Genomic DNA, 57,671 nt, shown 5'->3' with positions numbered 1-57,671 from the left:
TACAATTGTTACTCTTCCAAGTGGTTCTACTTATGCTACAGCTGCTAAGGTAGTTACTTTCTTACCTACAGGTGACGGAGTAGCTCCTGCTATTGGTGACGTAGATTTACTTGTAATCAAACCGATGCAGTCATTTAAAATAAAGTTAAGAGACAATACAGCTCAGACTTTAAATTTTAATACCCTGAGAAGATTCAAATCTACTGCAAGAACAGCAGGTACCAATTATGATGTAACAGCAGCTAAAATGGCTAATGGTAAGAATACAACCAATACTGTAAAACAGCTTGGTGTAATCGGTCTTGATGCTAACGGGAAAGAACTTTCCAGAACATACTATGTTGTTTCTCCATCATTAACAACAGGACACCAGATTTCTGCAGCAACTTCAGTGCAGTCTTCAGCGGGTAAAAACATCATCGGTACTTTTGAAGAATCACTGAATGGTGGGTATGATAATAATAATACTAACTATTGGTTATATATTAACGAAGCTAATGAGAGTAACTTCAAGGGTAAAAATGTTAAGTTAGTTAACTATTACCTGGATCAGGTGAAATCTTATAAATTCGAGATCAGAGAAAATGCAGCGCTAATCCCAGCTGGTGCACATCAGTTATCTTCAGGAATTGGGTTCTATTATAAAGCCGAAAACGGAAATTTAATAGAAGCTAAGCAAGGAGATGTTGTAGCGGTAACAAATGAGGAAGCTAATTTGTATTATGGAGAACCAAGTAATATTACTTTGGCTGTAGATAATAGTAATAAAGCTGCTGCATCAAGAACACTTGTAGTGTATGATCCATCTATTACAAATTACATTGTAAGATTTGATCCAAAATGGAAAAAAGCAGATATTCAAGTTTATGATATGAGCGGTAAACTAGTAATCTCTAAAAAAGCGGTTGATGCGTCCAGAGATTTTGTAATCGAGCTTGATGGCTCAGTTAAAAATTCATACGTTGTAAAAATCGTTTCTGATAAGGGAGAAACTGTTAACACTAAAATCTTAAAATAAGCCACATGAAAACTATTAATAAACTAGTATTAGCTCTTTTTCTTTTTGCTATAACTTTAGCAAATGCTGCACCACCACAACCAGCTCCAACAGGAAGCGGAAATGGAGGAAACGGTACCGGAGCACCTGCACCCATTGATATGTACGTATATGTACTTGGTATTGTAGCAATTGGATTTATTGTTTACTTTACAAGAAAGTACAAGAGCATAAAAGCATAAAATTTTATTAAAATAATATTAAACTCTCTGATTAGTCAGAGAGTTTTTTTATTTTTACTCTATGAAAAAGATTTATACGCTATCTGCGGTTTTGGCCGCATTTGCTCTGCAGGCTCAGTTTACAGTTACTATTCAAACTTCCGCAGACTTTAAAGATCAGGATGCTATTCTATATACATTAAACGGTTCAAAAGATATTATTGTTACTAAAGAACAAAGCAAGAATAATACATGGACTTTTAAATACCCAAGCAGCTATATGGGAATGATGAAAGTCTATTTCCCGGGCTCTAATAACACCTTAAGCTTTATTTCTGAAAATAAAAATGTCAACTTTAAACTGGATACCCAGAATAATAAAGTTAAAGATGTTATCTATTTGGATGAAGCGAATAGCCTGATGAGTAAACAGCAGGAAGGTTCCCAAAAGAAAGAGCTTATTTTGCCGGCTTTAGCACAGATCAAAGAATATTATAAGGACAACACAGACTTTGGAAAAGCTCTTAAAGCTGAGATTGACAGACTTTCCGGTGCTTCTAGTTCTATTGATGCTGCTCAGCATCCGTTTATTGCCTATTATAATACGAACCATAGTAAATTTCTTTCCACCTCACAGGACCCAGCAAAAAAAATTGATCAGGAGGAAATAATCAACTTTCTGGACAAATCCAATGATATGCTTGAGACTTCATCATTGTTGAAACCAGTATTAGTATCTTATCTGAACACAGGAGGAAATACTAATGTTACTGCTTCTGTTGATAAACTGTTAGACAGGTTAAAAGTGGAAACTCCAAGAGGACAGACTGTTTTATCAGAACTTATCGATATTTTTGATATATATGAAATGGAGGAGTACAAGAGCAAATATTTGTCACTTGCTAAGAATCTTAAGTGTACCATCAATGACAGACTTGCTTCTACATTGAAATCAAATGCCAACACTGAAATAGGGGCTGCTTTCCCTAATTATAAGTTCCAGTCACCTGTAAATACTACTGCGAAGTCATTATACGATGTAAAGGCTGATAAAAAGATTGTTGTATTTTGGTCATCCACATGCTCACACTGTGAAAGTGAACTTCCGAAACTTTTGGAAAAATATAATGATCTGAAATCAAAAAATATTCAGGTGGTAGGGTTTTCTTTAGATGTTGATAAAAATTCTTATACTAAAAAGATTGCTGCATTTCCATGGGTGAATGACTCAGAATTGAGAGGTTGGAACAGCAGTTATACAGATTTGTACAATATTCATGCAACTCCGACGTATTTTATTTTAGATGCTAACAATAAGATTATCAACAAACCAGATCATGTTGGAGATGTTTTGGAATATTTTAAGTTAAAATAATTTTGGAGGTAAAGAAATATTTTCTATATTTGCACCACCAAAACGGCGAGGTAGCTCAGTTGGTTAGAGCGCAGGATTCATAACCCTGAGGTCACGGGTTCAATTCCCGTCTTCGCTACAAAAAACCGCAATCATTAAATCAATGATTGCGGTTTTTACTTTTAGAATAACTGCAAATTTACCTTTTTCATTTCTTCCCGATTTTTTCATTTCTAAAAATTATCGTCATTCAATAGAGAATTAAGGGAACTTCCTTAACTTTTGAGCTTAACCTGCTTTTTATCGAATACTTTTAAGATAGAAAGTGATTGTTTTCTTTGTATTCGCTTTCTTACAGGCTTTTTTTGATCGATCTATGTATATATTATCATTGGGTCTCTTTTGGTAGGATTAAGGGCTGGAATCAATGAATTGTGCTGATTGGATACATCAAGTGTGATTCAATCTAAAATACCATTATAACAAAAGCCGTTCTACAATCTGTAAAACGGCTTTTATTTTTTATCTAAATTCTTTATCAGACCTGATATCCGAGCAGCTTTCTGATTTGATAGAAGAATCTTTCAATCAATCTAAGATCTTGTGTTACGATCTCTGCACTGCCTCTAAGTTCCTTATCAAATGTAAGCGTTTTGTTGTAGCTTGTTTTTAATCCTTTTGGTAAAATCACATCTACATAATAATTTCCTTTTTCATCAGGAATAAGAGATATATTCTGTACTTTTCCTTCAATGATACCATATTCCTGGAATCGGTAGTTGTCTAGTTTAATCAGTACTTTTTCACCCGGAATGATCTTTCCTGAGTTGGTGGTAGGAACAGACATTCTGCCTACCAGCTGTTCTTTATTTTTAGGAAGAATAGAAAGGATAGGTTCACCAACTTTTACAAACTGGTTTTCACCAAAAAACTGCTGGAAACTGGCAACACCATCTGTAGATGATATAACTAGATAATTCAGTTCCCATTGTTTTAATGATTTTCTCAATTGCTCAAGAAGCTGTAAAGTTTGTGAAGAGTATGTAATTCTATCTTTTTCTGTGTTAATGGCAGTTCCGCTTTTCGTTTTATTAAGATTGGAGATGCCTTCATCCATTTGTGATATGGAGATTTTAAGATTTTCAAGATTTTGCTGGGCCTGAAGATATTTGATCTTTTCATTTTCCAGTTCCATAGCCGAAATAACTCCTTGATTGAAAAGTTCCTGAGACCTGTTGAAGTTTTTCTTAGTCAGATCATATTTTATTGATTCCAGGCTTTTCTGTTGTTTTAAGGTCGCAATTCTTATGCGGTATTCAGAAATACTCTGATTGGCTGCCAGGTCTTCCGGAGCATAAGGTTGTAATCTTGTAAAAAGGGCTTCATCCTGAAATGCTTTTGCAAAACTGTTGTATTCGCCCTGTAATTCTCCCAATTTGAACCTTGAAGCCTGGGCAAGAGGGAAGTTATATAAATTACCAGGAGTAATGGAGTCTATCAGCTTTTTAAGCTCTAAAATATCCTTATAATTGGCTGCAGACTGCATTACCATCAGAACATCATTCTTTTTAACTTCCTGATGGTCTTTTATGAATATTTTTTCAATTTTGGAACTTGTCCTTGCTTCGATCTTCTCTGGAGGATTCTGTGAAGTTACAATAATAGGTGCCGGTACAAATTCCGGATATTTTATAATGTAACTCATTAAGAGAATCAACAGGAGAATAATAAATATAACGGTATTTCCCCAGCGTATCATCCAATGAGGAGGCTGGGTAAGAATATCCTGTACGCTTTCTGAGCGAAGTTCAATATTGTCTAAAACGTCTTCTTTCATTTTTCTAAGATAAAATTTCCCCCAATATTTCAGGGGGAATATAATTTAACCAAATGGGCAATTCCCGTCGTACCACGATGGTGGTGAAGTATCAGCATCCGGTGGACATGCAATATGATGGATACGGCATGGCATCCAGCTGCCAAGACACCAAGAACCACAACAATTGTTGTCCGGAATAACTACACCTCCGCTGACAAATGCCAGATCTTTTCTCGAAAGTTTTTTTAGATTTTTCATGATGAAAATTAGTTTTTGTTTTTCCTACTCTGTAAGCTTTTCGGATTTCGCTATATATTTGCTAGCTTCCTAATTCAAGCTGGTTTCTTACAAGTCTGTAATATTCCCCTCTTAAATCTACAAGATCTGCATGACTGCCTTCTTCTACAACTTTCCCCTGATCCAGTACAATGATTTTATCTGCATGTCTTACCGTGGAAAGTCTGTGGGCAATAACCACTGCTGTCTTACCTTTGAAAAATTGCTCAAGGTTTTCCATGATGACTTTCTCATTATTGGCATCCAATGCTGATGTTGCTTCATCAAATAAAATATACTCAGGAGATTTATAAACTGCTCTTGCAATGAAGAGCCTCTGTTTCTGACCACCGCTGACTCCAACACCCTCATTTCCGATTTTCGTATTATAACTTAGCGGAAGACTTTCAATAAATTCTTTGATGTTGGCTATTTCTACAGCACGTCTCAGTTTTTGTTTGTCAATATGATCTTCACCTACAGCAATGTTATTGGCAATAGTATCGTTGAATACATAGCCTTCCTGCATTACCACTCCGCAATGATCCCTCCAGTATCTTGGAGAAATATTCTTCATATTGGTACTTCCGATTCTGATTTCACCCTGATCTGGGTCATAAAACTTCATTAACAGTTTCAACAGCGTAGTTTTTCCACTTCCGCTGGCTCCCACAATAGCTGTAGTCTGCTGATAAGGAATCGTAAGACTTAAATTTTCAAAAACCGGAACATCAGAACCAATATAACGGAATGACATATCTTTGATCTCGATGTCTTTCTTTGGGATATCTGTAGCATACTGCTCATTTTTATCCTCCTCATCATCTTTATCATGAATTTCTCCTAATCTTTCAAGGGAAATCTTAGCATCCTGAGTCTGCTTGATAAAGTCGATAAGCTGAAGAAGAGGGCTGTTCAGCTGCCCAATAATGTATTGCACAGAAAGCATCATCCCTAAAGTAAGATTTCCACTTAAAACCAGTTTTGCAGAAAGGAAACTTACCAGTATATCTTTCATCTGGTTGATAAAATTTCCTCCCACAGACTGCCATTGTTCTAATGAAAGTGATTTTATTCTGATTTTAAACAGTTTTACCTGAAGAAATTCCCAGTCCCATCGTTTCTGTTTTTCAGCATTATGCATTTTAATCTCCTGCATACCGTTGATGAGCTCGATCACTTTACTTTGTTCCTGAGAGACTTGAGAAAACCTTTTGTAATCAAGTTCCTTTCTTTTCTTCAGGAAGAAACTGATCCAGCCGATATACAATACAGCTCCAACAAGGTAAACAATGAATAATCTGTAATCATAAAACAGCAGAACAATACTGAAAATGATAAGGTTTACCAGTGAGAACAAGGTATTTAACGATGAACTTGTAAGCAGCTGCTCGATTCTGTGGTGGTCATTTATTCTCTGCATGATATCTCCGGTCATTCTTGTATCAAAGAAACTTATCGGAAGCCTCATGAGCTTGATAAAGAAATCGGAGATGATGGAAATATTAATTCTTGCCGAGAGATGAAGAAGAATCCAGCTTCGTATGGTTTCAATTCCCATTCTTCCAAGAAATAGCATAATCTGCGCAAGTAAAACCACATAGATAAAATTAATATCTTGGTTCTGGATTCCGACGTCTACAATACTCTGAGTAAGAAACGGGAATATCAGGGATAATAAACTTCCTCCCAGAAGCCCTATGGCTAGTTGGATTACAAGTGTTTTATATTTAAGGAGGTATTTGGAAAGAAAAGTAAAGCTTGCTTTACTTTCTTCAGCATCAAATTCAGTCTGGAAGAATGCCGGGGTTGTTTCAAGAATCAGAACAATTCCTTCTTCGGTATTTTCGTTTGCATTTTCTCCGATCCAGGATTTGATAAATTCTTCTCTCGTATACGTAATGAGCCCATAGCTGGGATCCGAAATATATACTTTATTGTTTTTGTCAATTTTATATACTACAACAAAATGGTTTTTATTCCAGTGTGCTACACAAGGAAAGGGAACCTCTTCTGTGAGGGTATTGAAATCGATCTGGACTCCCATTGATCGGAATCCGAGGTTTTCTGCTGCATCGCTTAGCCCAAGAAGGCTGCTTCCTTCACGTGTTGTTTCGGAAAGGTTACGAATCTGCTGCAGAGATATACTTTTACCATAATACTTACTTACGATCCTGAGACATGTAGGACCGCAGTCTTTGGTATCTGGTTGCTTATAAAAAGGAAACTTTTTTTTCAAAACTACTACTCATTATAAAATGCCGTCAGCGGATGACGACATTTACTTTAATTCAATTATATTTCAATGAAATGGTAAACCGGAATAAGTCCCATTTGTCACTGTTTTTCTGCTCTTTTACACCTTATCAGATGTTATTTTTTTTGTTTTTCCTAAGATAGTGAAATTTTCAAATGAATGATATTTATTTACTAAATCTCATCATCTTCTATTAATTCATCAATAAAGAACGAAATATCTTCACGATCATACTTGTCAGGGAATTGGTATCCGTTAATGATAAAGATCGGGGTGAAGTTTAATCCTGCGTTACTGTTTTCAATAGACATCTCTACCAGTGGATTCAGGTTTTCCGATGTTACATTTCCTCCGGAAAGAACATTGATTTTGCTTTCATCCTTAGTTTCAAACCATTCTTCTACAGCGTGTAAGAACTCTTTTTCAGGTTTGTTGTGATAGATATAAGTTAAGTCTGAAATAAGCTGTGTATAATTTTCTGGAGCTCTTTCGGGACTGTAATTGAATCTCATCTGCAAAGAGATATTGTCAGGATATTTTTCCAAAAGGCCTTCTGCCAGTTTATGAGCGTCTTTACAGAAACCACAATATGGATTGGATACGATAGCAATACGAAGTTTAGCATCTCTTTTTCCAACAACAAAAGTTTCAGTATCCTGGAATTCAATTTTTGGATTCTGTTCCATCTGGTTTTTGAACAGTTCATAATTTCTCTTGAATCTAAGGTTTTTCGCATTAGATTTTTGAAGATCTTCTTTCTGTTCAAGAAGTGTATTGAAATAAATAACAGCAGAGAATACAAGAGCCCATAAAATGACAATCAATAAAAGTGTTCCGATACTGAAAGACAGGTTCTCAAAAAATAAACTGCTTACTACTATTTGTGCTGCAAGAATTGAAATAATCAAAAGACATACTCTGCAAAACGTTTTTTCTACAAATGCCTGAATGTACAGAGAATATCCTATTGCAAGTACAGAAACAAAGGTAAATCCTTTTACAATATAAGCTGTAGCCGGTAAAAATAATCCCAGAACGGCAAGTCCTGCAAAATAGATCAGGGAAAAGTCTGCAAATTTTAAACCTAAAATACTGGTCTTATCCTGCTTTATAATTTTATCACATGAGTTGGCTGTCTGGCTGGCAGCAGCACCTCCGCTTCCACATATACTTCCGATAACGGTAGATGTATTCCCGAATTTCTGATTGAAGATTTCAAGTGAAATATATACTCCAGCCAAAGAAAGAAGATTGAATAAGGCCTCATAAATGGTTTGGCTTATAAATGAATAGGCGAGAACTGCTGCAAAAATTAAATAAAGAACCGGCTTGAAATTGAAGGTCAGTTTATTGTCTGCATTTTCCGTCTTTTCAAACAACAGTACAAAATCAGTTGATTTGGTATAAAGTTCTTCTTTACCGAAGGTTTTTGCTTTTTCTGAGTATACTGAATAATTGCTTCCTGATTTTTTTACGAGAGAAAATGAATTTTCAACAATGGCAATAAATTCTTCCGGAAGTTCGTCCCAATATTCTTTGTCAAGTTCATAAGCGTCATTTTTCACCCCCATAAAGTTAAGTGTGTCACTGAAAGCTAGTGCAGATGGATAATTGGGATGTGAGTTGAACTGGAAAATGAATTCCTGTTTATCGAGTTTTAGATGGTTAATTAGTCTGTCAAAAATCATGTTAATATTTTTATCTAAAATACACAGATGTTTTAAATATACAAAAAATTTTTTCTTTTATTAGTGAGATATAAACGGCTGTTGGTAGATTTGATTTGACTTTCAATATTTTATTTCACAAATTGGGTTCTAAATTCAATCCTGAAATATGATATTCTAATCGAATCTTATGGTTTTAGAGTGGATTGATTGATGGTATTATTTGATAATATAATAGTTTGGGTTTTGAATGCGGGATTTTCAAATGAATTGCTTTTAAGAGAGATAAGGTCTGGTTTCCGAAGGCAGGTATTTTAAAGGGTTTATGATAGTTTATATTAAATTTCACCAGCAGGAATCAATGGAGTCTTGATTTGTAACAAGGTATATTGTGTTTTTATCTGGGGCAAAGATGAAACGACAAAGAATGTCTTGAAACCGATTGAAATAAAATGGTATAATGATAGTAATCTGGAAATCCCTGTTTTGAAAAAAGGAACAAATTAGAATAGTAAAGACGATTATTTTTTTGATCAAAAATCTTGAAATTTTTGGAGTGTAAATATTAGAAATATATATACAATACAGTGGATAACTCCATTTTTTAAAACACTGAAAACAAGAAGAAAACTGAATGTTTTTTATTTAAACAAATGTTTGATTTTGTAAATATTTAACAGGTTATATGCAGTTAAATGGCGTTTTTTGTATTAAATAGTACTTTTGATTATGATCAGTAAGGTTGTGGTGTGAACTCAAAAAAACTTAAAAAATCATAAAGTTTTCATAAAGTTTTAAAAAAGGAAGCAAATGTTTTTGTATTTATAAAATATGTCGTACTTTTACATCGCCTTGAATGAGGGAACAAGTCAAGGTAATAAATTTTTTTTCATCATTTGTGTTTTTAGAATCGTATCGCCTGATACGATTCTTTTTTATTTTTCATAGTTTAAGAGAAGATCTATAAAGTAAGAATAGGTGACAGAACCTTCCTGTTGGTTGCTTTTCAGAAAGAGATTGTTGGTGTATCCAAAAAAATCATCCAGCCAGCCCTGATGGCTGAGTACAAAATTCTTTTCATGCATACGGTCTCTTTTCATAGCAGGAGAATATTGATGAAGAATATTCTTGACGAATTCCGGGTCTTCTTCCACAATGAACCTTAAAAGGCTTTTTAAAGTGAAAAACTCAGTACTGTATCTCAACTCAAGATTACTGGAATGAATGCCTATTAAATATCCCACAAAATTAGCCTCCTGTTCTCTGGCAAAACCCAGCTGATGGGAACTTTCATGGGCTGTGGTGAAGGGTATGAAAGTGTGAGGTAATTCAGAGTTATACTGAGCTTCTGCTGTAAAAGGATTGTAGTATCCCAAAATCCCGGTAAAGCTCATTACATTCTTGAACAAACTAGGTTTAATGTCCAATATCTGAGGTGCATGTTTATCCGAAATATAAGAAGGTAATTTTGCCTGTTGATGCAGAATTTCCTGTTGTATAGAATTAAGGTTCGTAATGATGAATACTCCTTTGCTGTCTTCCTGGACAGACTGTCTTGTTATCTTGCATTTTTCAAGATAAGAAAAGGCCAGTTTCTTGGCTTTTTCCACATTCGGTTCTTTCTGGCTTGAAAGCTTCCTGATGATAGGAGTCTGGAAATACAACATTCCCCAAAAGATCTGATAGATAAAGTAAAAAACATTGAGGATGATCATAATTCTGAGCATAGAATTATGTCTTCGTTGTTTCCTGAATAGACTGATACAATAATACAAAAGGAAAGCACCTAACACGATATAAATAAGGTCTCCCATAGAAATTGGGATCCAGCTAAACAATGCCTGATGTGCCTCTTTTTGAAGTTCAAAAAAGCTTTCAAAAAACGAGATCATCACTCCGGATTTTGAGCAAACATAAAACAAAAGAAATTGGGCAAGTAATACACCTGCCCAAAACCTTTTCTTTTTATATATTGTTTTCGTTATATTAATGACCATTACCTTTAGATACTTTGTCAAGATCAATGCCCTGGGCTTTTAAAATCCCACTCACACGGATCGCATAGAATGCAAGATAAGCAAAACAAATAACCCCTACGATATAACTGAAATGAATATTCGTAATATCAGCAATATACCCCTGTATAAAGCTTACGATACCTCCACCCATAATCATCATAATAAGATATCCGGAACCCTGATTGGTGTGCTTTCCAAGTCCGTTAATGGCAAGAGCAAAAATACATGGCCATAGAGTAGAGCAGAAAAGACCTACACTTGTAAATGCATACACAGATACCATTCCTGTAGTGAACATTCCAATTAGTAAAGCTGTAATACCTGCCAAAGAGAAAATCAAAAGCATTCTCGCCGGATTTCCTTTACTTAATATATCACAGATAATCATAGCAATAATAATGAATCCATATACATAGAACGGAGAGAGGTCATGCTTCGCAATAGCGTTTACAAATAAAAATACACCAAATGCAAGATAAGGAGCTAAGAACCTTAAGATCTTTTTAAATCCGGCATTCACATCAAATGCTTCTACAGCACCTGTCCAACGGCCGATCATCAATGAGGCCCAGTATAAAGAGATGTAAGGGGCTACATCTTTGGTTTCAAATCCTAAGTTTTTTTCCATATAAGCCGGAAGATTACTGGCGGTGGAAACTTCTACACCTACATACACGAAGATCGCGATCATTCCCATCACCAATTGAGGATACTGGAATGCTGATTTTCTATGCTCTCCCGGAGTTGAATCATCCGTATTTTCAGTATTCGTTGGAGTTACAGCAGGAAGAGAAGAAAATTTAAGCATTAAAGCTACAAGAGCAAAAGCAGCTCCTAATATCAGATAAGGTATTTTTACACTTTCTATACTTGCTTCCGTGTTACCTGCGCTTGCAGAACCAAAAATGGCAAATGCAACAATAAGCGGTCCTATTGTAGTTCCTAAGTTATTGATTCCTCCAGCCATTGTTAACCTCTGAGATCCTGTTTCTGTTGGACCTACCTCAATAGCAAGCGGATTGGCAACAATCTGCTGAAGAGAGAAGCCTAAACCTACAATAAATAATCCGGAGATCATTAAAGGGAAAGAATGCATATTGGCCGCCGGGTAAAACAACAGGGTTCCCATTGCAGAAATAAGAAGCCCCACAATAAGGCCGTTTTTGTACCCGATTTTATTGATCAAATCCTGTTTCAGGCTCTTTGATACAATCATATAAATTAAAGAACCTACAGTATACGCTACATAAAAGCATATCTGTACCAGCATACTTTCAGTTTGAGATAGATTGAAGGCTTTTTGAAAAACGGGGATCAGAATATCATTACTGGCTGCTACAAATCCCCAAAAGAAGAATACAGTAACCAATGGAATGAATTGGGCCCAATTGGTTTGTTTAGAATAATTTGACATATTTATTATAGATTTCACAAACAAATATAACTATTTCCTTTCAACGGAATACCTGATTAAGGTTTTTTTTATTTCTTCATAAGCCTCTGCCTTTAAGTCTTTTGGCGAATCGGTAGGCTCAATGATTCCATTGAAATACACCTTTACTCTTCCAGGATAGCCTTTTGAGTTTTCAAAAGGGAACATTTCCTTGAGTCCGATAAAGGTATAAACAGCAATAGGAGAGTTATGTTTTGAGGACAGCATAAATGCTCCGTCCTTAAAGTCATCCAGGATTATAGAAGTGTCGTCCGGTACGCCGCCTTCAGGAAAAATAGCAATACTGTTGCCTTCTTCCATCTTTTCAGCACATCTCCGGTATACATCTGCACGGCTTCTTGCACTTGCTCTGTCTACCATTACACATATCCTTTTATATATAGTTCCGAAAATAGGAATCTTTACCAGTTCTTTCTTCCCTACAAAACATATCGGATGGTCTGGAAATACAATGCAGGTAAGCATAATATCCATGATGGAGGTATGATTAGAGATAAAAACATAAGGAATACTTTTGTCTTTTTCCTGTTCCGAAAGTTTAATGAGGTCATATCTGAAACCCATTCCGTAAAACATTCCGAAACACCATAGCCTGACAAGTTTATAACCGTACTTATAATGTTTTTTGTTAAAGGATAAAATATAGACAGGGATCCCAATAATAACTGTCAGAAAAAATGCCAACAGCAGCAGCCAGAATCTCCAGAGATAATTTAAAATTTTTGTCACAGCTTAACCGTTAAAAATTACTTTCTTTTTTACTGAATAATTCAGAATGGAAACCAGCAATATTGCTGCAATTTTGCTGATCATTTCCGGGCTCAAGGTATAAAAAAATAAATTGATATTATCCTTAAATATGAAGCTGTAGAAGATCTGGAAAAAACCTAGGCTGAGTAACGTTGAAAAAAAGGAGACCACCATAAAATAAACAAACTCTTTTTTCTTTGAGTGTTTTCCTCTTTCAAACACAAACCAGATACTCAGGAAATAATTGGTAATAATCCCACAGCTCGTAGAAAAAATGTTGCTTAAAGGATAATGTATACCATGGAAGTTGATTTCCTTTGCAAAGAAATGTGGAAGATAGGTACTGAAAATCTTAAAGCTGCCTATTTCTACAATGGCACTCAGTCCTCCTGCAATAATGAAGAACAGAACCTGTTTCTGGCGTAAGAGTATTTCTTTCATGTAATGAATATAAAAACTAAATATATAATACATATTGTATAAAGTCTGAAATGATTTATATCTCAGAATATAAAGACTTTACTGTATTCCGACTGTTAATAACCGTTTTTAGAATGCCAATAATGTCAAAGCTTCACAATATGAGTATGCAAATTTATAACTATATGTTAAACACTGAAAAAAGTTGTTAAAATATTTTTTTTAATTAAAATTATTTCTAATTTTAATATTCAGAATGATGTAATAATGACCTGATAATAAATTCATTTTCAACTTCTTGTGTTGATGGTTTTTTCTATCTTGTAGTGCGCGATTAAGAGCATATACCCCTACATTTTATGACCCAATTATTAATAATATTTGTATGAAAAGTCAAAACAAATACAGAAAATTCCAGCTTCAACAGAAAAATATTGAGGCTCTTGAGAAAGAAAATTCCCGCTTCAAAAGAGTGTATTCAGAATATGAAAATATGTCAGATGAATTGTGGAATCTTGAAAACTCCAAAGGAGAACCAGTGCCTGATGATTTCATCAATGCAATGGTATTACAGACTTCCTATTTAGAAGATGAAATAGAAGATTGGCTATTACAGTTCAACGAAAAAAAGACACAGATTAAACATTAATGATTTTAGACAGCTTCCAGGTTGTTTATAAACGCTAATTGAAGATAAATTCATAATTTAGCACCCTTAAATTAAAATCTAAAATATGGTTGCTATTGTAGATAGTGGTTCTACTAAATCGGATTGGGTAATACTTGATGACTTTAAGAAAGTTTTTCTGAAAACAGAAACAATCGGTTTCAATCCGAATTTTATCAACAGAGAACTTATCGCTCCTGAGATACAGAAAAATAGCAATCTGGTGTCGGTTAAAAATTCAATTACCAAGGTCTTTTTTTATGGTTCCGGATGTGGTGTGAAAAAAAACTGCGAAACTATAGAAGAGGAACTCACAAAAGTTTTTGGAAAAGCAGAAATTATTGTAAAGGAAGATCTGATGGCGGCAGCATATGCAGCATACAGTGGAAAACCTGCTATCGTGTGCATTCTTGGCACAGGATCAAATTCTTGTTTTTTTGATGGTGAAAATCTGAAGATAGAATTACCTTCACTGGGGTTCCTGATTGGGGATGAAGGAAGCGGCAGTGCTATCGGAAAGCAATTGGTACGCAGATATTTCATGAAAAAACTACCTTCAGACCTTCATACCGAATTTGAAGCCAACTATCAGCTTACCGTAGAAGATGCATTGAAAAATATGTATCATACTCCAAGACCGAATGCATATTTGGCAAACTTTACCAAATTTGTGATCGAAAGAAAAGATCATCCTTATTTCAGAGATATGGTATTTGAAGAAATGAAAAGTTTCTTTGAATATCAGGTTCTTCCTTATGAGGAAGCAAAAGATGCCGAGATCAATTTCATTGGCTCTATTGCTTATTATTATGAAAATATACTACGTTCTGTAGCTACAGAACTTAATTTAAATGTGGGACATGTTGTGCAGAAACCAATTGAAAGCTTAGTAGATTACCACATTAAATATATACTTTAACAAAAAACAAAATTTTATGTCAAGTAACAACAATCGTGACGAAAAGAACTTTAGCCAGGCCGCGCTAGATTATCATAAAGCAGAACCCAAAGGAAAAATTGAAGTGATCCCGTCAAAGCCGCACTCTTCTCAAAGAGACTTGTCGCTGGCTTATTCTCCGGGAGTAGCGGTTCCTTGTATGGAAATCCATGATAAACCTGAAACTGTTTATGATTATACAGGAAAAGGAAACCTGGTAGCAGTAATTTCTAACGGTACTGCCGTGCTTGGACTGGGAGATATCGGTGCTGAAGCTTCAAAACCGGTCATGGAAGGGAAAGGACTTTTGTTCAAGATCTTTGCAGATATCAACGTATTTGATATTGAGATCGACGAGAAAGATCCTGATAAATTTATTGAAATCGTAAAAGGAATTGCTCCTACTTTCGGAGGGATCAACCTTGAAGATATTAAAGCTCCTGAAGCTTTCTATATAGAACAAAGACTGAAAGAGGAATTGAATATCCCTTTGATGCATGACGACCAGCACGGAACTGCAATTATCTCAGCAGCAGCATTGATCAACTCTCTGCAGATTGCCAATAAAGATATTGACAAAGTGAAAATGGTAGTCAATGGAGCAGGTGCAGCAGCTATTGCATGTACTAAGCTTTATATCTCATTAGGATTGAAAAAAGAAAACGTCCTGATGTGTGACAGTAAGGGGGTTATCAATCATAAAAGAGAAAACCTTACTCCAGAAAAATTAGATTTCATCGCTCAAACAGATATTGAAACGTTAGAAGATGCTGTAAAAGGATCTGATGTTTTTGTTGGATTGTCTAAAGGAAATGTAATGACTCCGGAAATGCTGTTGAGCATGAACGAAAATCCTATCGTATTCGCTCTGGCTAACCCTGATCCGGAAATTGCTTATGATCTTGCCATTGAAACTCGTAAAGATGTAATTATGGCAACAGGAAGAAGTGATTATCCTAACCAGGTAAACAACGTACTAGGATTCCCTTATATCTTCCGTGGAGCATTGGATGTACAGTCTACAGGAATTAATGAAGAAATGAAACTGGCTGCCGTACACGCGATTGCTGATTTAGCAAAAGAACCGGTGCCGGAAGCTGTAATTTTAGCATACAACGTTCAGAACCTACAGTTCGGAAGAGATTACTTCATTCCGAAACCGTTTGATAACAGGCTGATCACAAAAGTATCAAGTGCTGTAGCGAAAGCAGCTATTGAAAGTGGTGTTGCCAGAAAAACCATTACGGATTTTGAGGAGTATGAGCACCAGCTTTTAGACAGAATGGGAAGAGATGAGAGATTGGTAAGAATGATGCAGAGCCGTGCTAAATCCAATCCGAAAAGAATTACCCTTGGAAATGCTGAAGAATATAATGTATTGAAAGCAGCCCAAATTCTTTATGAAGAAGGAATTGCTTATCCAAGTCTTTTAGGAGATAAAAAATACATCAAGGAGCAGATGGAGCGTTACGGAATTACCCTGGATGTTCCAATCATTGATCCAAGTGATGATGATCAGAAAGAAAACAGAAAAAAATACAGAGAAACTCTTTGGAAGCTTCGTCAGAGAAAAGGAATGAATGAGTACAAAGCGAAGAGATATGTACGTCAGAGAGATTACTTCGGACCTTTAATGCTGAAACATGGTGATACCGACGGGCTTATCGTAGGATTCTCTAAAAACTATACTTCAGTTTTACGTCCTGTTTTAGAAGTTATTGAAAAAGATAAAGGAGTAGACAAGGTAGCGGCAATGATGATGATTCTTTCTGAAAAGAAACCTATTTTCTTCGCAGATACTTCCATCAACCAGAATCCTACCTCAGAAGATCTTGTGAATATTGCTAAAATGGCAGAATTTACAGTAAAATCTTTTGCAATAGAACCAAGAATTGCCATGCTTGGATTTGAAAACTTTGCTGCTATTTCTGAAACTTCCAAAAAAGTGGCAAAAGCAGTGAGTATCCTTCATGAGAAATACCCTAAAATGATTGTAGATGGTGAAATTCAGCCGGATTTTGCAATGAATGCGGATCATCTTAGCGATTATCCATTCTCAAAATTAGGAACAACACCAGCGAATACATTCATCTTCCCGAACCTGGAAAGTGCTAATCTTTCTTATAAAATTATAAGAGGAATGAAAGTAGCTCAGGTTATCGGACCTATCTTAATGGGACTAAAGCAGCCGGTACACGTTCTTCAGATGCGTTCAAGCGTAGATGAGATCGTTAACCTTGCTACAATTGCTGTTCTTGATGCTCAAAGAAGAGAAAAGAAATCAAGCTAAATCAGATTTCTCATTAAAAAAACGACACTTTAAACCGTGTTGAGATAATAAAAGACTCCATATTTTGGAGTCTTTTGCTTTTATGTTAATTCATTGAATTCTTATTTGAAATTTAAGTTAAAAATCATTCGCGCATGAAATGAAAACATTAATTAGTTTAAATTGCTATATTTGGGAGTTTTAAAAATTAATAATGATATTTTCTTTACAAGGCAACGTCCAAGAACTTACGCCTACCTACGCTGTTATTAATGTACAAGGAGTTGGTTACTACGTGGGAATCAGCTTGATGACCTCGCAGACACTGGTTTTGAATCAGCAGACTTTCTTATTTATCCAGCAGATCATCCGTGAAGATGCTCATCTTCTCTTTGGATTTAACACACGTTTAGAAAAAGAAATGTTCAATCTGTTAATAAGCGTTAATGGAGTGGGGGCTGTCTCAGCATTGATTCTGCTGTCAACACTCAGCCTTGATGAGATTGCTTCTGCAATACTTTCCGGAAATAGTGCACTGATTCAAAAAGCAAAAGGAATAGGTGCAAAAACTGCTGAAAGAATTATCGTAGATCTTAAAGATAAAGTACAGAAATACAGCGATCCAAACGCGAACATTTCTGTGATGGTAGATAATAAAATTAAGGAAGAATCGTTATCTGCATTAGAAGTTTTAGGGATTCCTAAACGTGCAAGCGAGAAGATTGCGGATAGAATCATAAAACAAAATCCAAGCATCTCGGTAGAAGAATTGGTTAAACAAATCTTAAAAAACATTTAACATTTGGTGGCGAATAGTAAGCATCTTAACATATTTTTGTTCCTGTCGTTCCTGTTTATGTCTGTCAGCGCTTTTGCGCAGGTACAAAAAGACACGGCGATTATAAGAAAACAATATGAAGTGGCCGACCCTACGAGGTACGAAGCCTATTACGATATAAAAACCGGGATGTACTATGTGTATCCTAAAATCGGAAACACCATAACGGGGCCTCCTACAGCAATGTCTCCGCAAGAGTATAAAGAATATATGCTTGCAACCCAGACTAAGGCCTATTACAAGGAGAAATCTGATAAATATAACCTTCTTTTCAGAAGAGACAGATCAGACGCAAGGAAGAAGGGACTTATCCCTTCATTGTTGATTAATAACAGACTCTTTGAAACGATTTTCGGAGGTAATAAAATTGAAATCATTCCTTCAGGGTATGCATCTCTGGATTTTGCCGGGCTTTACCAAAAAATAGATAACCCGATGATCCTGCCACAAAACAGGACAAGTTTCACCTTTGATATTGATCAGAGAATTCAGCTTGGATTATTGGGTAAAGTAGGGGAAAACCTTCAGTTAAAGGCCAATTATGATACCCAGAGTGGTTTTGCTTTCGAAAACAGGATGAACCTTGTTTGGCAGGCAAAAGGAAGCTGGAAAGATCTTCAGAGTAAAGGCCTTGGAAATGTAGATAAACCCAATGAAGGAGGAGAAGATAAAATTATTAAAAGAGTTGAATTTGGTAACGTAAATATGCCGCTTTCAACCAGCCTTATCCGTGGTTCACAATCATTGTTCGGGGTGAAGACAGAATTCCAGTTAGGAAAAACATTCGGAACCGTAGTCCTTTCCCAACAACAGGGTGAAGCTCGTAATATTGTAGTACAGGGCGGTGGTGTTATGAATAACTTTAAAGTCAATGCCATTGACTATGAAGAAAACCAGCATTACTTTTTAGGACATTATTTCCTGAACAAATATGATGATGCGTTACTTAATTATCCACAGATCAACTCAACCATCAATATTACCAGATTAGAGGTATGGGTGCTTGACCAAGGAAACAGTAACCTGGCTTACCAGAAAAGTATTATTGGGATCAGAGACCTGGGAGAAGGTCCTGGCGGAGTTACTTTACCAGATAACTCTCTGAATGGTTTATATGATGCTGTTTCTACAGTCGCAGGAACCAGAGAAGCAGGGAAAAACTATGGTACTCTTTTCCAGGGACAGGTGCTTGGAGCAGATCCCACTCCTTATGATAACGGAGAACAATTCATATACAATACAAAAGCTAGAAAACTGAACAGTAATGAATTTACCTTCCAGCCACAGCTGGGGTATATTTCATTAAATCAAAAACTTAATGATCAGCAGCTTTTAGCCGTTTCATACTCCTTTACCGTTAATGGAAGTAACAAAGTATACAAAGTAGGGGAGTTTTCTGAAGAAAGTCCTGTATTGGTTACTAAAGTATTGAGGGTAAACAATAAAGTGAACACCCAGTCTCCGATGTGGGACCTGATGATGAAGAATATCTATTCTATAGATGCAGGACAGGTATCTCCCGATGGCTTTATCCTTAATGCCTATTACAGAGACCCAAAAACAGGCGGTAAAGTAAACTATCTTCCGGATACTCCTGTAAAAGACCAGAACTTACTGAAATTGTTTAACTGGGACCGTCTTAATATGAACGGTGACATCCAGAATAATAAAGACGGAAGCAAGGGAGATGGTATTTTTGACTTTGTCAACGGGATTACTATCAGGCCGGAAACCGGAAGAGTAATCTTTACGAAAGTACAGCCATTTGGTAGCTATATGCAAAAGGTGTTAGGGGGAACATTTGATCCCCAATACGTTTTCCAGGATCTTTATACCAAGCAAAAACAACAAGCACTCTCCAGTAACCTTGCACAGAGGTATACATTGGAAGGTCGTTATAAAGGTGTTCAGGGTCAAGGTATATCTTTAGGCGCAGTAAACGTTCCTCAAGGATCAGTAAAAGTGGCTGCAAACGGGGTACAGCTTACTGAAGGTGTAGACTATACGGTAGACTATATGCTTGGTACAGTTACTATAATCAATGAAAATGTAAAGCAGTCCGGACAGGCCATTAATATTTCACTGGAAAACCAATTGACATTTAATACCCAAAGAAAAAGATTCTTAGGATTAAATTTAGAAAGAAGATTCAGCGAGAACTTTATTTTAGGAGGGACCGTGATCAATTATTCAGAGTCTCCGCTTACCCAAAAAGTAAACTTCGGACAGGAAGCGGTAAACAATACCATGGCAGGGATCAACTTGATGTACAACAATCAGGCCCCTTATCTAACGAGACTTACCAATAAACTTCCAATGGTAAAAACGGAAGCACCCTCTAACTTAAACTTTAAGATGGAAGCTGCGTATCTGATGCCCGGGTTGAATAAAGGAACAAATAATCAGTCTTATATTGACGATTTTGAACAGACAACTTCCAAGATATCATTAAAAGAACCGGCAGCGTGGAGCTTAGCTTCAAAACCCGAAAAAAATAAATTGCCGCCATTTAATACGATACCTGGTAATGATGACTTAACAAGCGGATATGGAAGAGGACTATTAACATGGTATAATATCGACCCTAGATTCTGGGGTGTTGGAGGGAAAGCTCCTTCAGGAATTACACCACAATCCGTATCCAATCATGCTTCCAGAAGAGTACAATATTCAGAGATTTACAACAACAGAGATTTCGTAGCCGGAGAGCAAACTTTCACTAATACATTCGATATCTCCTATTTCCCTAAAGAAAAAGGACCATACAACGTAAACCCTTTAACAGAACAGGCACAAAGCAGATGGGCGGGGATTATGAGATCCATCAGCGTTCCAAACTTTGTTACTTCAAACATCGAATACGTTGAATTCTGGATGATGGATCCATACGCAGATGGTAAAACACTGGGTACTGATCCAAAACTTTTACTTCATTTAGGAAACGTTTCTGAAGATGTATTGAAGGATGGGAAAATGCAGTATGAAAACGGATTGCCAACTCCAGGTACACCATCTTCTACTACGAATTCAAACTGGGGGACACAGCCAAAACAACCGCCAATTTTATATGCCTTCTCTACAGAAGGAGATGACAGAAGAGTACAGGATGCCGGATATGATGGTCTTACTTCTGATCAGGAAGCCATGAGATTTGGAAATACTTTTGTAAACCCGGTAACCAATATTGCTGACCCTGCAGTGGATGACTTCGTATTCTATCTTTCTGATAAATTTACAGGAAGCCAGGCTGCTTCAGTGGTGGAACGATACAAATATTTCAGAAACCCGGAAGGAAACTCAGAAGCAAACTCTCTGAACGTAGCTTCACAAACTCCAGATGCTGAGGATATCAATAAAGATTACAACCTTGATCAGACTGAAAACTATAATCAGTATGTGATCAAGCTTGATCAGCCAAGCTTAGCGCTGGGAGGAAACAATATTGTAGATGTAAAAACAGTAAAAGCAACTTTCCAGAACGGACAGACTGCAGATGTAAAATGGTTCCTGTTTAGAATTCCTGTTGCTAATTATGATAAAGCTGAAGGGACTGCAGATCCATCTGTATTGAATAATGTAAGATTTGCAAGATTAATGCTGGCAGGATTTGATCAGACTTCTACCTTAAGATTCGGAACAATGGATCTTGTAAGATCAGACTGGAGAAAGTATGATAGTAAAATTGCCAGTAATGATGTTCCTGGTTCAGACGAAGGAGTAGGTTCTGTGACAGATCCGAATTTTGAAGTAGGAAGTGTAAACATTGAAGAAAATGCACTGAACCAACCTCCATATGTATTGCCTCCAGGAATTGACAGACAGGTACTAAGTGGAAATGCCGGAGCTCAGAGACAAAATGAAGCTTCACTTTACATGAAAGTAAAAGATCTTAAAACTGAGGCAAGAGGAGTGTTCAAAAATACAACATTGGATATGAGAAGATACAAAAAGCTGAAGCTGTTTGTACACGCTCATGATCCATTGAACAGAGTAATAGGAATGGATGAGAAAACCAAATTCTTTATCCGTTTCGGAAGTGATGCTACTGATAACTATTATGAGTATGAATCATCATTAAACCTGACTCCTACTACAGCAACAGCTCCTATGGAGATCTGGCCAATGGAAAATGAGGTCGATTTTGATGTTCAGAATTTTGTAGATGCTAAAATCAGAAGGGACAAATCAGGGGTTACTATTACCAATAGAACGGTTGATCCAGGATATCAGCAACCTTATAAAAATATTTATATCAAAGGTAGACCAAGTTTAGGAAATATTACCACAATTATGATTGGGGTGAGGAATTCTGATCCAAGAGAGGCATCCACTATAACAAGAGTTCTTTGGGTAAACGAAATCCGTCTTTCTGAAATTGAGAATGATGGAGGGTATGCAGGAAATGCCAGCTTAAACTTTAATATGGGAGACTTGGCAACAGTGAATGCCAATGCTTCTTATACATCTGTTGGTTTCGGTAATATCGATTCGAAACCGGCAGAAAGAACACAATCTACTCAATCAGCGTTCAGTATTAATACAGCGATCAATGTAGATAAATTCCTTCCGGAGAAAACAGGGGTGAAAATTCCTCTTAATTATTCTTACTCACAGACCATTGAAGATCCGAAGTACAATCCTCTGGATACCGATGTAGAATTCAGTAAGGCACCGAACAAGGAACAATTGAAAAAAGTAGCGAGAACGTATACTCAGCAGAGAAGTATAGGAGTCGTTAATATGCATAAAGAAAGAGTGAATCCAAATAAAAAACCTAAGTTTTATGACATCGAAAACGTTTCGGTAACGGCTGTTTATAATGATGATTACTTCAGAGATATCTATACCAAGAGAAATTACAGACAGTATCTGAGAGGATATGTTGATTATAACTACACATTTAAGCCGTGGGTAATCAAACCTTTCAACAAAATGATCAGTGATACTGCGAAGTCTACGAAGTATTTAAGATGGGTGAAGGAATTCAATTTTAACCCTATTCCTACAAGGATCTCTTTCAGAACTGAAATCGACAGAAATTACAACGAACTTGAATTCAGAAATGTAGAAGCTATCCTGAACGGAAATATGAATAGTGACTTTGATGCCATCAGAAACAGAAACTTCTTCTTTGGATGGCAGTATGGATTAGGATTCAATTTCACCAAATCATTAAAACTGGAAATCAATTCTGCAACCAGAACCCTTAATGATAATCTGGATGTGAATTCTATGGATAACAAATCGATCTTCGGGAATGTATTCAGAGCCGGAAGGCCGGTATTGTATAATCACAGAGCACAGCTGAATTATAAACTTCCGTTCCAGTATCTGCCTTATCTGGGTTTCATTGATGCAGAAGTTGGGTATGGATTTACCTATAACTGGGCTGCAAGATCTACTTCGTTGACTGGTTTTGTTGATCCTAATACGAATCAGACCGCAAGTTTGGGATCTGTCGGCCAGAATACCAATGTTATTCAGGCAACAGCTTCAGCAGATCTTCCGAAGTTCTTTGGTCAGTTTAATTATTTCAAAAATATAAATGCCAAGCTTCAGAAACGCAGACAGGAGATGGACTCTCTGAACAATGTGTATACAAAACAATGGGAAAAAAACAGATACAGATACAAGAAATATAAATTTAAAAATAGACTTACCCCGCTTCAGAGTGCTGCATTCTTCCTTACTTCTTTCAAACAGTTGAACGTAAGTTATAATGAAACAAACGGAACAGTACTTCCGGGACTAATATCAGCTCCTAACTGGTATGGATCCGGACAGACACTAGGAGGGCCAACTCTGGGATTCCTTTTAGGATCACAGGCAGACATCAGAAGAACCGTAATGGAAAACGGATGGGTGAGTGGTTCCAATTATATGACAGATCCATACGTAAGAATGTCTACCAAAGAATTGAGAGCAGATTTACAGGTGATGCCAATGAACGATTTGAGAGTTGATCTTAATGTACTGCATACTTTCAACAGTAACTTCTCACATACAGGATTTAACTATACCAATAATGGAGTTCCTGATCCTGACTTTACATTTGCCAGCGAAATGATAACGTATTCCAACTCTGCAGTACTTCTTAATACATCATTTAAAGATGGACAGGCGGTTTACCAGGCGATCAGAGAAAATGCGAGAGCACTTTCACAACAGTTGGGAGGACCGGGAGCAGTATTAGACAACAATGGATTTGCTCAGCATTATAGTATTGGAAATGCATATGTATTGATCCCAGCCTTTAGAGCAGCTATGGAAGGAAAATCTGTTACACCTATGACCAATCCTAAGAAAGCAGGATTCCCTTTACCAAACTGGAGAATTACGTATTCAGGATTAAAAAATATTCCTATAATCAGTGGACAGTTCACCAAGTTTGATATTTTACATGGTTACACGGCGACGTATACCGCAACAGGTATCCAAAGCAATGTGGATTATCATGGTAACCCGAATGGATACTATCAGACAGTAGATGATGCTGGGAATGTAATCAAAAACGCAGGGGACAAAATCAATCCGTATACATTCGCACAGGTGGGATATGTAGAATCTTTCTCACCGCTTATCGGGATAGATGTTACCATGAGAAACAATATGCAGTTTGGAATACAGTACAACAAAACAAGAATGATGGTATTGGGATTAGTAAACCAGACGCTTACCGAAGATGCCAATACAGAATATGTAGTAAGGCTTGGATATATTGTCAGAAACTTCAGATTGGGAACTGCCAACATCAGAGGAAGAGGAACAAGAGGAAAAGGAAGTGACCTTAACATCAGAGGAGATATTTCATTAAGAGACAGCAAGACCTCCATTATGAATATTCTGTTGAATGATGCCCAGGTTACAGGAGGACAAAGACTGATGAATATCAAACTTTCCGCAGATTATAATGTTTCCGAGAATCTCAACCTGAGAGTATTCTATGAACAGATGACCTCAAAGTATAAGATCTCCACAGCATTCCCGCTGTCAACGGTGAGAGCAGGTATTTCTGCCACATTTACATTCGGAGATTCCGGAGGCGGATTCTAAAAATGATACAAACTTAAAAGTCCTTCAGTTTTGAAGGACTTTTTTTATATCCAATATTTGAAGCTACTATATTTTTGAATACATTTGTACAAAATAAAAATTAAAAAATGAACACACCATCAGAATTAAAGTACACCAAAGATCACGAATGGATCAAGATTGAAGGTAATGTTGCTACAATCGGTATTACAGACTTCGCTCAGGGAGAACTTGGAGACATCGTATACGTAGACATAGATACTGTAGATGATGATCTTAATGGAGGAGATGTTTTCGGAAGTGTAGAAGCAGTAAAGACTGTTTCAGATCTATTCTTACCTATTGCTGGAAAGGTTATTGAGTTCAATTCAGAATTAGAAGCTCAGCCTGAACTGTTAAATACAGATCCTTATGGAGACGGATGGATTATCAAATTAGAAATTGCTGATGGGGCAGATCAGTCTGAGTTACTTTCTGCAGATGATTACAAAGCTATCATTGGATAAGATTTCAAAAATATTTAGTAAGATATTGCCCATTTATTGGGCATTTCTTACTTATATGCTTCTCAAACCCGGAGAAGAGAACCATGAATATTGGTTCATGTTCAGTGGTATTGATAAAATTTTGCATCTAAGTATATTCGCAGCCTTAGGTTTCTCTTTTATTGCTGCATTTCCTAAAATAATATTCTCATACTTTTTTCAGATTATCCTTATCTATGCATTCCTTACTGAAATTTTACAGGAAGAAATGGGATTGGGGAGGTCTATGGAAACATTGGATATCGTAGCAGATACTATCGGATGTCTGTTAGGATACTATATATATAAGTTATTAATCAAACGTTTCTTTTAATCCTATCGGCATGCTTTTGTAAAAGAGCTATTTCTCTTAGCCTCTCACTTATCCAAACTCTTCCACACTCCAACCCTCCCATTTTACTAGGAGCTTCATCCTGCTATCCATTTCTACTCCTCGCGCCGTAGCTTTTCCACGCTCAACCCCACTCACACTCCAACCTTTACTGCGGGGTAACCATTTCTATCAGGGCTAGGGGATGAGGTGAATGATGAATTTCGGGTTTCTGGTTGCGAGTTATAAGGTTCAGATGACAAATACTGACCTCATTATATTTAATAGACGAACTTTATCCCGCTGTCATTAAAACTTTCCCTCTATCTATAATATGCATCATCATCTGTGCAAATTTGCGTTATCTGCGTTTCATTATAAATAATCCTTCAATAGGAAGAGGCTTTAGCCCGTTTAATAAAAACCAATCCTCCCTTGGCTTTAGCCAAAACCTATATAAAGACTATTTGTTTCAAAACCACATCTACTATTATATATATGTATACCTTCCATTACTCATCTCTCTCAAACTCTCCAACTCTCCAGCCCACTCACCCAACCCTCCAAACAAATGTTTAAAATTTTTCTCACTGCGTTCCAGGTGATTAGGATTAAATATGAATAAAATGTAATATTTATGTTAAATAAGTTTGTTTTGCGTTGCAATAAGTTGTTATCTTTGCCCCACTGAAAAACGAGAGTATAACAGTAGCGCAGAAGAGCCTTTAGATAGGCAGGAACATTATAAAACTTCAAAAAGATTCGAACGAAAAAAACTTAAAAACTTTTGACAAAAAAAGTTGTGAGATTAAAAAGAGTTTGTATCTTTGCAGTCCCAAATAAAGGGAGCGCAGGAGTTGATGGATTGAGGTTAATGAAGAGATTAAGGTTACTTAAAAAACTTTAAAATTTTCTTCAGAAACATTTGGTCAATTAAAAATAAAGTTTTACTTTTGCACTCGCAAATACGGAGCGACACTGACAGAGAGATTGCTTCGTTAAAAAGCGGAAGATATAAAGATCATTGACATACAATATAACAACCAAGTAAGGAAAAACTAAAGCGTTAAGAAACTTTGAGTGAGTCAGACAAACATACAATGGAGAGTTTGATCCTGGCTCAGGATGAACGCTAGCGGGAGGCCTAACACATGCAAGCCGAGCGGTATTGTTTCTTCGGAAATGAGAGAGCGGCGTACGGGTGCGGAACACGTGTGCAACCTGCCTTTATCTGGGGGATAGCCTTTCGAAAGGGAGATTAATACCCCATAATATATTAAGTGGCATCACTTGATATTGAAAACTCCGGTGGATAGAGATGGGCACGCGCAAGATTAGATAGTTGGTGAGGTAACGGCTCACCAAGTCTACGATCTTTAGGGGGCCTGAGAGGGTGATCCCCCACACTGGTACTGAGACACGGACCAGACTCCTACGGGAGGCAGCAGTGAGGAATATTGGACAATGGGTGAGAGCCTGATCCAGCCATCCCGCGTGAAGGACGACGGCCCTATGGGTTGTAAACTTCTTTTGTATAGGGATAAACCTACTCTCGTGAGAGTAGCTGAAGGTACTATACGAATAAGCACCGGCTAACTCCGTGCCAGCAGCCGCGGTAATACGGAGGGTGCAAGCGTTATCCGGATTTATTGGGTTTAAAGGGTCCGTAGGCGGATCTGTAAGTCAGTGGTGAAATCTCACAGCTTAACTGTGAAACTGCCATTGATACTGCAGGTCTTGAGTGTTGTTGAAGTAGCTGGAATAAGTAGTGTAGCGGTGAAATGCATAGATATTACTTAGAACACCAATTGCGAAGGCAGGTTACTAAGCAACAACTGACGCTGATGGACGAAAGCGTGGGGAGCGAACAGGATTAGATACCCTGGTAGTCCACGCCGTAAACGATGCTAACTCGTTTTTGGATTTTCGGATTCAGAGACTAAGCGAAAGTGATAAGTTAGCCACCTGGGGAGTACGTTCGCAAGAATGAAACTCAAAGGAATTGACGGGGGCCCGCACAAGCGGTGGATTATGTGGTTTAATTCGATGATACGCGAGGAACCTTACCAAGGCTTAAATGGGAAATGACAGGTTTAGAAATAGACTTTTCTTCGGACATTTTTCAAGGTGCTGCATGGTTGTCGTCAGCTCGTGCCGTGAGGTGTTAGGTTAAGTCCTGCAACGAGCGCAACCCCTGTCACTAGTTGCCATCATTAAGTTGGGGACTCTAGTGAGACTGCCTACGCAAGTAGAGAGGAAGGTGGGGATGACGTCAAATCATCACGGCCCTTACGCCTTGGGCCACACACGTAATACAATGGCCGGTACAGAGGGCAGCTACACTGCGAAGTGATGCAAATCTCGAAAGCCGGTCTCAGTTCGGATTGGAGTCTGCAACTCGACTCTATGAAGCTGGAATCGCTAGTAATCGCGCATCAGCCATGGCGCGGTGAATACGTTCCCGGGCCTTGTACACACCGCCCGTCAAGCCATGGAAGTCTGGGGTACCTGAAGTCGGTGACCGTAACAGGAGCTGCCTAGGGTAAAACAGGTAACTAGGGCTAAGTCGTAACAAGGTAGCCGTACCGGAAGGTGCGGCTGGAACATCTCATTTTAGAGCGTCATTAGACGATAAACAAAATTAGTACGCAAGTACAAAGCACTTACTTAAAGTTCAAGCTTTAGTTTTTTGTTTGGTTGGTTATATAAAAAAATACAAAACCCACTAGAAATTAGTATAGGGAAAGAGATTGAGAAATGAAGAAGAGGAAAAGGAATAACTTATTACTCATCACCCATTACTCATACAAAGTCTCGTAGCTCAGCTGGTTAGAGCGCTACACTGATAATGTAGAGGTCGGCAGTTCGAGCCTGCCCGAGACTACTAATTAAAGGAGTTAGGATGTAGGTTGCAGATATTAGGGAATAGCATATAAATGGTATGAACTAGCAACAGACAACTATCAACTACTAGAGGGGGAATTAGCTCAGCTGGCTAGAGCGCCTGCCTTGCACGCAGGAGGTCAAGGGTTCGACTCCCTTATTCTCCACAGTTTTGGAAGATTGATTTAAAAGTTACGGATGGAGCCAAAAACAACATCTGTTCATCAATTGGACAAGAAGATATTAAGATCATTGACATTAACGGTAAAGACATCACAAAGAGAAAACCGAGCGCATAAAGCGCTTGAGTAACCAATAGGAAAGAAATCGTTAAGGGCGTATGGCGGATGCCTAGGCTTTCAGAGGCGAAGAAGGACGTGGTAAGCTGCGAAAAGCTGCGGGGATTGGCACACACGAATTGATCCGCAGATGTCCGAATGGGGCAACCCGTCTGGTTGAAGACCAGTCATCCCTTAGGGGAAGCAAACCCGGAGAACTGAAACATCTAAGTACCCGGAGGAAAAGAAATCGAAGAGATTCCGTAAGTAGTGGCGAGCGAAAGCGGATTAGCCCAAAAGTCGTTATATGTTTAATAGAATGTTCTGGAAAGAACAGCCGTAGAGGGTGATAGCCCCGTATATGAAAGGCATATATTGATGATAAATGAGTAGGGCGGGACACGTGAAATCCTGTCTGAATATGGGGGGACCATCCTCCAAGGCTAAATACTCCTGAAAGACCGATAGTGAACAAGTACTGTGAAGGAAAGGTGAAAAGCACTTCGAATAGAAGGGTGAAATAGAACCTGAAACCGTACGCCTACAAGCGGTCGGAGCAGCATTAAGCTGTGACGGCGTGCCTTTTGCATAATGAGCCTACGAGTTAATTTTACTAGCGAGGTTAAGGTATTAAGTACCGGAGCCGGAGCGAAAGCGAGTCTGAATAGGGCGGATAGTTAGTAGGATTAGACGCGAAACCTTGTGATCTACCCATGGGCAGGTTGAAGCTCTGGTAACACAGAGTGGAGGACCGAACCGGTTGACGTTGAAAAGTCTTCGGATGACCTGTGGGTAGGGGTGAAAGGCCAATCAAACTGGGAGATAGCTCGTACTCTCCGAAATGCATTTAGGTGCAGCGTCGTATATAAGTTTATTAGAGGTAGAGCTACTGATTGGATGCGGGGGTTTCATCGCCTACCAATTCCTGACAAACTCCGAATGCTAATAAATGTTCTACGGCAGTGAGGGCATGGGTGCTAAGGTCCATGTCCGAGAGGGAAAGAACCCAGACCAACAGCTAAGGTCCCAAAATATATGTTAAGTTGAAACAACGCGGTTGGACTGCATTGACAGCTAGGATGTTGGCTTGGAAGCAGCCATTCATTTAAAGAGTGCGTAACAGCTCACTAGTCGAGCGGTCCGGCATGGATAATAATCGGGCATAAACATATTACCGAAGCTATGGATTTATATTTTAGATATATCTGGTAGGAGAGCATTCTATTTGCGCCGAAGCAGTATCGTGAGGTATTGTGGAGCGGATAGAAAAGAAAATGTAGGCATAAGTAACGATAAAGCAGGCGAGAAACCTGCTCACCGAAAGACCAAGGCTTCCTCAGCCATGCTAATCAGCTGAGGGTTAGTCGGGACCTAACGCGAACCCGAAAGGGGTAGTGGATGGACAATGGGTTAATATTCCCATACTTGCTCACACTAAAAAGGGGACGGTTGGATGTAGCTGCTAAAGACTGACGGAATAGTCAAGGCCTAGCCTTCGGGCGAAGCTGCTGTAGTGTAATCTGATCCAAGAAAAGCCGAAGTGAAGCAACCCGTACCAAAACCGACACAGGTGGTCGAGGAGAGAATCCTAAGGTGCTCGAGTGAGTCGTGGCTAAGGAACTAGGCAAAATAGTCTCGTAACTTCGGAAGAAGAGACGCCATCAGCAATGGTGGCCGCAGTGAAGAGGCCCAGGCGACTGTTTATCAAAAACACAGGACTCTGCTAAATCGAAAGATGCTGTATAGGGTCTGACACCTGCCCGGTGCTGGAAGGTTAAGGAAGGTGCTTAGGGTTAAACCGAAGGCATTAACTGAAGCCCCAGTAAACGGCGGCCGTAACTATAACGGTCCTAAGGTAGCGAAATTCCTTGTCGGGTAAGTTCCGACCTGCACGAATGGTGTAACGATCTGGGCACTGTCTCAGCCACGAGCTCGGTGAAATTGTAGTATCGGTGAAGATGCCGATTACCCGCAATGGGACGAAAAGACCCTGTGAACCTTTACTATAACTTCGTATTGACTTTGAGTAAGTAATGTGTAGGATAGGTGGGAGGCTTTGAAGCTTGCACGCTAGTGTAGGTGGAGCCAACGTTGAAATACCACCCTTTACTTACTTGGAGCCTAACTTCTTTTAGAAGGACATTGCGTGGTGGGTAGTTTGACTGGGGTGGTCGCCTCCAAAAGAGTAACGGAGGCTTTCAAAGGTACCCTCAGCACGCTTGGTAACCGTGCGTAGAGTGTAATGGCATAAGGGTGCTTGACTGTGAGACCTACAAGTCGATCAGGTGCGAAAGCAGGACATAGTGATCCGGTGGTTCCGTATGGAAGGGCCATCGCTCATAGGATAAAAGGTACTCCGGGGATAACAGGCTAGTCTCCCCCAAGAGCTCACATCGACGGGGAGGTTCGGCACCTCGATGTCGGCTCGTCACATCCTGGGGCTGGAGAAGGTCCCAAGGGTTGGGCTGTTCGCCCATTAAAGTGGCACGCGAGCTGGGTTCAGAACGTCGTGAGACAGTTCGGTCTCTATCTATTGCGGGCGTTAGATGTTTGAGAGGGCTTGATTCTAGTACGAGAGGACCGAATTGAACAAACCTCTGGTGTATCAGTTGTACCGCCAGGTGCACCGCTGAGTAGCTACGTTTGGAAGAGATAAGCACTGAAAGCATATAAGTGCGAAACTCGCCTCAAGATGAGACATCTTTTAAGGGTCGTTGGAGATGACGACGTTGATAGGCTACAGGTGTAAAGACAGTAATGTCATAGCCGAGTAGTACTAATTACCCGTAGATTTATAGTCTATGGTTACTAATATAAACCAAGTGCTTTATGTGCATTGAAGGTTTTGTCTTTGTGAAAGTTTTTATCGCTTAAAACAGGTAGCAGATGGTAGCTATCAGGGAGCAGGAATGCCTGTCACCTATAACCAACATCCTGCAACCTTATATACCTTCTTTAGGGTGGTTTTAGCGGTGGGGCTCACCTGTTCCCATTCCGAACACAGAAGTTAAGCCCACCAGCGCCGATGGTACTGCGAAAGCGGGAGAGTAGGCCGCCGCCAGTTTTTATTTTATTTTTAAAAAATCCTTTATCATCAGATAAAGGATTTTTTTTGTTGTATACCTAATACCTAATCCAGCCAAATAAGCAACTAAAACTCTAAACATAAGTAATGGGCAATAAGTAATAAACAATAGTCATCACTCATCATTCTGTCATGGCAGATGTTATTATTACCTATTCATCATCCATTACTCATTACTGATTATTCATTACCCATTATTGCTTTTCCCTTCCTGATCTTCCTGCTGACTTCTTATTTGTTGTCTCCATTACCGTTTATTACCCCCGGTTTGTCACTCCGCAGGAGTCTAAACAACCAATTTTAAAGTTCTATCATCAATCATATCTAAGATTACCAAATCACTTAAGTATTAAAAACCCCTGTAGTTCTGCAGTATCCCTTTGAATCCTTTAGACCCTAATAAATGTGACTGGATTCCTGCGGAATGACATAGTTGGGATATTAGATCTTACTATGTAAAATTGACTCTTCCTAATCTGGATGGGCCCCGCAACTTATAACTCATAATTAATAATTCATAATTCATAATTTGTTTTAGCCTAGCCCCGATAGCAATGGCTACCCCGCAACTTGGGTTAGAGAGCATGTGGGGTTGAGTGTGGGAGCGCGATGGCGTGAGGAGTATGAATGGATAGCGGGAGAATGCTTCTAGAAATATTGGCTAAGCTACTTCCTTCTTGCTTTGGGATTACTATATATATGAATCCTACTTTAGGAATAATTTAATTTTTTTTATTTAAATTTCACCAGATGTTGAAAAAATTGTATATTAGAAAAAGCGTAATCCGAAAAGCTGCAATAGAGTAGGAACTATCAAAAACTAAAAAACTATGAAAAATCTAGTAAAGATTTCAAGAGAGAGTTTAAAATCACTGAAAGGAAGTGGTGGACCAACATGTCCGGATGATCCGGCATTCGGAATGTGCTATCCGCCGGGATGGCCTAATGGAATTTGTTTGAGTAAATATCAATGCTGTATGAAGCTTGGCGGGCCTATAGAATTTTGTAAAGAAGAATATGGAAAGTAATATTCCTATAATTTAAGGGTATAAATAAAAACACGGCTATTTCAGTTTGAGATAGCCGTGTTTATTTTTATAAGTGTATTGATCAGACTTGAATTACTCCTAAGTTGAATTTCTCAGTAATAGGAGCATGATTAGCCGCTTCAATCCCCATAGAAATCCATTTTCTTGTATCTGCAGGGTTGATGATGGCATCTGTCCATAATCTTGCCGCTGCATAAGTAGATTCAGTTTGTTTCTGATATTTTTTTGAAATTGTATCCAGAATTTCGTTGTGTTCTTCTTCAGTAATTTCTTTTCCTTGTTTCTTTAATGTAGATTCCTGGATCTGAGCAAGTACTTTTGCCGCCTGTGCTCCTCCCATTACGGCCAGATCAGCCCAAGGCCATGCAACAATTAATCTTGGATCATAGGCTTTTCCACACATTGCATAATTTCCAGCTCCATAAGAGTTACCTGTGATAATGGTAAATTTAGGAACTACAGAATTGGAAACAGCGTTTACCATTTTAGCTCCGTCTTTAATGATACCGCCATGTTCAGACTTTGAGCCTACCATAAACCCGGTAACATCCTGTAAGAAAATTAAAGGTATTTTTCTTTGATTACAGTTAGCAATGAATCGTGTAGCCTTATCTGCAGAATCTGAGTAAATAACTCCACCAAACTGCATTTCTCCTTTACCACTTTTAACCAGCTTTCTCTGATTGGCAACAATACCTACAGACCACCCATCAACTCTGGCTGTTGCACAGATAATACTCTTGCCATAATCCGGTTTGTATTCTTCGTATTCAGAATTATCCACAATACATTTAATAATTTCATAGGTATCATATTGCTCAGCTCTTGAAACCGGCATAATTCCGAAGATATTTTCAGGGTTTTCTTTTGGCTGGAAACTTTCAATTCTGTCAAAGCCAGCTTTTTCAGTACTTCCGAGAGATTTCATGATGTTTTTGATTCTATTCAAAGCATCTTTATCATCTTTAGCCTTATAATCTGTTACTCCTGAAATAGAGCAGTGAGTGGTGGCTCCTCCCAATGTTTCATTATCAATACTTTCACCGATAGCTGCTTTTACAAGATAGCTTCCGGCAAGGAAAATAGAGCCTGTTTTATCTACAATCATGGCTTCATCGCTCATAATAGGCAGATAGGCTCCTCCTGCTACACAACTTCCCATTACAGCAGAAATCTGGATGATTCCCATAGAACTCATCTTAGCATTATTTCTGAAAATTCTTCCAAAATGTTCTTTATCCGGGAAGATCTCATCCTGCATTGGAAGATAAACACCAGCGGAGTCTACCAGATAGATAATAGGAAGCTTATTTTCCATTGCAATTTCCTGTGCTCTCAGGTTTTTCTTTCCTGTGATAGGAAACCATGCACCCGCTTTTACAGAAGCGTCATTGGCAACGATGATACATTGTCTTCCGGAAACGTAGCCAATAACTACTACAACTCCTCCGCTAGGGCATCCTCCATGCTCCTTATACATTTCATATCCTGCAAATGCTCCTACTTCTATAGAATCTGAATCCTTATCGAGAAGATAATCTACTCTTTCTCTAGCTGTCATTTTTCCTTCATCACGAAGCTTTTGAAGCCTCTTCTCACCACCTCCTTTTTTGATTTCAGTGAGTAAGCGATTTATTTCTGATAATTTTAATCTGTTTTGATCTTCTCGTTTATTGAATTCGATATCCATAAAATTTTCAATTTTTTACGCTTAAAGATACTATTTTTATGAGGAATACAAATAGGAAGTAAAACAGTTGTTTAATACTTTGGTTTCTAGTAAATTGTGAAATTTTTAACTAAAAAATATTTTTAAATAATTTATATTTTTTCTAACTTTACATCAGAGTAATGGAGGGTGATAACCTCTGAAAATTACTCTGTTCCTAGTTTATTTTTTTAATAGTTTATTATTTGAAGGCCCTGAAAGTTTAACAAATTTTCAGGGTTTTTTATGGACTGATCTCTATTTTAATTTTTATTAACTTTTTTTAGATTAAACGTGTCTTTTTATCAATTTTTGTGATTGTGATTTGTAAATTTGCACGTTAAAATTAAAAGGAGATAGGTTATGCATAAATTGGCACTTTTCAGGTTACATTTAATAGTATTTTTATGGGGGTTCACTGCAATTTTGGGAAAACTAATTCATGCCAATGCTCAGATTCTTGTGTTTTACAGGATGTTGTTTGCCTCTGTTTTTCTCTTTGTATTCATAAGAGTCTTTAAGAAGGAAAGTATAAAGGTTTCCAAAAAAATATTTTTTCAGCTGGCAGCAATAGGTTTTGCAATGGCGCTCCACTGGTATTGCTTTTTTTATTCTATTAAAGTTTCCAATGTTTCTATTGCATTAAGCTGTCTTTCCTTGTCTACACTTTTTGCCTCGATTCTGGAACCTATTATTTTTAAAAGAAAGATAGATATCTCTGAAGTCATTATGGGAACGGTCATCGTAGCCTGTATACTATTAATTTTCAAAACAGAGTTTCATTTTAAAGAAGGTATTATTTATGGAATCCTTTGTGCTGTATTTGGGACTGTTTTTTCTGTTTTTAATGGTAAAATGTTTGGTAAAACGAGTTCAGGGAATATTATTTTTTATGAAATTTTCTGTGGTTGGTTTATTTTAATGATATTTTATTTGCTTTCAGGGCAAATTTTTCAAATGAATGAAATAAACTACCGGGATTTGGCGTTAATATGCTTGTTAGCCAGTGTTTTTACCGCTTTTCCCATGTTAGAATCAGTAAAATTAATGAAGTATATATCACCTTTTACTTTAATTTTAACAGTTAATTTAGAACCTGTCTACGGAATTATACTAGCTTTTTTTATCTTTGGAGAATCAGAACATATGAGCCCTATATTTTATATTGCTTCAGGAGTTATGATACTGGCTATCATTGTAAATGGATTAATTAAAGCCAGAAAAACTAAAAACTTAAACTAAGCATCAAATTTATATGATGAAAAAATATCTTTTACTTGCATTTTCACTGCTGTTTGGGCTGTCTCAATCTCAGATTATCAGGAAATATTCCAATGAATTCTTAAATATCGGAGCCGGAGCAAGAGGTCTTGCAATGGGAGGGGCAGTAATCACCAATCAGGATGATGTATATTCTCCTATGTGGAATCCTGCAGGTTTGATGTCAGTTGAAAGAGACTGGCAGGGTGCAGCCATGCACGCAGAATACTTTGAGTCTATCGCAAAATACGACTATCTGGCGTATGCGAAAGTACTCGAAGAAGGTGTATTTGGTGTTTCGGTGGTAAGACTTGGTGTAGACAATATTTTGAATACTACCCAGATGATTGATTCTGAAGGAAACATTGATTATGATAAAATCACTAAATTTTCTCAATCCGATTACGCTGCTATCCTTTCTTATGCTTTCAGACCCGGAGGAAATCCAAAATTGGATGTTGGGGTAAATGCTAAAATTGTCTACAGAAATGTAGGTAAGTTTGCCAATGGTTATGGATTTGGTTTTGATGTGGGTGCTATTTATAAAGCAGATAACGGATGGAAGTTTGGAGGTATGGTAAGAGATATTACTACTACCGTAAACTTCTGGAGTATCAATCAGAAAGAACTTTCAACCGTTGTTAATGGAGAAGAATTCAATCCGGCGCCTAAAGATAAACTGGAACTAACAATGCCTAAGCTGAATGTAGGTGCCAGCAAATTATTTGAAATCAATAGCAGTGTATATGTATTACCAGAAGCAGGTATCAATGTAGATTTTGCTAAAACCGCTTCATTGATTTCCACAGATTTCGCAAGTATCAGTCCATATGCAGGAGCTGAGCTGGGGTATCAGAAAATGATTTTTGTGAGATTAGGAATCAACAGATTCCAGTCTATTACAGATATAGAAGATCTTAAGAGAAAAGTTTCTTTCCAGCCAAGTGCAGGTCTTGGGATAAGATACAGAGGGCTTACACTGGATTATGCAATTACAAATTCAGGAATTGGCGGATCTAATTTCTATTCCAATTTCTTCTCCCTGAAACTGGATATGGGAGCATTCAGAAACGATTAAAATAATAAAAATGAAAAAGGTATCAATGTTCTTGTTAGCAATATGCTCAACAATGATTTTTGCACAAAAAGTTTCGGACTACAAATATGTTGCAGTTCCTGAAAAATTTGAAACATTTAAGGAAGATTATAAGTTTAAAGACTTTTTCACTAAAGCTATGGCAGGGAAAAAATATATAGTACTTCCTGTTATTAAAGATAATTGGCCTACTGATGCTAAAAATAACTATTGTAATGTGGTTACCGCTGATATTCTGAATGATAAAAGTTTGTTCAAAAATAAATTGCTCGTCCAGTTTAAAGATTGTAATAATAAGATGATCCAGGAATCCAAAGGAAGCTCAAATATCAAAGATTTTGAAACTGGTTTACAGGATGCTTTGAAACAAGCTTTAATGAGTGTACCTATATCTAACCCTGTCGCATTATTACCTGCATCCACTAATGGTCAGAATACATCTCCTGAACCAGCTGCATCTGTTGTGTCTACAACGGCTCCGGAAGCAAATAACTACTCAAATGGTAAGCTGGATCTTCAAAAGATTCAGATTGATTCCAATCAGTTTATCTTAGCAAAGTCTGGCAGCTCCGTACCGTTTGCCGTTTTCAAAGCAACTTCTAAGAATTCAGTTTTCATGGTAAAACTCGCTGATGGAAATACTACTATTGGATATTTTGAAAACGGGGGCATTGTGATAGATATCCCACAGGCTGACGGAAGATATTCCAAAGAAACTTTTGTGGCAAAATAATCTGAAAATAAATAACAAAATAAACATAAAAGGCTCTTGAAAAAGAGCCTTTTATAATATATATGCTGATGTGTTTTTCATTTTTTGGAAAGTTTGAAAAGGTATTTGTATTTAGATTTTCTACAAGAAACATATACTATACAGAAACAAGAAGTAGTTATTATCCGTAAGGGTAAATGAAAATGTAAAAAGATTTATAAAATGAGAAAAATTTTCATAGTATTATCGTTATTAGTTGATAATACTAATTTATGAAAAAAATATAAATAATACTATTATTTAATAAAATATTTATTTATTTACATTTTTCATTGATAAATTACCTTTGTGTTTAAAGGAATGTTGCTTCTTATCACTTGTTGATGAAATAGAAAATAGATATAAAATTTTATAAAAAAGAACTATTTTATTAGTGAAAAAGAACTGTTGAACTATGCCAGGTCATCAATTGGCATTAAAAAATTCCCAAATCATTTTCCCCTTACTTTTCCCTAAAATTTCTTCCAGGGTTTCCATATTGGCTTCTTTGATACGTTTTACAGACTTTAGTTTAGACAGAAGCAGCTCAATTGTTTTTTCTCCAACACCGGGAATTTCTTCCAGTTCAGATTTAATGGTAGAATTTTTCCTTCTAGTTCTGTGGTGCTTTACCCCAAATCGGTGAGCTTCATCACGTACACGCTGCAGAATTTTTAAAGTCTCGGATTTTTTATCCAGATATAAAGGAATAGGGTCTTCAGGAAAGAAAATTTCTTCCAGTCTTTTGGCAATACCTACAATGGTAATTTTTCCGTAAAGTCCCAATAATTTCAGGCTCTTTACAGCAGAAGACAGCTGTCCTTTTCCTCCGTCTATAAGAATCAACTGGGGAAGATCTTCACCTTCATCAAGCATTCTTTTGTAACGGCGGTAGATTACTTCTTCCATCGTAGCAAAATCGTTAGGCCCTTCCACTGTTTTAGGATGGAAGATTCTGTAGTCTGCCTTACTCGGTCTGCCATCTTTGAAAACAACACATGCTGAGACAGGATTGGTTCCCTGAATATTTGAGTTATCAAAACCTTCAATATGTCTGGGTTCTACCGGCATTCTGAGAAGCTTCTGCATTTCTGCCATGATTCTGTTAGTATGCCTTTCAGGATCTACAATCTGAACCTGTTTTAGTTTTTCCAAACGATATTCTTTAGCATTCTTTTCAGAAAGCTCTACAATTCTTTTTTTATCACCAACCTTAGGAACGATCAGTTTTACATTCGGAATTTCTACAGACAAATGAAATGGCAGCAGAACTTCTTTGGAATCAGAAGAAAACTTTTGACGGATTTCGATTAATGCTTCCTCCATAATATCTTCATCTGTTTCTTCAAGAATCTTTTTGATCTCAGTAGTAAAACTTTGGATGATATTTCCATTTCTGATTTTAAAGAAATTGATATACGCCGCAGTTTCATCACTGGTCATTCCAAAAACATCCACATCATCAATATTAGGATTAACGACAGTGTTTTTAGCTTGATAATCCTCAAGAATATCAAGTCTTTCCTTAATGATCTGAGCTTGCTCAAACTGAAGACTGGAGGCCAGTTTCATCATCTGATTCACCAGATAATCCTTCGCTTTCCGGAAATCCCCTTTGATTATGCCACGGATCGCATCTATCTTTTCATCATATTCTTCCTTACTTTCAAGATCTTCACAAGGACCTTCACAGTTTTTGATATGATATTCCAGGCAGACTTTATATTTTCCTTCCGCAATCTTTGCCGGAGAAAGATTCAGATTGCAGGTTCTGAGTTTGTAAATATGCTTGATGGTATCCAGTAAAATCTTTGCTGGACGTACTTTTGCATAAGGACCATAATACTCGGATCCATCTTTAACTACATTTCTGGTGAGAAAAATTCTTGGGAAATCTTCATTCTTGATGCAGATCCATGGATAGGTTTTGTCATCTTTCAACATGACATTATAAAACGGCTGATGTTCCTTGATCAGGTTATTCTCCAATAAAAGTGCATCGTACTCACTGTTTACAATTGTTGTTTCCAATCGCTGGATTTTACCGACCATTATTTTGATCCTGTATCCGGAAAGGTTTTTGTTGAAATAAGAGAGAACCCTCTTTTTAAGATTTTTAGCTTTCCCAACATACAAAAGCTGTTCGTTTTTATCATAATAACGATAAACGCCGGGTTCGGATGGTAAGGTTTTGAGCTGTAGTTCTAAAGAAGGATTCATATAACAAAATTAAGGAAACTTTCCCTATTTAAAAAAGAAAAACCTACAGATGAGTCTGCAGGCTTTATTTTATTGATGGAAGTGTTTTATCCGTTTGTCATAGCTGTATATTCGCTCACAAGAAAACTGAAGTAATCCCATTCTACAGAGTTTTTAGGATACTTTTTTGTAAACTCCTGATTGTCTCCAAAAAGAAAATCATAATTGTCTTCAAAATCATCTTTATGCAGCCACATCACTTTGTTGCCTTTCTTTACATAGTAAGATTTGATAACCCCGCCCCCAAGCTGTGGAGAGCCCATTACAGAAAAACCTGTTGTTTCTTTAGCTCTGGGATCGTGGTATACAGAAATGATATCATCAAAACCTGGATTGATAACCTGCATCAGAAATTCTTTATCATCTTTTTTGTTCTTTAGAGAAACAGTCTGGTTTACAAAATAAATTCTATCATTATTGGTATTTTTCGTCAACTTCTTAGTTCCGAAATTTCTGATATTTCCCATATATTTTGCCACTTTTGCAATCTTTTCCGCATTGCTTGGATACACATACATCTCATTGATCTGATCAGCAGTGAAAGTAGCATTCTTTTTTGTGATACTGTCTTTGATAGCGACTTCGTAGATCTGACCTTTTTTGGTTTCAATCTTATTACAGAAACCTTTGTAGGTAGTTCCGTCTTTTAAGATGATCGTGGATGTTTTCTTAGGAGATGGAGTATTAAAGCCTTCATTAAAAAGGTAAGTTTCCATTTTTTTGATGTCCTCTTTAGAATATTTTACTTTCTGGGCGAAAGCAGTTGTGCTTGCTACACATAAAGCAAGAAGTAGAGTTTTCAGTCTCATGTATTATTGTTTTTAATTTTCGGGGCTAAAATAGTAAATTAATTCCCTTGTTTATATAAAAATATAGAAGATTAAAATTTAGCTTTTCCAATTATTGTTAAATGCGTAATTTTAAGAAAATTTTTTAGAAATGATATACGGGGTAGATGTTTTTACTTTCCATGATGTTCTGGAAATCTGTAAAAAGCCAAATAAAGCCAAGCTTAATAAAGCTTCAAAAGAACAAATCTTAAAATCTCAGAAAAACGTACAGAAAATAGTAGAGTCTGACAGATGTGTTTATGGAATCAATACCGGGTTCGGACCCTTATGTGATACTAAAATATCAGCAGACGAAACAGCTCAGTTACAATATAATCTGATCATCTCTCACGCAGTGGGAGTAGGAAAACCAATTGATAAAGAACTTTCCAAGATTATGATGATTGCTAAAGTTCATGCCCTTTCAAAAGGATTTTCCGGAGTTTCTCTGGAAGTTATCGAAAGGATGATTCTGATGCTTGAAAAAGATATTATTCCGGTGGTTCCTGAACAGGGATCTGTAGGAGCTTCAGGAGATCTTGCCCCATTAGCACACTTGGTATTGCCTTTACTTGGTTTAGGACAGGTTTGGGAAGGAGACCAGGTTTCCGAAACAATAGATGTTTTGAAAAAATATGATCTTGAACCATTAGTTTTAGGACCAAAAGAAGGATTGGGATTAATCAACGGAACTCAGTTTATCCTTGCCCATGCAATCAAAGGACTTGAAAAGTTTGAATACTTATTAGATCTTGCGGATATGACTGCTGCAATGAGTATCGAAGCATACAGAGGTTCTGCAAGCCCATTCAAAAAAGAACTTCATGAGATCAGACCTTTTGAAGGTAGTAAAAAAGTAGCGGCAAGAATGCTTAAATTCTTAAAAGGATCAGAAAATATGAAAGCTCACGAAGATTGTGAGAGAGTTCAGGATCCTTATTCTATGAGATGTGTACCACAGGTTCACGGAGCCAGCAGAAATGCTTTTGAGCACCTTAAAGGAATGGCAGAAACAGAATTGAACTCCGTAACAGACAATCCGATTGTATTAAGTGCTGAAGAATCTATTTCAGGTGGTAACTTCCACGGACAGTTGATGGCTCTGCCTTTAGATTATGCTACACTGGCTGCTGCAGAATTAGGAAATATTTCTGACAGAAGAAGTTATTTATTATTAGAAGGAAAGTACGGATTACCAAGATTATTAACGGAAAGTTCAGGATTAAATTCCGGATTTATGATTCCTCAGTACACTTCAGCTGCTTTGGTTACAGAGAATAAAACATTATGTTTCCCGGCATCGGCAGATTCCATTCCTACAAGCTTAGGGCAGGAAGACCACGTTTCTATGGGAAGTATCTCAGGAAGAAAATTCAATCAGGTTCTTGGAAATCTTGTGAATATTCTATCTGTTGAACTTATGTTTGCTGCTCAAGGGCTTGAATTCAGAAGACCTGCGAAATGCTCTAAAGTGATTGAAGAAAACTTTTCAATTCTTCGTTCTAAAGTTACCAAGCTTGAAGATGACAGATTAATTGGAAAAGATATGTTAGCAATTGCAGAGTTGATTAACGAAAGAAAATTTGTTGTCAACTAATCTAAAATAAAATAAAAGCTTCCGAAAGGGAGCTTTTTGTTTTTACAAATCTTTAAATCCTTCAATTTTTAAATCTTTAAATCAAAAAATGTATATACTCAGAACAGATTCCTCCAATACAGACTTTCAGAATCTTGTAAAATTACTTGATGCTGCTTTAACCGAACATAATGGAGAAAATGATGACTTCTTTGCTCAGTTCAATACAATTGATACCATCAAAAACTGTGTTGTAGTTTATATTGATGATATTCCCGCAGCCTGTGGAGCATTCAAACCCTTTTCGGAAGATACCGTAGAAATAAAAAGAATGTTTACCCATCCGGAATTCAGAAAAAAAGGACTGGGTTCAACTATTGTGAAAGAACTGGAAAACTGGGCCGCAGAATTGAATTTTAAAAAAGCAGTTTTGGAAACTTCTCAGGATCTGAAAAGTGCTATTTCAGTCTATGAAAAAAGTGGTTTTTACAGAATGCCTAATTATGGGCAATACGTTGGAATAGAGCAAAGTGTCTGCTACGAGAAAGTATTATAATTTAATATTCATGTAATGGTAAATTCATTTTTTTTCAGTTTTTAATTCCCGTTAAAGTGTTATATTGTGGCTCCAACCAAAATTATAACATATGAAAAAAACTGTATTCCTATTAGCAATATTTTTTGCTTTAAACTCGTGTTCCAGAGAAGACCTTCAGAACGAAAATGTAAAAACCGAAATGTCTCAGAAAGATCCACTGACTGCAAAACAGATCAATGAAAGGATTAATCAGGCTATTAAAACGGACGGTACTTTCAATTGGAAGAATGAATCCGATCATTTCGTATGGAGTGCTATTTTCCGTGGAAATAAAATGGTATCCATCGGTTTTGGAGCCTCTAAGGACGACTTTGACAGAAGCAAATCTCCAAACAGTAGTGATATAGAAAAGGAAGTCCTTTCTGTGATCAAAAAATATGAGGGAAAAGATGAAAGAAATTTCCTTCTTCTTTCAGATCAGTATCTTAATCAGATGGATGTTGTGATTGAAAACGAGGAAACTGTTACCGCTCTTCGACAAATGAAGAACATCCGATATGTAGAGCCGGCAGACTATCATTATTTTGAATATGAGGCTCAATATAATACAGCTGCAAAATCTTCTGGAAGCGGTTCATCAGGATGTGGTTTTTCATCATCAACATTGAGTACAGCAGATTATACATCTACCACACCAAGTGCGAAAATTCCATGGGCTTTCACTAAGCATAATATTCCTGATGCATGGAGCTACAGCACGGGGGCAGGAGTTACAATAGGACTTATTGATACAGGAGTTTCTCCAGAACAGACTTTGTTAGGAGGAAGCTTTAATAATGGTGCTTCATCAGGAAGAACGATCAGTAAATTCGGAGTGTATAATTCAGACGGATCGGGAGATCAGTGCGGACACGGGACAAAAATGGCTTCTGTGATGACTGCTCCAAGAAACAACGCAGGACTGCCTGTAGGAGTAGCTTACAATGCCAATCTGATTGCCTACAGAGCTGCAGAAAATGTTGTTTTGGAAACTTCAAGTGAACAGACTGCTGTAAAAACGGCTTTTACAGAATTAGGTAACAATACCAGTGTAAAAATCATCTCTATGTCAATGGGACATATTTTCTCCGTCGGAAAAATTGAAGATGGTGTTAAATATGCTTATTCTAAAGGAAAACTGATTTTCTGTGCTGGAGGTACTTCTACCAGCTTTACCAGTTTCGTTGGAGTAATTTTCCCTGCATCGATGTCAGAAACTCAGGCGATCACAGGAGTAAAGGAGAATACATCCAATCAGAAATGTGATGTCTGTCACTCCGGGAGCCAGATCGACTTTACCTTCCAGATGGAGAGAGCTTCAGGAAATACGGTTCCGGTTTTGAGTTATTACAACGGTCAGGCAGATTATGTGGGCGGTTCTTCGGTAGCTACAGCAGCTACAGCGGGAATTGCAGCTCTGGTTTGGGCTAAAAATCCATCATGGACGAGAGAGCAGGTGCTTAACAAAATGAGACAGTCTGCCACTTACTATCCAAATGTTAATTCAAGTTACGGCTACGGAAACATCAATGTTCTGAAAGCTGTACAATAAATAATCATTCCATAAAAAGAAAAGGAAATATTTCAGTTGAGATATTTCCTTTTTTATTTTTAGAACAGGCTATCCGATTCTTACACTGGTCATACTCAATGATCCTCCTATAAGCTCATCATTGAATAAAGTAAGTTCCTCAGACTGATCTTTCAGCCCTAAAGTATACAATAAAGGCAGATAATGATCAGGTGTAGGAACAGCATATTGTAAGAAAGTTCCCTGTTTCTGATAATCAATAATATGCTGGAAATTTCCATCCAGAAGCCAATTATTGGTTTTTTCTCTGGCTTCTATAGCCCAGTCCCAGCCGGCTCCTACTGTATTTATATTTTTCCAGTCGATAAGACGGAGGTTATGAACAATATTTCCGCTTCCAATAATCAGAATACCTTTTTCACGCAGCTTGTTCAGCCTTTTGGCAAGATCATAATGATACTGGGGAGATTTTGTATGGTCTATACTCAGCTGAATAACAGGAATGTCGGCATCAGGATACATATGTTTGATCACAGACCATGCACCATGATCAAGTCCCCAGCTGTGGTCTTCTTCCACATCAATCGGGAGCAGAAGTTCTGCAGTTTCTTTTGCCAGCTCCGGACTTCCCGGAGCAGGATACTGCACATCAAAAAGTGCTTTCGGGAAACCATAAAAATCATGGATGGTTTTCGGCATATCCATAGCGGTTACAAAAGTTCCGGCTGTATACCAGTGAGCAGAAATACAAAGAATTGCATTAGGTTTAGGAATTTCAGAGGCTGCTTTTCGGAAACCCTGTACAAATTGGTTCTCTTCAATGGCATTCATCGGTGAACCATGTCCAAGAAATAAAACAGGCATTCTCTGTGTGCTTTTAAAACCGTCGCTTATGTTTTGAAGATCGTTGAGGTTCATAAATATTGAAGATTATAAAAAAATAAAAGGTTCAAGGCTTTTAGAAAATCCCTGAACCTTTTGTAATATATGTTATTTACTATGCTTGTTTTACAAACTGTAATTCACCAGCTACTTTCACATCATCACTTACCATTACACCTCCTGCTTCAAGAGCTGCATTCCAGTTTAATCCGAAATCTTTTCTGCTGATTTTTCCTTCAAAAGAGAAACCTGCTTTTGTATTTCCCCATGGGTCTACGTTGATTCCTCCGAAATCTACATCAAGAGTTACAGGTTTTGTAATTCCGTTGATGGTAAGATTTCCAACGATAGCATTATTTAATGCCTGAGATTCAAAAGTGATTGTAGGGTGTACTTCAGCATTGAAGAACTCTGCAGATTTTAAGTGATTATCTCTGTCTGTATTGTTTGTGAATACAGAATCCGTCTGGATCGTAGCAGTAGTTTTTGCATTTGCAAAGAATTCGTCTTCAGATTCAATTTCAGCAGTGAAAGTTCTGAAGCTTCCTTTTACGTTAGAGATCATCATGTGTTTTACTTTGAAAGTAATTTCACTATGCGTAGGGTCTAAAATCCATTTTGTTGCCATTGTATTTTGTATTTTTTGTTTGTTATTAATAATGCAAATTTAGGATAGAGAACATATACAAGTCATTGATATAGGATAAGAAATGAGATTTTTTTGTCAATGGTCAATTTTGCTTCGCAAGTGAATACTATACATTTCCCATAATTAAAAATTGACAAGCGCAGCGGATTGACTATTCACAATTCACCTATCCTAATCTCTTTAAAAATTCTACTATTAAGTTAAGAAATAATTTCTTTTAGTGCATGAATTCCATTTTATGAATGTTTTAATTTAACATTTCTTAACGAATGGTTTTTATTTCTTATTTTTGATGGATTCAATTTTATACAATGAAATTACATAAATTTTCTTTATTGATGCTGGTTCTAGGCAGTTCAGCATTTGCCCAGAATCAGAAGTTTACCATGGCAGAGGCTGTAAATGGAATGAGAACCAACCTTGCCGTGAAAAATATTTCCCAGTTTTCATGGGCTGCAGACGGGAAATCTTACATCCAGGCAGTAAAAGGCGGTTATTTGATTACAGATTTGAAAACCAATAAACAGGATACTCTGATCTCGTTGAGCCAGCTAAACCGAAACCTTTCCGATGATAAGCTGAAAGCTGTTCCGCCAATCAAGTTTACAGGGAATTCAAATGGCTATTTTACTACAGGTGGTAAAATGTCGTGGATCGAGAAATCAGGAAATGACTGGAAAGTAAAAAATACGGCTGCGGTTGATCAGGATGCTGCGAATGTAAAAATGTTTGGTGATGGCCAAACCTTCGCTTTCACAGCAAAGAATAATTTATTTGTAAGCAGAAACGGGAAAACCATTGCGGTAACCAACGAAACGAATGAAAATATCATTAGCGGACAGGCTGTTCACAGAAATGAATTTGGTATTGATACCGGAATTTTTCCTGCCCCGAACTCAGAAAGTGTAGCTTTCTATAAAATGGATCAGAGCATGGTAGCGGATTATCCGATCATCGACTGGTCTGTAACTCCTGCTGTAAATCATAATATTAAATACCCAATGGCTGGTCAGACTTCTCACCAGGTGACATTAGGAGTTTTCAATATTAAAACTCAAGCTACTACTTTCTTAAAAGTGGAAGGTGAGAAAGACCAATATCTGACGGCTGTTACATGGAGCCCGGATTCAAAATACATCTTTGTAGCTGTTTTAAACAGAGGTCAGAATCATATGAAAATGAATCAATATGATGCTGCTACGGGAGAATTGGTGAAAACGTTATTTGAAGAAACAGACAGTAAATATGTTGAACCACAGCATCCACTTACTTTCTTCCCGAATTCTAACACAGACTTCATCTGGCAGAGCCAAAGAACGGGATACAATCACCTGTTCCACTACAGCCTGGAAAAAGGACTGGTAGCACAGATCACAAAAGGCGACTGGCTGGTAACAGATATTTTAGGATTCAATGAAAAGAAAAAGGAAATCTATTTTACTTCAACAAAAGACACGCCTTTAGAAAGACATTTGTATAGAATCAACTGGACCAACTTCAAGATGCAAAGGCTGGACAATGAAGAAGGAATGCACATTGGAACATTGAGCAGTGACGGAAACTATCTGTATGATGCATACAGCAATGCCAATTCACCGAGAGTTGCCAACATTATCAATACAGCTAATTTAAAAACTACTAATATCCTCACTTCTGAAAATCCATTAAAAAATTATCAGAGACCGGAAATTAAAAATGTAACATTGAAGGCTGACGACGGAACTCCTTTGTACGGAAAGATCATTCTTCCAACCAACTTTGATCCGAATAAAAAATATCCAACCATTGTTTATCTGTATAACGGACCACACTTGCAGCTGATCACAAATACTTTCCCGGCTTCAGGAAATCTTTGGTATGAATATATGGCTCAGAACGGGTATATCATTTTCACAATGGACGGAAGAGGTTCTTCTAACCGTGGACTAAAATTTGAGCAGGCTGTATTCAGAAATCTGGGGACAACAGAAATGAATGACCAGATGAAAGGAGTAGAGTACTTAAAGTCTCTTCCTTATGTAGATGGAGACAAAATGGGAATCCATGGATGGAGCTTCGGAGGATTTATGACGACAAGTTTCATGCTTCGTAAGCCGGATGTATTCAAAGTAGGAGTAGCAGGAGGACCGGTAATCGACTGGAGCATGTACGAGATCATGTACGGAGAAAGATATATGGATACTCCACAGGAAAATCCACAGGGATATGCAACAGCTAATCTTTTGGATAAAGTTCAGAACCTGAAGGGAAAATTACTGATGATCCATGGAGCGCAGGATGATGTAGTAGTATGGCAGCATTCTATTAAATTTATCAAGTCAGCTGTTGATAACGGAGTTCAATTGGATTACTTTACATATCCGGGACATCCGCATAATGTGATCGGGAAAGACAGAGTTCACCTGATGCAGAAAATCACAGATTATTTTGATTTGTATCTGAAGAAATAATAATACAATCCAGCCGAAAACAAGGCTGGATTTTTTTTGAACATTACCTTAACCTTATTGTATTATGCTAAATTTAGATTGCTTCGCTTTGCTCGCAATGACTATACCGTGTTATTAGTGATAAATTAGTGTTATTTGTGTTTTAAAAAACAACTTTTCGATCTTACCAAACATCAATGTTTTTGATCTTTCATAGTGGTATTTTTGTATCACTAAAATCAACAATATGGAATTAGGAATAGGAATGTTCGGGGATTTGGCTTTAGACCAGTCCACCGGAAAATATAGAGATGCAGGAATTAAGATCCGTGAAATATTGGATCAGGTAAAATTAATGGATGAGGTAGGAATCGATGTTTTCGCTATGGGAGAACACCACCGTCCGGATTATGCTGTTTCTTCTCCGGAGATCGTATTGGCAGCGGCAGCGAGTATTACAAAAAATATAAAACTAGCCAGTGGGGTGACTGTTTTAAGTTCTTCGGAGCCGGTAAAAGTATATGAAGATTTTTCTACGCTGGATCTTATTTCAGACGGTAGAGCAGAGATCTTCGTGGGACGCGGAAGTTTCATAGAGTCATTTCCGCTGTATGGTTATTCATTGAATGACTATGAGCAGCTATTTGACGAAAAATTAGAATTATTACTGAAAATCAATTCTGAGGAAAACGTAAGCTGGTCTGGAAAACTTCGTGCTCCGATGGAGAACCAAACTGTTTATCCAAGAGCAAAAAATGATGGAAAGCTTTCAATCTGGAGAGCTGTTGGAGGAACTCCGCAGTCTGTTTTAAGTGCAGCACAGCTTGGAATGCCTTTAGTGGTAGCCATTATTGGAGGAATGCCGATTCAATTTAGAAATCTGATCGAATTCTATAAACAGGAATACCAGAAAGCAGGGCATGATGTTTCGAAAATGCAGATTGCTGTTCACTCACATACTTTTGTGAGCGACGATCAAAAAGTAGTAGATGGATATTTTCATAATTATAAATCTCAGATGGACAGAATTGGGTCTTCCAGAGGATGGGCTCCTTACACAAAAGCACAGTATGATGGTGGAAGAAGCAAAGATGGAGCATTGTTTATCGGCAGTCCGGCAGAAGTAGCAGACAAAATTGCTTATATGAAGGAGATCTTCGGAATCACCAGATTTATCGGACATATGGATGTGGGAGATCCTGCGCATGATGTGATGATGAAATCTATTGAACTATTCGGAAAAGAAGTGAAGCCTGCTGTACAAGGATTATAACAGGAACGTTTACAGATATGACAAGGAGACCAGAAAAAGGTCTCCTTTTTTATTCTCATATTTTTAAATGTAATAAACAGTTAATCATTTATTAACATCGTAATCTTTTAAACTTCATTTCTTTACAGTGATGAAACAAAGCGATAGCTATTAATGATTGACCTGTCTATAATCCGCATGATACAAACTCTGTATTGTACTGGTGACAAACTGTTTATTTCCACAGCCGGTTTGCTCAAAAGGTCGTTTGGATGTTCTAAAGCCTATTACTATTCAAAAAATTGTTCTTATGATACCTTTCCGATGGTTTCATTTTTCAACATTCTGGACGTTCTGTTGGTCCAGTTATTCCAAAATCTAAACAAAAAACCATGCTTTTAAACAATATCCTATTTTTTTCAGTGGATCCGGATCTCAGTACAGGCCTTGTCATTATTTTCATCCTGTGTCTGGTAGCCGTTGTGGCTTTTGAGTTTGTAAACGGTTTTCATGATACAGCCAATGCTGTGGCTACCGTAATTTATACCAAAGCTCTTAAACCTGTTATTGCAATTCCGTGGTCTGGTTTCTGGAATTTTCTAGGAGTTTTTACTGGAGGAATTGCCGTTGCGATGGGAATCTTAAAACTGGTCCCTATGGATACGCTCATCACGCTGCCAATTGCTGTAGGAGCCTCTTTGGTTTTGGCTGTTCTACTGGCTTCAATCATCTGGAATCTGGGAACCTGGTATTTTGGAATACCTTGCTCCAGTTCTCATACTCTGATTGGGGCTTTGATTGGTGCCGGTTTAGGATTTACCTGGTATTATGGCGGAGGAGTGAATTGGCATAAAGCTGAAGAAATTGGAATGTCGCTCATTTTATCCCCTATTGTAGGATTTTGTTTAGCTGTCCTGCTGATGTGGTTTTTTAAATATGTAATCCGTTATAAAACACTTTTTCATATTCCCACAGGAGCCAATGACAAACCTCCTTTTACTATAAGAGCCATTTTAGTAACAACCTGTACTCTAGTAAGCTTTTTTCATGGTAGTAATGACGGACAAAAGGGAGTAGGGCTTTTTATGCTGATCCTGATTGCTTTCATGCCTGCTCAGTTCGCAATTAATCATGATATTCCTAACGATAAGATTATTTCTATCCTGAATACAACGGAACATACATTACAGGCTGCAGCTGCCCGAAATACTCAAAATACAGCTGAATTTAAGACATTGAACCTGGCTGTTGAAAATGTAAAAGAGAATCTGATCCATAAGAATGAAAAAGACAAAGCGGCTACCTACAGATTTAGAAAACAGGTAGACAACCTTGTTGATTCTCTGAAAAAACTGAATGAAAATAAAGCCATAGCTATTGACGAATCCAGCAGGGCAATGCTCACCAGCCAGATTTCTGAACTTAAAAAATTAACCGAATTTGCTCCTCTATGGGTCATTATTATTATCTCTGTATCTCTCGGATTGGGAACTACGATAGGCTGGAAGAGAATTGCAGTAACCATTGGTGAAAAAATAGGAAATGAACATTTGAATTATGCCCAGGGTGCCTCCAGCGAAATTGTTGCCGCATCTACTATCGGTATCAGTACATTTCTGGGATTGCCGGTAAGTACCACGCACGTTTTGTCAAGTGGTATCGCTGGTTCTATGGTGGCTTCCGGTGGTAAAAGTAACCTTAATCCGGCTACATTAAAAAGTATCGGTCTTGCCTGGGTGCTTACTTTACCTGTGTCTATTGTATTATCTTTACTGTTATTTATATGTTTCCATCTGTTTATTTAGCAGCAGATTTTTTAGTTCAGTGATTATTATTAAAACCGAAAAAAAATGAAACAAATATTAGTTGCCTCAGACTTTTCCAACAACGCAGGTAATGCTCTGTTGTATGCTCTGTCTCTCGCCAAAACCTTAAAGATGAAAGTAACGGTGCTGAATGCCATTCATCCTACGGAAGGCATCAACAATAGTACATACAACGCCATTTTTATTGAAGATTACTATGCAAGAAAAAGATCTGCTCTGAAAGAATGGACAGAAACCTTCTGTAATAACAGCGAATATAAAGACATTCCGGTTAAAACCGTTTGTGATGTTGGCTTTTTAAGAAATGTCATTACAAAATACATCGAATATAATGATGTATCGTTTTTAGTAATGGGAATGACGGGAGCTACAGGCATTAAAGGAATTATAGGAAGCAATGCCAGTTTAGCCATTAGCAAAATGCGGATTCCTACCTTAATCGTTCCTGCGGAAAGTATACTTCATCCAACACCTGTTATCACGCTGGCTGCTGATTATAAAACCACAAAACTATCCGTAAGGGATGTAAAGGCATTGAACCAGATCCTTAAAGTTTCCGATCCTAAAAAGCTGGAAGTACTTCATATTTCGGACAAAGATACAGCTGCTAGAACCATAGAACATGGAGAAAAGAAATTAAAAGATCAGCTTTCTTCTGTGGAAATCACCTTTCATTACGTTGAGGATGATAAACCATCAAGCGGAATTATTGATTTCATAGAAACCAATAAAACAGATATTTTATGTCTGGTAAAACACAATCACAATATTATTTACCGATTATTCTCCGGTAGTACCGTAGATGAGATCCTGAACAAATCTGTGAAGGCTGTATTGATTCTTCATGCATAAATTTTCAAGACAGCCTTAGTTGAATGTCTTTTGAGGGTTTAAGATTAATTATACAATTTCAATCAGACTTCCTCTTTCCTCGTCTTTAATAATATTGAGAGCTGTAGGAATTTTCTCTTTCAGCTCTTCAACGTGAGAGATAATTCCTACAATCCTGTTTTCTTTCATCAGATTGGTGAGGGTTTCAAATACAATATTCACAGATTCTGTATCCTGAGTTCCAAAACCTTCATCAATAAAGAAAAAGTTCTTATCTGCCTGTGCATTGGCCTGAACACTTTCTGCCAACGCCAGAGCAAGACTTAGCGATACCTGAAAAGCCTGCCCGCCCGAAAGGGTTTTTACACTCCTGCTTTTTCCTTCGTTGAGGTAATCTATGATTTCAAAATCGCTATTTTCATTAAGCTGAAGGCTCAACTGGTTTCTAGTCATCCTGTGGAAACGAACATTCGCATGATCACAAAGCTGTCTCAGATAAATAGAAGAAACATATTGTACAAAACCCGCTCCTTTAAACAGGTTCATCATGAGTTTTAAATTTTCTGAGCGTTTCTGCAGTTTTGCAAGTTCTTTTAAAAGAGTTTCTTTTTTCATAAACTCTTTTTCCAATCGGTTTATTTCTGCTGTTTTAGTCACTACAGAATCACTGATTTTTTTCTGCTCACTTTGCGCTTCAACAAATTGCTGTTCAGCCAGAGAAAACTGTTCGTTATCGAATGAAAGACCTTTCAGCTTCAATTCCAGTTCTCCAATGAATTTCTTTAAAGCTTCAAACTCAACTTTAAAATTCTGAATTTTGGCTCTCACCAGTTGAATATCGATTTCCTGAAGTAAAACACTCTCAACTTCTTTAAATTCTGTGAAATTTTGATCCGCTAAAGTGTTCAGAATAGCTTTTTCATTACCGGAAATTTCCTGTTCAAGTTTGGTGATTTGTTTTTCAGATTGGCTGACAATGGCTTTTTGCTCTGCCAGTTTCGGAGAAAGAACTTTTTCTTGTTGTAAAGCCCTTTGGTAATTTTCTTCGGTTTCTTTATTGGATTGTATCAGTTTCTGATACACTTCTTCAATCTCAGCTTTTTTCTTTTGGACATACAGATTCCAGTCCAGTATTTTAAGACCGGAACGGCTGATATTGATTTGTTCCTGCTTCGAAACTTCTTCCAGACGGAAAGCCTCTAGGGCACTTTTATACTTTTCCAGAGTTTTAGTTTCCTTTTCCAGATTTTCTCTTTCCAAAGCAATGCTTCGTTCCGTTTCTTCAATCTTTCTTTCTAAAGTAAATGAGTCTGAACGTTTTTTCTCAAACTCTTCCTCCTGATCAGGAGAGAATGGCTTCCAAATGAAATTCAGGATATGAATCTTAATATCTTTTTGAATCTGAAGAACAATCTTCTGTTCAGAAAGAAGTTGTTCCTCAAAGATTTTTTTACGATCCAGAATTTTATCAATTTCTGCTTCCTGCTTTTGAAGCGCTGTTATTTCTTGTTCTACGGATGTTATTTTCTCTTGAGTGTCCTGCAGTTCAGTATTTACATCATGAAATTCCACAATATTCGGATGTTCTTTAGATCCACAAAGAGGACAGTTTTCACCGTCATGAAGTTCACTGGCAAAACGGGAAAGTTCTTTTTGAATTTTAAGATGATCCAGTTTCTGTGAAAATTCCTTTTTCTTTGTTTCTAAAGCTTCTTTCCTGCTTTTGAACTCTTCTTTATAATTCTCGGTATAAGCAAAAGGCTTTAATTCTTCTGCAATTTCTCCGATCTGTTTTTGATGTTTCTCAATCTTTTCGGTTTGTTCCTGCAGTGATTTTTTTAGATTCTTTTGCTGAATAAACCAATTGCTCACTTCAGAAAGCAGCGCAGAATCAAGCTTTTGTTCCTTTAAAGTTTTTATTTGTGCTGAAAGTTCATCAATCTTTTTTTGAATTTTCTCTTTATTGAGGTCTACTTCTTTTACTTTTTCGGAACCTTTCTGTGTTCTTTCATTCAGAATTTTGATTTCTTCAGTAAACTTAAGAACCTGAATGATGAGGTTCAAATCGTTTTCCTGAATTCTTGATTGCTCCAATGCCTTAAATTGTGGTTCAAGAGCAGTAAGCTGTTCCTTTATGATAGTAAATGCCTTTTCAGTTTCCTGCTTGTTTTTGATCTGCTGATCTTTCTCGTTTCGTTTGTCCGAAATCTCCTTTGAGAGTTTATTTTTCTCAATAATTAAAGGATTGAAAAGCCGGAAAGTACGATCGTATAATTCTGCCTGTGCTTCCAGCGCATCCATCTGGGGCTTTTCTTCAGAAAGTTTGCTGAATTTTTCCTTATTCTGCTGTAAACTGTCAAAGTCGCTTTTTAAGTTTTTCAGCTGTTGATAAATGTGGGAAATCTTTTCCAGTTTTTCATTGGACTCGGAAAGTAGTTTCTGTTCATCTGCCAGGTGTTCTTTCTGAATTTTGATTCTCTCTTCATTGATTTCTTCAAAACCTTTTAATTGCCCCTCCAGCTGATCCAGTTCAGATCTGTTTTTTACATGAAGTGCAGAAACATTATTCTGAAGGTCAAATTTCTGAAGATTAAAAATCTCCTTCATCATATTCGTTCTTTCTGCAGCACCCAGTTCAAGAAACTCTTTAAACTGTCCCTGCGGAATAATAATGGTTCTTTTGAAGTTGGAGTAGCTTAATCCAATGATCTTTTCCGCATTTGAATGATCCAGAGGAATCCATTTACCATTACTATTTTCATAGAAAGTAACAGCATTAGGCTTTACCTCTTCAAATTTCTTCGAATTTCTCTTAAAATCCCTGGTAGCACGGAAAAGTTTATTCTCATAATTTATAAAATCAAATTCTATATAAGAACTGTTTGATTTTAAATTCATCATGTTATAAGCTCTTTTATCACGCATGTTCAGACGTTCCGTTTCTCCATATAAGACAAACGAAATGGCTTCAAGAACCGATGATTTTCCAGAACCCACAGCCCCGAAAATACCAAAGAGTCCTGCTTCAGTAAGGTTTCTGAAATCAATAGTCTGACGCTCCTGATACGAGTAAAGTCCTTCGATAGTTAATTGAACAGGAATCATGGCTTATGCATTTAAAATTTCGTTAAACAAATTCATCAGTTCTTCATTGGCTTCCTGCCCGCCGTTTTTAGATTTAAAATAATCCTTAAATAAGATATCAATATCCTGACTTAAATTAATTTCATGGGTTTGATTTTCTCCCAATTCCAGATTTCTGACTTTGGGAATAAGATGAACAATTCCGGTATGAGACTGGTAAATTAATCTTCTTTCATCAGCTGTTAAAAAAGTCTCACTTTCCAGAGTAAGCTCAATAAAGGTATTCGGATTTTCACCGAGCCATTGAACTGTATCTTCGATGGAAGTAAATGTTTTTCTGACTAAAGTTCTTCCGCTTTTCAGTGCTTTTTTCTCGTAAGAAACTGCTTTTCCCGGTTCTGCATCAATAATAGAAACGTACTTCGTCTGTCCGGCTTCACTAAAACTGTAACAAAGGGGAGAAGATGAATAAATAACAGGTTTTTCCTTCGTTCCGATATTCTGAAAAGCATGGAGATGACCCAGTGCTGTATACTGAATCTGCTCAGGAATACTGTCCGAAAAAATCAGATCTGCATTTCCGATTTTAATAGGTTTTTCTCCTTCCGGTTCTTCCAGAATTTCTTCACCTCTTTTATTCATATACAAATGAGCGGTCAGAAGATTCACTCCGGAATCATCACAAAACAGATCAGCAAGATTTTTCCATGTCTGAGAAAGAACTTTGTTGATTTCTTCCTCTTTATTTTCGCCAAAATATTCCTTTAGACGGATCTCATTAGCGAAAGGGGTGTGAAGAATTCTTACAGGGAAATCAATACCTTCAATTTTAAGTTCTATAAAACCCTCCTTAGATTTGGTAATATTGAAATATTCTGTACCAAAGAGAGTGATTTCAGCTTTAGGATGACCTATTAAAATAATTCCACATTCCTTTGCTAAAGGATCGGGAGCATTGATTAGGCTGGGAGAGTCATGATTTCCTGAAATAGCAATTACAGGACGCTTTCCGTTCAGAGATAAACGTTTTAATGTTTTATAAAAAAGTTCAACGGCTTCTACACTTGGATTAAAATTATCAAAAAGATCACCTGCAACGAGAATAAGATCTGCATGTTCCTCGTCGGCAATGCCTATAATCTCTTCCATTACCAGAATTTGCTCTTCCAGTCGTGAAAAGCGGTCCAGCCTTTTTCCCAAATGCCAGTCGGCTGTATGCAGAATTTTCATAAATTTATTATTGTTTAAAGTAAGTTGAGTAATCAACGATTTCTATGGTTGATTATCAGATTCTTTTGCTTTGAAATCTTCCAGAATTTGTTTTAAACGTGTTTTCCTTTCTGCCTCAGCATTTTGTATTTTACGCTTTTTCTGGTCAATTTTCTTTTTATTTTTTTTCCTGTTTGCATCGTTATTTTTGCTCATATCTTTGTACAGAATAATTTTATGGGTAAGAAATAGCTTCTTCAAAAATAAGAAACAAAAAGAGAAGAAGTGTGGTGGATTTCCGTATAAACTTATAATAAATTAATTTTGTAAAAAAAAGATGGAACAACAGTCCAAAGATCCTTTACATGGAAAAAGACTGGATGCTATCCTTGAAGAACTTGTAGAATACTATAAAGGCTTCGAAGGACTAGGCGAACAGATCAATATAAAATGTTTTACAGACAATCCAAGCATCAACTCTTCTCTGAAGTTTTTAAGAAAAACACCCTGGGCAAGAACAAAAGTGGAAAGCCTGTATCTCTTTATGCTGAGACAGAAAAAAAGAGAGGAGAGTAGAAAAAAATAAAGACTGTAAAAAGAAGATATATTTTTCGTATGCCTTTCATAGCTTCCTTCTTCCGTCCTCCAGCTTCCAAGCTCATTGAATCATTTCAAAAAATAGTATATTTGTAACATTAATCGTGAAACGCAATCACGAAAAAAATAAAAAATATGACAATCGAAAACAATCACGTTGTAGCTGTACGTTACATTCTTCACACTATCGAAGCGGACG

39 protein-coding genes, 3 tRNA genes and 3 rRNA genes (2 of these 45 only partly in view) are annotated in these 57,671 nt (G+C 37.3%); 29 read left to right on the top strand and 16 right to left on the bottom strand.

What is annotated here, in order from left to right:
- The 4 genes from SFA27_RS19930 to SFA27_RS19915 form a co-directional block, all read left to right on the top strand.
- Window positions 1-1,018 carry the 3' portion of a T9SS type A sorting domain-containing protein gene (locus SFA27_RS19930; protein WP_047373875.1) on the top strand. It extends 965 nt beyond the left edge of the window, so 1,018 of the gene's 1,983 nt are visible here — the last part of the coding sequence; the start codon falls outside the window, past its left edge; it ends in the stop codon at window positions 1,016-1,018.
- A gap of 5 nt (window positions 1,019-1,023) precedes the next feature.
- Window positions 1,024-1,239 carry a signal peptidase gene (locus SFA27_RS19925; protein WP_407294435.1) on the top strand — a complete coding sequence of 72 codons (216 nt, stop codon included), beginning with the start codon at window positions 1,024-1,026 and terminating at the stop codon, window positions 1,237-1,239.
- A gap of 61 nt (window positions 1,240-1,300) precedes the next feature.
- Window positions 1,301-2,593: a TlpA family protein disulfide reductase gene (locus tag SFA27_RS19920; RefSeq protein ID WP_407294433.1), complete on the top strand. Its 1,293-nt coding sequence runs from the start codon at window positions 1,301-1,303 to the stop codon at window positions 2,591-2,593.
- A gap of 44 nt (window positions 2,594-2,637) precedes the next feature.
- A tRNA-Met gene (locus SFA27_RS19915) sits at window positions 2,638-2,711 on the top strand.
- A gap of 399 nt (window positions 2,712-3,110) precedes the next feature.
- Here the strand turns inward: SFA27_RS19915 and SFA27_RS19910 are convergent.
- The 8 genes from SFA27_RS19910 to SFA27_RS19875 all read right to left on the bottom strand — a co-directional run bounded on the left by SFA27_RS19910 (window position 3,111) and on the right by SFA27_RS19875 (window position 13,253).
- A complete protein-coding gene (locus SFA27_RS19910) occupies window positions 3,111-4,409 on the bottom strand; it encodes an HlyD family secretion protein (protein ID WP_047373870.1) in 1,299 nt (432 codons plus the stop codon).
- A gap of 45 nt (window positions 4,410-4,454) precedes the next feature.
- Window positions 4,455-4,649 carry a hypothetical protein gene (locus SFA27_RS19905; RefSeq protein ID WP_156118338.1) on the bottom strand — a complete coding sequence of 65 codons (195 nt, stop codon included), beginning with the start codon at window positions 4,647-4,649 and terminating at the stop codon, window positions 4,455-4,457.
- Window positions 4,650-4,710: 61 nt separating this feature from the next.
- Window positions 4,711-6,906 carry a peptidase domain-containing ABC transporter gene (locus tag SFA27_RS19900; RefSeq protein WP_047373866.1) on the bottom strand — a complete coding sequence of 732 codons (2,196 nt, stop codon included), beginning with the start codon at window positions 6,904-6,906 and terminating at the stop codon, window positions 4,711-4,713.
- 191 nt (window positions 6,907-7,097) lie between these two features.
- Entirely contained in the window at window positions 7,098-8,612 is a 1,515-nt protein-coding gene (locus tag SFA27_RS19895; protein ID WP_407294429.1) for a thioredoxin domain-containing protein, read from the bottom strand.
- Between the two features lie 914 nt (window positions 8,613-9,526).
- On the bottom strand, window positions 9,527-10,483 hold the full coding sequence (locus SFA27_RS19890; protein WP_407294427.1) for a DUF3810 domain-containing protein: 957 nt from the start codon (window positions 10,481-10,483) through the stop codon (window positions 9,527-9,529).
- Window positions 10,484-10,577: 94 nt separating this feature from the next.
- Complete coding sequence (locus SFA27_RS19885) at window positions 10,578-12,023, bottom strand: MFS transporter (RefSeq protein WP_047373861.1); 1,446 nt, start codon at window positions 12,021-12,023, stop codon at window positions 10,578-10,580.
- A 30-nt stretch (window positions 12,024-12,053) separates the two neighbouring features.
- Window positions 12,054-12,791, bottom strand: a complete 738-nt coding sequence (locus SFA27_RS19880; protein WP_264519532.1) for a 1-acyl-sn-glycerol-3-phosphate acyltransferase — start codon at window positions 12,789-12,791, stop codon at window positions 12,054-12,056.
- A gap of 3 nt (window positions 12,792-12,794) precedes the next feature.
- Window positions 12,795-13,253: a GtrA family protein gene (locus SFA27_RS19875; RefSeq protein WP_047373859.1), complete on the bottom strand. Its 459-nt coding sequence runs from the start codon at window positions 13,251-13,253 to the stop codon at window positions 12,795-12,797.
- 364 nt (window positions 13,254-13,617) lie between these two features.
- On the opposite strand from SFA27_RS19875, the gene SFA27_RS19870 reads away from it, so the two are divergent.
- The 13 genes from SFA27_RS19870 (at window position 13,618) to SFA27_RS19810 (ending at window position 33,104) form a co-directional block, all read left to right on the top strand.
- The gene (locus SFA27_RS19870; protein WP_047373857.1) at window positions 13,618-13,881 is read left to right on the top strand and encodes a hypothetical protein; all 264 of its coding nucleotides are present in this window, start codon (window positions 13,618-13,620) and stop codon (window positions 13,879-13,881) included.
- A gap of 85 nt (window positions 13,882-13,966) precedes the next feature.
- Window positions 13,967-14,818 (top strand): ATPase, encoded by an 852-nt coding sequence (locus SFA27_RS19865; protein ID WP_255813817.1) that lies wholly within the window; start codon window positions 13,967-13,969, stop codon window positions 14,816-14,818.
- A 16-nt stretch (window positions 14,819-14,834) separates the two neighbouring features.
- On the top strand, window positions 14,835-17,126 hold the full coding sequence (locus tag SFA27_RS19860; protein ID WP_407294423.1) for an NADP-dependent malic enzyme: 2,292 nt from the start codon (window positions 14,835-14,837) through the stop codon (window positions 17,124-17,126).
- Window positions 17,127-17,319: 193 nt separating this feature from the next.
- On the top strand, window positions 17,320-17,904 hold the full coding sequence (gene ruvA / locus SFA27_RS19855) for a Holliday junction branch migration protein RuvA (protein ID WP_047373848.1): 585 nt from the start codon (window positions 17,320-17,322) through the stop codon (window positions 17,902-17,904).
- A 57-nt stretch (window positions 17,905-17,961) separates the two neighbouring features.
- Complete coding sequence (gene sprA, locus SFA27_RS19850) at window positions 17,962-24,996, top strand: cell surface protein SprA (protein ID WP_407298184.1); 7,035 nt, start codon at window positions 17,962-17,964, stop codon at window positions 24,994-24,996.
- A gap of 107 nt (window positions 24,997-25,103) precedes the next feature.
- A complete protein-coding gene (gene gcvH, locus SFA27_RS19845; protein WP_047373847.1) occupies window positions 25,104-25,481 on the top strand; it encodes a glycine cleavage system protein GcvH in 378 nt (125 codons plus the stop codon).
- Window positions 25,482-25,506: 25 nt separating this feature from the next.
- Window positions 25,507-25,833, top strand: coding sequence for a VanZ family protein (locus SFA27_RS19840; protein WP_407298183.1), 327 nt, complete (start codon window positions 25,507-25,509; stop codon window positions 25,831-25,833).
- A 1,094-nt stretch (window positions 25,834-26,927) separates the two neighbouring features.
- A 16S ribosomal RNA gene (locus SFA27_RS19835) occupies window positions 26,928-28,444 on the top strand.
- Window positions 28,445-28,640: 196 nt separating this feature from the next.
- A tRNA-Ile gene (locus SFA27_RS19830) sits at window positions 28,641-28,714 on the top strand.
- A 92-nt stretch (window positions 28,715-28,806) separates the two neighbouring features.
- Window positions 28,807-28,880, top strand: a tRNA-Ala gene (locus SFA27_RS19825).
- A gap of 153 nt (window positions 28,881-29,033) precedes the next feature.
- Window positions 29,034-31,791 (top strand): 23S ribosomal RNA (locus tag SFA27_RS19820).
- A gap of 156 nt (window positions 31,792-31,947) precedes the next feature.
- Window positions 31,948-32,055: ribosomal RNA gene (gene rrf, locus SFA27_RS19815) — 5S ribosomal RNA — on the top strand.
- Together the 16S, 23S and 5S rRNA genes with 2 tRNA genes alongside form the textbook arrangement of a ribosomal RNA operon.
- 851 nt (window positions 32,056-32,906) lie before the next feature.
- The gene (locus SFA27_RS19810; protein ID WP_264519203.1) at window positions 32,907-33,104 is read left to right on the top strand and encodes a hypothetical protein; all 198 of its coding nucleotides are present in this window, start codon (window positions 32,907-32,909) and stop codon (window positions 33,102-33,104) included.
- Between the two features lie 82 nt (window positions 33,105-33,186).
- Here SFA27_RS19810 and SFA27_RS19805 read toward each other — a convergent pair whose 3' ends face one another.
- On the bottom strand, window positions 33,187-34,815 hold the full coding sequence (locus SFA27_RS19805; protein ID WP_047377694.1) for an acyl-CoA carboxylase subunit beta: 1,629 nt from the start codon (window positions 34,813-34,815) through the stop codon (window positions 33,187-33,189).
- A gap of 381 nt (window positions 34,816-35,196) precedes the next feature.
- Here SFA27_RS19805 and SFA27_RS19800 point away from each other — a divergent pair, with 381 nt between their 5' ends.
- From SFA27_RS19800 to SFA27_RS19790, 3 genes are read left to right on the top strand one after another with little or no spacing between them, the layout of a single operon-like run.
- On the top strand, window positions 35,197-36,075 hold the full coding sequence (locus SFA27_RS19800; RefSeq protein ID WP_407294420.1) for a DMT family transporter: 879 nt from the start codon (window positions 35,197-35,199) through the stop codon (window positions 36,073-36,075).
- 13 nt (window positions 36,076-36,088) lie between these two features.
- The gene (locus SFA27_RS19795; protein WP_047377696.1) at window positions 36,089-37,171 is read left to right on the top strand and encodes a PorV/PorQ family protein; all 1,083 of its coding nucleotides are present in this window, start codon (window positions 36,089-36,091) and stop codon (window positions 37,169-37,171) included.
- Window positions 37,172-37,181: 10 nt separating this feature from the next.
- Window positions 37,182-37,922, top strand: coding sequence for a hypothetical protein (locus SFA27_RS19790; protein ID WP_264519201.1), 741 nt, complete (start codon window positions 37,182-37,184; stop codon window positions 37,920-37,922).
- Between the two features lie 444 nt (window positions 37,923-38,366).
- Here SFA27_RS19790 and uvrC read toward each other — a convergent pair whose 3' ends face one another.
- Both uvrC and SFA27_RS19780 read right to left on the bottom strand, forming a co-directional pair.
- Window positions 38,367-40,160 (bottom strand): excinuclease ABC subunit UvrC, encoded by a 1,794-nt coding sequence (uvrC, locus tag SFA27_RS19785; RefSeq protein WP_264519200.1) that lies wholly within the window; start codon window positions 40,158-40,160, stop codon window positions 38,367-38,369.
- Between the two features lie 86 nt (window positions 40,161-40,246).
- Window positions 40,247-41,008, bottom strand: coding sequence for a hypothetical protein (locus SFA27_RS19780; RefSeq protein ID WP_407294417.1), 762 nt, complete (start codon window positions 41,006-41,008; stop codon window positions 40,247-40,249).
- A 130-nt stretch (window positions 41,009-41,138) separates the two neighbouring features.
- Here SFA27_RS19780 and hutH point away from each other — a divergent pair, with 130 nt between their 5' ends.
- From hutH to SFA27_RS19765, 3 genes are all read left to right on the top strand, one after another.
- A complete protein-coding gene (gene hutH, locus SFA27_RS19775) occupies window positions 41,139-42,626 on the top strand; it encodes a histidine ammonia-lyase (RefSeq protein ID WP_264519198.1) in 1,488 nt (495 codons plus the stop codon).
- Between the two features lie 88 nt (window positions 42,627-42,714).
- Window positions 42,715-43,161, top strand: coding sequence for a GNAT family N-acetyltransferase (locus SFA27_RS19770; RefSeq protein WP_047377701.1), 447 nt, complete (start codon window positions 42,715-42,717; stop codon window positions 43,159-43,161).
- Window positions 43,162-43,252: 91 nt separating this feature from the next.
- Window positions 43,253-44,734 carry a S8 family peptidase gene (locus SFA27_RS19765; protein WP_407294414.1) on the top strand — a complete coding sequence of 494 codons (1,482 nt, stop codon included), beginning with the start codon at window positions 43,253-43,255 and terminating at the stop codon, window positions 44,732-44,734.
- Between the two features lie 69 nt (window positions 44,735-44,803).
- Here SFA27_RS19765 and ygiD read toward each other — a convergent pair whose 3' ends face one another.
- Both ygiD and SFA27_RS19755 read right to left on the bottom strand, forming a co-directional pair.
- Complete coding sequence (gene ygiD / locus SFA27_RS19760) at window positions 44,804-45,631, bottom strand: 4,5-DOPA dioxygenase extradiol (protein WP_264519195.1); 828 nt, start codon at window positions 45,629-45,631, stop codon at window positions 44,804-44,806.
- A gap of 79 nt (window positions 45,632-45,710) precedes the next feature.
- Complete coding sequence (locus SFA27_RS19755) at window positions 45,711-46,223, bottom strand: YceI family protein (protein ID WP_047377704.1); 513 nt, start codon at window positions 46,221-46,223, stop codon at window positions 45,711-45,713.
- A gap of 332 nt (window positions 46,224-46,555) precedes the next feature.
- Here SFA27_RS19755 and SFA27_RS19750 point away from each other — a divergent pair, with 332 nt between their 5' ends.
- From SFA27_RS19750 to SFA27_RS19735, 4 genes are all read left to right on the top strand, one after another.
- The gene (locus tag SFA27_RS19750; RefSeq protein ID WP_407294412.1) at window positions 46,556-48,694 is read left to right on the top strand and encodes a DPP IV N-terminal domain-containing protein; all 2,139 of its coding nucleotides are present in this window, start codon (window positions 46,556-46,558) and stop codon (window positions 48,692-48,694) included.
- Window positions 48,695-48,920: 226 nt separating this feature from the next.
- Complete coding sequence (locus SFA27_RS19745) at window positions 48,921-49,946, top strand: LLM class flavin-dependent oxidoreductase (protein WP_407294410.1); 1,026 nt, start codon at window positions 48,921-48,923, stop codon at window positions 49,944-49,946.
- Window positions 49,947-50,317: 371 nt separating this feature from the next.
- Window positions 50,318-51,730 (top strand): inorganic phosphate transporter, encoded by a 1,413-nt coding sequence (locus SFA27_RS19740; RefSeq protein WP_407294408.1) that lies wholly within the window; start codon window positions 50,318-50,320, stop codon window positions 51,728-51,730.
- 45 nt (window positions 51,731-51,775) lie between these two features.
- The gene (locus SFA27_RS19735; RefSeq protein WP_047377707.1) at window positions 51,776-52,603 is read left to right on the top strand and encodes a universal stress protein; all 828 of its coding nucleotides are present in this window, start codon (window positions 51,776-51,778) and stop codon (window positions 52,601-52,603) included.
- Between the two features lie 48 nt (window positions 52,604-52,651).
- On the opposite strand, the gene SFA27_RS19730 is transcribed toward SFA27_RS19735, so the two are convergent.
- From SFA27_RS19730 to SFA27_RS19720, 3 genes are read right to left on the bottom strand one after another with little or no spacing between them, the layout of a single operon-like run.
- On the bottom strand, window positions 52,652-55,687 hold the full coding sequence (locus SFA27_RS19730) for an SbcC/MukB-like Walker B domain-containing protein (RefSeq protein WP_407294405.1): 3,036 nt from the start codon (window positions 55,685-55,687) through the stop codon (window positions 52,652-52,654).
- A 3-nt stretch (window positions 55,688-55,690) separates the two neighbouring features.
- Entirely contained in the window at window positions 55,691-56,896 is a 1,206-nt protein-coding gene (locus tag SFA27_RS19725) for an exonuclease SbcCD subunit D (RefSeq protein ID WP_407294403.1), read from the bottom strand.
- 42 nt (window positions 56,897-56,938) lie between these two features.
- Complete coding sequence (locus tag SFA27_RS19720; protein ID WP_407294401.1) at window positions 56,939-57,091, bottom strand: hypothetical protein; 153 nt, start codon at window positions 57,089-57,091, stop codon at window positions 56,939-56,941.
- A 121-nt stretch (window positions 57,092-57,212) separates the two neighbouring features.
- On the opposite strand from SFA27_RS19720, the gene SFA27_RS19715 reads away from it, so the two are divergent.
- Both SFA27_RS19715 and SFA27_RS19710 read left to right on the top strand, forming a co-directional pair.
- Entirely contained in the window at window positions 57,213-57,461 is a 249-nt protein-coding gene (locus tag SFA27_RS19715; RefSeq protein WP_047377710.1) for a VF530 family protein, read from the top strand.
- 146 nt (window positions 57,462-57,607) lie between these two features.
- Window positions 57,608-57,671, top strand: the beginning of a protein-coding gene (locus SFA27_RS19710; protein WP_407294399.1) for a peptidylprolyl isomerase. The gene runs 437 nt beyond the window's last position; only the first 64 of its 501 coding nucleotides appear in the window; it begins with the start codon at window positions 57,608-57,610; its stop codon lies beyond the right edge, outside the window.

Origin of the sequence: Chryseobacterium sp. HR92, assembly GCF_045689405.1 — a bacterium.
GTDB lineage: Bacteria > Bacteroidota > Bacteroidia > Flavobacteriales > Weeksellaceae > Chryseobacterium > Chryseobacterium viscerum_A.
This window is presented reverse-complemented; position numbering and strand designations above follow the sequence as displayed.

Coding starts and splice junctions, on each gene's coding strand:
- SFA27_RS19925 (WP_407294435.1), top strand. CDS start 1,024: ATGAAAACTATTAATAAACTAGTATTAGCTCTTTTTCTTTTTGCTATA.
- SFA27_RS19920 (WP_407294433.1), top strand. CDS start 1,301: ATGAAAAAGATTTATACGCTATCTGCGGTTTTGGCCGCATTTGCTCTG.
- SFA27_RS19910 (WP_047373870.1), bottom strand. CDS start 4,409: ATGAAAGAAGACGTTTTAGACAATATTGAACTTCGCTCAGAAAGCGTA.
- SFA27_RS19905 (WP_156118338.1), bottom strand. CDS start 4,649: ATGAAAAATCTAAAAAAACTTTCGAGAAAAGATCTGGCATTTGTCAGC.
- SFA27_RS19895 (WP_407294429.1), bottom strand. CDS start 8,612: ATGATTTTTGACAGACTAATTAACCATCTAAAACTCGATAAACAGGAA.
- SFA27_RS19890 (WP_407294427.1), bottom strand. CDS start 10,483: ATGATCTCGTTTTTTGAAAGCTTTTTTGAACTTCAAAAAGAGGCACAT.
- SFA27_RS19885 (WP_047373861.1), bottom strand. CDS start 12,023: ATGTCAAATTATTCTAAACAAACCAATTGGGCCCAATTCATTCCATTG.
- SFA27_RS19875 (WP_047373859.1), bottom strand. CDS start 13,253: ATGAAAGAAATACTCTTACGCCAGAAACAGGTTCTGTTCTTCATTATT.
- SFA27_RS19870 (WP_047373857.1), top strand. CDS start 13,618: ATGAAAAGTCAAAACAAATACAGAAAATTCCAGCTTCAACAGAAAAAT.
- SFA27_RS19865 (WP_255813817.1), top strand. CDS start 13,967: ATGGTTGCTATTGTAGATAGTGGTTCTACTAAATCGGATTGGGTAATA.
- SFA27_RS19860 (WP_407294423.1), top strand. CDS start 14,835: ATGTCAAGTAACAACAATCGTGACGAAAAGAACTTTAGCCAGGCCGCG.
- ruvA (WP_047373848.1), top strand. CDS start 17,320: ATGATATTTTCTTTACAAGGCAACGTCCAAGAACTTACGCCTACCTAC.
- sprA (WP_407298184.1), top strand. CDS start 17,962: ATGTCTGTCAGCGCTTTTGCGCAGGTACAAAAAGACACGGCGATTATA.
- gcvH (WP_047373847.1), top strand. CDS start 25,104: ATGAACACACCATCAGAATTAAAGTACACCAAAGATCACGAATGGATC.
- SFA27_RS19810 (WP_264519203.1), top strand. CDS start 32,907: ATGAAAAATCTAGTAAAGATTTCAAGAGAGAGTTTAAAATCACTGAAA.
- SFA27_RS19805 (WP_047377694.1), bottom strand. CDS start 34,815: ATGGATATCGAATTCAATAAACGAGAAGATCAAAACAGATTAAAATTA.
- SFA27_RS19800 (WP_407294420.1), top strand. CDS start 35,197: ATGCATAAATTGGCACTTTTCAGGTTACATTTAATAGTATTTTTATGG.
- SFA27_RS19795 (WP_047377696.1), top strand. CDS start 36,089: ATGATGAAAAAATATCTTTTACTTGCATTTTCACTGCTGTTTGGGCTG.
- SFA27_RS19790 (WP_264519201.1), top strand. CDS start 37,182: ATGAAAAAGGTATCAATGTTCTTGTTAGCAATATGCTCAACAATGATT.
- uvrC (WP_264519200.1), bottom strand. CDS start 40,160: ATGAATCCTTCTTTAGAACTACAGCTCAAAACCTTACCATCCGAACCC.
- SFA27_RS19780 (WP_407294417.1), bottom strand. CDS start 41,008: ATGAGACTGAAAACTCTACTTCTTGCTTTATGTGTAGCAAGCACAACT.
- hutH (WP_264519198.1), top strand. CDS start 41,139: ATGATATACGGGGTAGATGTTTTTACTTTCCATGATGTTCTGGAAATC.
- SFA27_RS19770 (WP_047377701.1), top strand. CDS start 42,715: ATGTATATACTCAGAACAGATTCCTCCAATACAGACTTTCAGAATCTT.
- SFA27_RS19765 (WP_407294414.1), top strand. CDS start 43,253: ATGAAAAAAACTGTATTCCTATTAGCAATATTTTTTGCTTTAAACTCG.
- ygiD (WP_264519195.1), bottom strand. CDS start 45,631: ATGAACCTCAACGATCTTCAAAACATAAGCGACGGTTTTAAAAGCACA.
- SFA27_RS19755 (WP_047377704.1), bottom strand. CDS start 46,223: ATGGCAACAAAATGGATTTTAGACCCTACGCATAGTGAAATTACTTTC.
- SFA27_RS19750 (WP_407294412.1), top strand. CDS start 46,556: ATGAAATTACATAAATTTTCTTTATTGATGCTGGTTCTAGGCAGTTCA.
- SFA27_RS19745 (WP_407294410.1), top strand. CDS start 48,921: ATGGAATTAGGAATAGGAATGTTCGGGGATTTGGCTTTAGACCAGTCC.
- SFA27_RS19740 (WP_407294408.1), top strand. CDS start 50,318: ATGCTTTTAAACAATATCCTATTTTTTTCAGTGGATCCGGATCTCAGT.
- SFA27_RS19735 (WP_047377707.1), top strand. CDS start 51,776: ATGAAACAAATATTAGTTGCCTCAGACTTTTCCAACAACGCAGGTAAT.
- SFA27_RS19730 (WP_407294405.1), bottom strand. CDS start 55,687: ATGATTCCTGTTCAATTAACTATCGAAGGACTTTACTCGTATCAGGAG.
- SFA27_RS19725 (WP_407294403.1), bottom strand. CDS start 56,896: ATGAAAATTCTGCATACAGCCGACTGGCATTTGGGAAAAAGGCTGGAC.
- SFA27_RS19720 (WP_407294401.1), bottom strand. CDS start 57,091: ATGAGCAAAAATAACGATGCAAACAGGAAAAAAAATAAAAAGAAAATT.
- SFA27_RS19715 (WP_047377710.1), top strand. CDS start 57,213: ATGGAACAACAGTCCAAAGATCCTTTACATGGAAAAAGACTGGATGCT.